Source organism: Streptomyces sp. NPDC085937, from assembly GCF_044540535.1.
In the GTDB taxonomy this organism is placed as follows: domain Bacteria; phylum Actinomycetota; class Actinomycetes; order Streptomycetales; family Streptomycetaceae; genus Streptomyces.
On record NZ_JBITSH010000004.1, the window covers coordinates 345,837 to 403,269 of the forward strand.

Below are 57,433 nucleotides of genomic sequence, written 5' to 3' on the forward strand. Positions count from 1 at the left end.
GCTTCTTCGTCTCCTCCAGGGTCGGCCGCTGCTTGTCGTCCAGGCACGATATGACCCGCTGGGAGTGGGTCGTGGTGCCGTAGTGACCCGAGGCGTCGCGTTCGTTGTAGCCGTCCGCGAGGGCCAGCAGCGCCGTGCCGTCACCGTCCTGCGCGGCCTCCAGCGCGCTGGTCAGCGCCGGCCAGCTGGACTTGCTGTAGAGCGGCAGGACGATGCCGGTCAGCGCCAGCGACTGCGTCAGCTCACGCCCCGAGGAGGACGTCGGCAGCGGCTCGGCGTCGATCCGGTCCAGCAGGTCCGCGATCTCGCGTGAGCCCTGCTCCGGGTCCTTCCCGGTGGACTTCAGGTAGTTGTCGAGGGCCGTCTGGAAGCCCCTGGTCTGGTTCTTGGCGTGGCCGATCGTGTCGGCGGTCGGATCGACCACCGCGTCGAGCGTCATCCGGCCCACCTTCTCCGGGAACAGGTGGGCGTAGACGCCGCCGAGCTCGGTGCCGTAGGAGATCCCGAAGTAGTGCATCCGGTCGTCGCCCAGGGCCTGCCGGATGCGGTCCATGTCCCGGGCGGTGTCGGTGGTGGAGACGTGCGCCAAGAGCTTCTCGGCGGTCTCCTGGCAGCCCTTGCCGAAGTCGGCCGCGTCCGCGAGGAACGCCCGCTCCTCGGCCGGGGTGTCCGGTGTGCCGTCCACGGAGGACTCGGCGGCCTGGATGGCCTTGTCGTCACGGCAGCGGACGCCCCCGCTCGCGGCCACCCCGCGCGGGTCCCAGCTCACCAGGTCGTACCGCTCGCGCAGATCGTCGGTCAGGGCGGCGTAGGCGGGCAGGGTGGAGACACCGGAGCCGCCCGGACCGCCGAAGTTGAACAGCAGGGAGCCGAGGCGGTCGCCGCCCGTGGCCTTCGCCCGGATGAGGGCCAGACCGATCGTCTCGCCCTCCGGCTCCGACCAGTCCAGCGGCACCTGGAGCGTGGCGCACTGCCACTCGTCGCCCGGTGCCGGGGCGTCCTCGGTGGCCTTGCAGCGTCCCCAGTCGAGCGCGGCCTTGGCGCCGTTGCCGTCGTCCTTCTTCGAGCCGTCGTCCGATGGTCCCGCGCCGCTGCATCCCGCCGTCAGCAGCGCGGCGGCGGCCGACAGGGCCGCCCACCGTGTGAACCGGGTCATGTGCCACTTCCCCCCTCGCAGGCCGTCCGCTACGTGCGGCGAACGGCGTCCCGGCCATGGTAGGCAGTCCCGGCGTTCACCGGGGCGGCCTGTGGAAAACGCTCTGAGCTGGGCGTTCCCCCTCGGCCTGCTCGGCGTACCCGCACGATCAGGGGCAGACGGTCCCGGCCTGGGGCACCCTGCCGTCCAGCAGATAGCCGTGCACCGCGTTCCGCACGCAGGTGTCCTCGCCGTTGTAGGCGCCGTGCCCCTGCCCCTTGTACGTCAGCTCCACACCGACCCCCTCACCGAGTGCCCGCGCCATGCTGCGCGCCCCCTCGTACGGCGTGGCCGGGTCGCCGGTGTTGCCGATCACCAGGATCGGGGCCGAGCCGGGGGCGCTGACGTCCGGGTGGTCGGCGGCGCCGCGCACCGCCCAGTCGGTGCAGGTGATCAGTCCCCAGGCCATGAAGTCCCCGAAGAGCGGGGACGCCTTCCGGAACTCGGGCAGCAGCCGCTCCACGTCCGCCGCGGTGTACCGGGGCTTGGCGTCGGCGCAGCTGATGGCGGTGTTGGCGGGGACGAGGTTGCTGTACTCGCCGTTCTCGCCGCGCCCGTTCATCGAGTCGGCGAGCACCATCAGGATCGTGCCGTCACCGTCGTACGCCTGCTCCAGGCCGTCGGTGAGGAACGGCCAGAAGTCCTGGGAGTAGAGGGCCTGCGCGATCCCGCTCGTCGCCATCGTCTCGGTCAGCTGACGTGGGAAGACCCCGGGGATGGGCCGGCTGTCCAGGTCCTTCAGCAGTTTCGCGATGCGGTCCTGGACGTCCTGGACGCTGTCGCCGACGGGGCACTCCTCGGTGCCGGAGACGCAGTCCTCGGCGTAGTTGCCGAGGGCGAGCTGGAAGCCCCGCGCCTGGCCCAGCGAGGCCTGCTCGGAGTCCTGCGCCGGGTCGACGACCGCGTCGAAGACCGCGCGCCCCACCTTGTCGGGGAAGAGGTGGGCGTAGACGCCGCCCAGTTCCGTGCCGTAGGAGATGCCGAAGTAGTACAGCCGGTCGTCGCCGAGCACCTGGCGCATCAGGTCCAGGTCACGGGCCGCGTCCGTGGTGCGCACGTGCGGCAGGATCCGCCCGGAGTTGTCCTCGCAGGCCGCGTTGAACTCCTCGGTGCCGTCGAGCAGTTCCGTGCGCTCGGCGCTGTCGTCGGGGGTGCCGTCCTGCTGGAAGTGCTCGTCGAGCTGCTGGTCGTCCTGGCAGGTCACGGGCGCGCTGCGGCCGACCCCGCGGGGGTCGAAGCTGACCAGGTCGTACCGGGTGCGCAGGGTGGCGTAGTCCTGGCCGAACGCGGGCAGCGTGGTCACCCCGGAGCCGCCCGGCCCGCCGAAGTTGAAGATCAGGGAGCCGATGCGCTCGCCCGCCGGTCCGCTGGTGCGGGCCCGGATCAGGGCGAGTCCGATGGTGTCGCCGTCGGGGTCGTCCCAGTCCAGCGGTGCCTTCATCGTCGCGCACTCCCACGCGCCCCGGGCGCCGGGCAGCGGGGAGGGCGAAGCGCCCCCGCCCTGGGCCTCGTCGGGGGCGGGGCAGGCTTTCCAGTCGAGCTTCTGCCGCGCCAGGTCCTCAGCCGGTTCGTCGTCGTCCCCGGCACAGCCCGCCAGCAGCGCGGGCAGCAGGACGGCGCAGGCGGTCAGGGCGGCGGCTCGCAGCCGGAAGGGGTGGGGCATGTCCCCATCCTGGGGTCGGCCCCGGACGGGCGCGCGGGGCACGGGCCCGTCCGAGGGAGGACGGTCCCGGCCGGCGTCTCAGCCGGTCACAGGGCCGCCTTGCGGGTGAGGTGGTTGAAGGCGAGCCAGCCCGGCAGCACGGGCAGCCACAGCGTGAGCAGCCGGAACAGCAGCACGGCCGGCGCGGCGACCTCCTTGGGGAGGCCGACCGCGATCAGGCCGACGGTCAGGGTGGCCTCGACGGCGCCCACACCGCCCGGGGTCGGGGCCGCCGACCCGAGGGCGTTGCCCGCGAGGAACACGACGGCGACGCTGGCGATGGAGACCGAGGTCGAGTCGTCGCCGAACGCCCGGATCGAGGCGTCCAGGCACATCACGAAGCAGGCCGTCAGCAGCAGCATGCCGCCGATGCCGGTGATCAGTTTCTGGGGCCGCTGCAGCACGTCCAGCATGCGCGGCACGACGCCCGCGAAGAGCGAGCGCACGCGCGTGACGACGAACTTCCGCAGGAACGGCACCGAGGTCACCACGAGGACCAGCACCGCCACCGTCAACAGCCCGCCGATGACGGTGCGCGACGGCGACAGCGACGGGGTCTTCTCGGTGCCGGTCAGGTAACCGAACGCCAGCAGCATCAGGATGTGACAGCCGAGCCCGAACAGCTGCGACGCGCCGACGCTCGCCACCGCGAGTCCCGGACGCACCCCCGCCCGCTGGAGGAAGCGGGTGTTGAGGGCGACGCCGCCGACCGCCGCCGGGGCGACGATCTTCACGAAGGACCCGGCGACCTGGGCCGCCACGGTGCGCGGGAACGGCACCCGCTCCGGCACGAACCCGAGCAGGGCCATCGCGGCCGCCACGTAACTGGCCGCCGAGAACAGCACCGCCGCCGCGACCCAGCCCCACTCCGCGTTGGCGATCAGCGGGCCGAACTCGATGTGGGTGAGCTGCGTCAGCAGGAAGTACGCGCCGATCGCGCCCGCGATGAAGCTGATCAGCGTGCGCGGGCGGACCCGTTCCAGACGGGCCGGCTCGACCGGCGCCTGAGGCCGGATGAGGAGCACCTCGTGCCGGATCTGGCTGAGCAGATCCTCCTCGCGCGCCTCGTCCAGGGCCTCGTCGATGGCGCGCTTCTCGGCCCGCTGCTCCGCGCGGACGGCCTTCTTGTCGGCCTTGTCGAGCGTGACGGGGCCGTCGTCGTGCGTGACGGGGCCGTCGGCGTCGTGGGCGCGGGCCGGACGGGAATGCCGCGAGGCCTCCAGCACGGCCTCGCGTTCCCGCTCCGCGCGCTCCCGGGCCAGTTTCCGCAGCGTCGCGCGCGTGGAGCGGCTCAGCGCGATCGGCTGGAGCATCGGCAGACAGTCCGCCACGGCGTCGGGACCGAGGACGCTCAGCGCCGAGGCCACCGCGCGTTCGGCGCCCACCCGCAGGCCCAGCGTCACCAGCAGCTGGGAGACGTCCATCCGCAGCAGCAGATCGCCGGCCGCGATCTCCCCGCCGCGGAGGTCGGTGAGGATCACCGTGCCGGAACGATCCACCAGGATGGCGTCGCCGACCAGCCTGCGGTGCGCGATCCGGCGGGACTGGAGCGCCTTCACCTGGTGCCAGGTGCCGCGCAACAGGTCGTCGGTGATCTCGTCGTCCGCCAGTGAGTCGAGGGTGCGCCCGCCGGTGTGCTCGTAGACGAGCATCACCGCGTCGGGGCCGAGTTCCGACGTCGCGATCAGCTTGGGCGCGTTGGCGCCGGCCGCGATGGCGGCGTAGGCCAGCAGCGCCTCCTGCTCCAGCGCCTGCCGCAGCGACTGCAGGCTCCTGCGGGTGGCGAAGCCGCGCAGCGCGAGGTTGCGCCACGCGCGGTAGAAGAAGCCCTGCGCCTGCTGCTCGCGGTCGACGACGGTGACGTCGAGCGGCGGGCCCTCCTCCAGGGTGACGAAGTAGCGGCGGCCCCGGTCACCGCTCTCGGCGGCGTCCGGCGTCTCCTCGCGGGAGGCGGTCACGGGGCGGAAGCCGACCGTGCGCAGCCCCGCCATCAGGGTGCGGCCGGTGGGCCGCACGTTGGGCGAGCCGACGGCGTAGAGCGTGCCGTAGGCGACGGTCCAGCCGATCAGCACCGTGAGGATGATCGAGAACGGGGTGGTGTACCCGGTGACGAGCATCGAGAAGGCGTCGAGCAGCAGCACCACCCACAGCACCGCGCGCCACCGGGGTCTGCGGGACATGCCGACTGCGGTCATGTACGCGATGACGGGGGCCAGGTAGCCGTGCACCGGGTCGGTGAGGGCGTGGATGTCGCCGGGGGAGGGCTGGGTGAGCGCGTCCTGGATCGAGCCGGGGGCGGCCCGTGCGACCCACAGGTCGGTGGCGAGTGTCACCCCGTGCGCGAGGACGGCGGCGAGCACGCCGTCGGCGATCCGCAGCCCGTCCCGTTTGATCAGCCGTTCGATGGCGAAGGCGACCGGGACCAGCAGGATGGCGATGCTGGAGGCCAGGCCGGCGATCTTGATGAGCAGGTCGGGCGCCTGTCCGGTGCCCTTGTTGATGTCCTGCTCCAGGCCCGAGGTGGTGCCGTGGGCGAACGCGGCGATCGCCAGCAGCACCACGACGGCGAGCACGCCGCCCACGAGCCGCATGAGGTCGGACGGGCGGTGCACGCGCGCGGGAAGCAGCGGTTCGTCGCCCTCCACCTCGTCGATGTGCGCGACGTCCTGCTGCTCCGCGTCCTGCTGCGCGGCGCCCGGGTGTGCGGCGTCCGCGTCGGGCCGTGCGGCGTCCGCGTCGGGCCGTGCGGTGTCCGAGTCCTGGCGCGACGAGGCGTCAGGGGTGCCCTCCGTGTCCTCGGGGTGCGCACCCTGCTGCTTCATCGTCTCTTCTCGATCTCGTATCACCGGTCACCGCTCGCACGATGGTGGCATGCCGTACCGCCACAAGGGGGCATCAGGGTCCACAAGCGGGGCGGCACAGTCTGCCCGAAGCGCTGCTCCGGGGCGAGTCGTCCGGCCGCGCGCGCGGACGCGTCGCGTTGTCGGTGCGGTGGGGCAGGATGGTCCGGATGAGCGAGGAGAGCCTTCCGCCCGACGACGGCCACCAGCCTCCGGACGCCCTGCCCGCCTATGCCGAGCGGGTCCTGGAGGTGGCCGAGCTGATCCCGCCGGGCCGCGTGATGACGTACGGCGACGTGGCCGAGTGGCTGGGGGAGGGCGGGCCCCGCCAGGTGGGCCGTGTGATGGCGCTGTACGGGGGCGCGGTGCCCTGGTGGCGCGTGGTCCGCGCGGACGGCGTCCTGCTGCCCGGCCACGAACTGCGGGCCCTCGGCCACTACCGCGCGGAGGGCACACCACTGCGGGAGGCGGGCCGGGCCGCGGAGGGCCATGTCCCCCGCCTCGACATGGGGCGCGCGCGGTGGGACGGCGGCGTGGACACCGGGGGTCACACCTGACAGCTTCCGGCATTCCGCCCGCCGACGTGTGACCTGTGATGCTTCAGGGGGACATGAGGCACATCCACGGCATGACGTACGTTCGTGAGTCGAGGGACGCGAGTGCCAGGAGTGGCCGGAGGGAAGAAGCGGAAACCCTGCTTCCGCTCTTTTCCCCGGCGTAGCGTCGGCTGCGCGTGTCCCCCTCACCCCTCGTCCACCGTCCCCCACACACGGCGGACAGCCGAACAGCACACCCACCAGGACCGGCGAACCACGTGAGCTCCTCTTCCTCCACCAGCGGCCTGTCGCACCCCCAGGTGCGGCGGGGGAGCCGTGGCGCCTACCGACTGGTGCGTACCCCGCCGGCCCGCGTGAATCCCCCCCGTCTGGACGCCGCACAGCGCTCCGTGGTTGAGCACGGCAGCGGCCCGATGCTCGTCCTGGCGGGACCGGGCACCGGAAAGACCACCACGCTGGTCGAGTCCGTGGCCGCCCGGATCGCCCGCGGCGGCGACCCCGAGCGCATCCTGGTGCTCACCTTCAGCCGCAAGGCGGCCGTCGAACTGCGCGACCGCATGGCCCTGCGCATCGGCGCGGCACAGGCCCCGCAGGCGACCACGTTCCACTCCTTCTGCTACGCCCTGGTCCGCGCCCACCAGGACAGCGACCTGTTCGTCGAACCGCTGCGCCTGCTCTCAGGACCCGAGCAGGACGTCACCGTCCGCGGGCTCCTCGCCGGCCAGGTCGACCTGGAGCGGCTCGGCCTCTCGCACGTGCGCTGGCCGGACGAGCTGCGCGCCTGCCTGACCACCCGCGGCTTCGCCGACGAGGTCCGCGCGGTCCTCGCCCGCAGCCGCGAGCTGGGGCTCGGCCCCGAGGCCCTCGACGCCTTCGCCCGCCGCATCGGCCGTCCCGACTGGCGTGCGGCCTCCGCCTTCCTCGCCGAGTACCTCGACGTCCTCGACCTGCAAGGCGTCCTCGACTACGCCGAACTCGTCCACCGCGCGGTGCTCCTCGCGCAGCGCCCCGACACCGCCGGACAGCTCGCCGGCCGGTACGACGCCGTCTACGTCGACGAGTACCAGGACACCGATCCCGCCCAGGTGCGGCTGCTGCGCGCCCTGGCCTCCGGCGGCCGCACCCTCGTCGCCTTCGGCGACCCGGACCAGTCGATCTACGCGTTCCGGGGCGCCGATGTCGGCGGCATCCTGGAGTTCCCGCACGCCTTTCCGCGCGCGGACGGCCGGCCCGCTCCCGTCCAGGTGCTGCGCGCCTCCCGCCGCTCCGGCGCCGCCCTGCTCGAGGCGACCCGCAAGGTCACCCGGCGGATGCCGCTGCCCCGGCTGCCCGCCGAGAAGGTCCGCCTGCACCGGGAGCCCACGCCGGTACGGGACGGCGGCCGGGTCGAGGTGTACACCTACCCGACGGCCGGCACCGAGCTGGACAACGTCGCCGACATCCTGCGCCGCGCCCACCTGGAGGACGGCGTCCCCTGGAACGACATGGCGGTCCTGGTGCGCGCGGGCTCCCGCACCCTGCCGACCGTCCGCCGCGCCCTCACGTCCGCGGGCGTTCCCGTGGACGTCGACGGCGACGACCTGCCGCTGCGCCACGAACCGGCCGTCGCCCCGCTGCTCACCGCCCTGCGCGCGGTGGCCGAGGCCGCGGACCGGGAGGGCAGCGGGGACGCGCGCGACGGCGTCGGCGAGGGCATCTGGGACGTGCCCGAGGACGGCTACGGGATGGGCGCCGGGGAAGCGCGCCAGGACGGCGTCGGGGGCGCCTGGGACGCGTCCGAGGGTCGCTCTGGGGAGGGCAGCACCGGGGGCACGCCCGAGGACGACGCCGGCGAGGGCACCGGCGGCATGCCCGAGGGCGGCTCAGGGGATGCGCGCGAGGACGGCTCCGGGGAGGACACCGAGGACGCGCCCGTCGGCGCCCGTGAGGACACCAGGGCCGCGCCCGACGGCGGCGCCCGGGAGGAGCCGTGCTGGCTCGACACCGAGACCGCGCTCACCCTGCTCACCTCCCCCCTCGCCGGCATGGACGCCGCGGACCTGCGCCGGCTCGGGCGTGCCCTGCGCGAGGAGGAACGGGCCGCGGGCAACCCCCTGCCGCCGCCCTCGGACGACCTGCTCGCCCGCGCGCTGGCGGAGCCCGAGCGGCTCGCCGTGCACGACCCCGCCTACGCGCGCGGTGCGCAGCGGCTCGGTGCTCTGCTGCGCCGGGCCCGCGAGCGCCTGGCCGGCGGCGGCACCGCCGAGGAGGCCCTGTGGGACCTGTGGGACGGCACACCCTGGCCGCAACGGCTGGAACGCTCCGCCCGCCGCGGTGGCGCCGCCGGCCGTAACGCCGACCGTGACCTCGACGCGGTGTGCGCGCTCTTCGCCACCGCCGCCCGCGCCGAGGAGCGCACCGGCGGCCGGGGCACCCTCAACTTCCTCGAGGAGATCGAGGCCGAGGACATCGCCGCCGACACCCTCACCCGGCGCGCCGCCCGCCCCGACGCCGTACGCCTGATGACCGCCCACCGCTCCAAGGGCCTGGAATGGGGCCTCGTCGTCGTGGCGGGCGTGCAGGAGGGCCTGTGGCCGGACCTGCGCCGCCGCGGGTCCCTGCTGGAGGCCGACCGCATCGGCCGCGACGGGCTCGCCGAACCCCTCACCCCCGGCGCGCTGCTCGCCGAGGAGCGCCGCCTGTTCTACGTCGCCGCCACGCGCGCGCGTGACCGCCTCGTGGTGACGGCCGTCAAGGCCCCGTCCGACGACGGCGACCAGCCCTCCCGCTTCCTCACCGAGCTCGGCGTCGAACCGAAGGACGTCACCGGACGCCCGCGCCGCCCGCTGTCCGTCGCCGCGCTCGTCGCGGAACTGCGCGCCACCACGGTCGACCCCCGGGTCTCCGACGCCCTGCGCGAGGCCGCCGCCCGGCGGCTGGCCCGGCTCGCCGCGCTCGCCGACGGGGACGGCCGCCCTCTGGTGCCGTCCGCGCACCCCTACCGGTGGTGGGGCATGCACGAACCGACCCGCAGCAAGGTGCCGCTGCGCGACCGCGACCAGCCGGTCGTGCTCTCCGGCAGCGCCCTCGACCAGCTCGCCAACACCTGCGCCCTCCAGTGGTTCCTCGGCCGCGAGGTGAAGGCCGACGCGCCCGCCACCGCCGCCCAGGGCTTCGGCAACGTCGTCCACGTCCTGGCCGACGAGGTGGCCTCCGGGCACACCCCCGCGGACCTCGCGGTCCTCATGGAGCGCCTGGACTCCGTGTGGAACGCGCTCGCCTTCGACGCGCCGTGGAAATCGGCCCAGGAAAAGGAGAACGCGCGCGTCGCGCTGGAACGCTTCCTGAAGTGGCACGTCATGGACCGCACCGGCCGCACCCCGGTGGCCAGCGAGCACGACTTCGACGTCACGCTGGACTCCGGCGACCTGCGGGTCCGCATCCGGGGCCAGATGGACCGCGTCGAGGCCGACGCCGAGGGACGCGCCTACGTCGTCGACTTCAAGACCGGCAAGCAGGCACCCAGCTCCAAGGAGGTGGAACGCCACCCCCAGCTCGCCGTCTACCAGCTCGCCGTCCGTGAGGGAGCCGTCGACGACGTCTTCGACGGGGTACGCCCCGAACCGGGCGGCGCCGAACTCGTGCAGCTGCGCCAGGGCGCCGCCAAGCGGGACGGCGGCGAAACCCTGCCGAAGGTGCAGGCCCAGGAGCCGCTGGAGGGGGAGTGGGTCGGCGACCTGCTGGCCACCGCCGCGGGCAAGGTCCTCGACGAACGGTTCACCCCGAACGCCGGCCAGCACTGCACCCACTGCGCGTTCCGTGCCTCGTGCAGCGCCCGCCCCGAGGGCCGTCATGTCGTCGAGTGACGGGCGTGACGCATCGCACCACCCCGTCTGACCTGCGGTTCTCCTCTTCCGGTGGGCTCAGTGCGCCCCCGGTGTCAGCGCTCGCCGCTAGATTCGGTGTGTGCCCGCCCGTATCACCGATCCCGACCAGCTCAAGGAGCTCCTCGGGATCCCGTTCACCCCGGAGCAGACGGCCTGCATCACCGCGCCGCCCGCCCCGCAGGTGATCGTGGCCGGAGCCGGTTCCGGCAAGACGACGGTGATGGCGGCGCGCGTGGTGTGGCTGGTCGGCACCGGCCAGGTCGCCCCCGAACAGGTCCTCGGTCTCACCTTCACCAACAAGGCCGCCGGGGAGCTCGCCGAACGCGTCCGCACCGCCCTGATCAAGGCCGGCGTCACCGACCCGGACGCCATCGACCCGGACAACCCGCCGGGCGAGCCGGTGATCTCCACGTACCACGCCTTCGCCGGCCGGCTGCTCACCGACCACGGGCTGCGCATCGGCCTGGAGCCCGCATCCCGGCTGCTCGCCGACGCCACCCGATACCAGCTCGCCGCGCGCGTGCTGCGCGAGGCGCCCGGCCTCTACCCGGCCCTCACCCGCTCCTTCCCCGACCTCGTGGGCGACCTCCTCACCCTCGACGCGGAACTCTCCGAGCACCTGGTGCGCCCCGAGGACCTGCGCGCCCACGACGCCGAACTGCTCCGCGCCCTGGAGAACACCAAGCTCACCAACGCCGACCTGCGCAAGGTCCCCGAGGCCGCCGCCGCGCGCCGTGAACTCGCCGAGCTGGTGCAGCGCTACCGGGCCGCCAAGCGTGAGCGCGACCTGCTCGACTTCGGCGACCAGATCGCCCTGTCCGCGCGGCTCGCCACCCTGCCCGAGGTGGGCCGCGTGCTGCGCGACGAGTTCCGGGTCGTCCTCCTCGACGAGTACCAGGACACCTCCGTCGCCCAGCGCGTCCTCCTCGCCGGACTCTTCGGGGGCGGCACCGGCCACCCGGTGACCGCCGTCGGCGACCCCTGCCAGGCGATCTACGGCTGGCGCGGCGCCTCCGTCGCCAACCTCGACGACTTCCCCGAGCACTTCCCGCACGCCGACGGCCGCCCCGCCACCCGCCAGTCGCTCAGCGAGAACCGCCGCAGCGGCGGCCGGCTGCTCGACCTCGCCAACGGCCTCGCCGAGCCGCTGCGCGCCATGCACGCGGGCGTGGAGGCGCTGCGCCCGGCACCCGGCGCCGAGCGCGACGGCACCGTGCGCTGCGCCCTGCTGTCCACGCACGCGGCGGAGATCGACTGGATCGCGGACTCGATCGCGCACCTCGTGAACACTGGCAAGGCGCCCGGCGAGATCGCCGTCCTGTGCCGCACGGCGACGGACTTCGCCGAGATCCAGGCCGCCCTGGTCGCCCGGGACGTCCCCGTCGAGGTCGTCGGCCTGTCCGGACTGCTGCACCTGCCCGAGATCGCCGACCTCGTCGCCGTCTGCGAGGTCCTCCAGGACCCCGGAGCGAACGCCTCCCTCGTCCGGCTGCTGACCGGCCCGCGCTGGCGCATCGGCCCCCGCGACCTCGCCCTGCTCGGCCGGCGCGCCCGCCGCCTGGTGTCCCACGCGCGCGTGGACGGCGACGACGACCCCGACCGGCGGCTCGCCGAAGCCGTCGAGGGCGTCGACCCCGCCGAGGTGATCTCGCTCGCCGACGCCCTCGACACGTTCCTGGAGACCCCGCTGGAAGGCGGCGGGGACGACGACGGGCTGCCCTTCTCGCCGGACGCGCGCGTGCGTTTCGCCCGCCTCGCCGCCGAGCTCCGCGACCTGCGCCGCTCCCTCGCCGACCCCCTCATGGACGTACTCCACCGCGTCCTCGCCGTCACCGGCCTCGAGGTCGAGCTGTCCGCGTCCCCGCACGCCCTGGCCGCCCGGCGCCGCGAGACCCTGGCCAACTTCCTGGACATCGCCGCGTCCTTCGCCGCCGGCGACAACGAGGCCACGCTGCTCGCCTTCCTCGGCTTCCTGCGCACCGCCGCCCAGTACGAGAAGGGCCTGGACAACGCGCTGCCGGGAGGCGAGAACACCGTCAAGGTGCTCACCGCGCACAAGTCCAAGGGCCTGGAGTGGGACGTCGTCGCCGTGCCCGGGCTGGTCACCGGCACCTTTCCGAGCGACCGGGGCCGCGAGAAGTGGACCGCCCAGGGCAAGGTGCTGCCGCACCGGCTGCGCGGCGACGCCGACACCCTGCCCGACGTGCCCTCCTGGGACGCGCGGGGGCTGAAGGCCTTCCACGAGGCCATGAAGGAGCATCAGCACACCGAGGAGCTGCGCCTCGGCTACGTCACCTTCACCCGCCCCCGCTCCCTGCTGCTCGGCTCCGGTCACTGGTGGGGCCCCAGCCAGAAGAAGCCCCGGGGACCCTCCGCGTTCCTGCTCGCCCTCTACGAGCACTGCGCCGCCGGGTACGGCGAGATCGAGGCCTGGGCGGACGAACCCGCCGAGGACCAGGAGAACCCGGCCCTGCGGCGGTCCGGCGACGACCAGGCCTGGCCGCTGCCCCTGGACGACGCGGCCCTCGCCCGGCGCCGTGCCGCCGCCGCGACCGTCCTCGCCCACCTGGACCGTCTCGCCGCCGATCCGGACGCCGCTCCGGCCGTCCACGACCCGGGAGCCCACGACGACCCGGACTGGCCGCCCCCGCCGGACGACGAGGAGCCGTACCCGGAGGACTACGCCGACGATCCGTACCCGGAGGAGCCCGGCGCGGTGGGCGCCGTCGACTGGGACTCCCTGCCCACCGAGCGCCCCGTCGTCCCCCACCAGGCGACCGCCCCGGACGAGTCCGCACGGTCCCGGCCGGACCTCCCCGCGCCCGCCGAGGGCCACCTCACCCCCGAGGAGGCCCGCACCGTCGCCTCCTGGGACCGCGACCTGGACGCCCTCACCGGGGAGCTGCTGCGCGCCCGCGACAGTGTCACCGAGGTCCGGCTGCCCGCCTCCCTCACCGCCTCCCAGCTGCTCCGGCTGGCCGACGACCCCGACGGCTTCGCGCGGGAACTGGCCCGCCCCATGCCCCGGCCGCCCCAGCCCGCCGCGCGCCGCGGCACCCGGTTCCACGCCTGGGTCGAGGCACGCTTCGAAGAGCTCACCCTGCCGATGCTCGACCCCGAGGAACTGCCCGGAAGCGATGCCGAGATCGCCGACGAGCGCGACCTGGAGGCCCTCAAGGAGGCCTTCGAACGCACCGCGTACGCCCACCGGACCCCCCACCGCGTGGAGGCGCCGTTCCAGCTGTCGATCGCCGGACGCGTCGTCCGCGGCCGCATAGACGCCGTCTACCGGCACGAGGGCACCGGGGAGGGGGACGCGGTCACGTACGAGATCGTCGACTGGAAGACCGGCCGGGGCCGCACCGCCGACCCGCTGCAGCTCGCCGTCTACCGGCTCGCCTGGGCCGAGCAGCAGGGCGTCCCGCTGGACGCCGTCAGCGCCGCCTTCCTCCACGTGCGCACCGGCGAAGTGGTGCGTCCCGAGCGCCTCCCCGGCCGCGCCGAACTGGAGCGACTGCTGCTGGAGGACCCGTACGGTGAGATTCCGCACTCCGAGGACACCCCCGCGGCCCGATAGGCTCGTAGGTATGAGCAAGCCCGTTGACAATGCCGTCGACGCCGTCCGTACCTACATCGCAGACCACCGCGCGGCGTTCCTCGACGACCTCTCCGCGTGGCTGCGCATCCCCTCCGTCTCGGCCCAGCCCGACCACGCCCCCGACGTGCGCCGCAGCGCCGACTGGCTCGCCGCCGCCCTCAAGGACACCGGCTTCCCCACGGCCGAGATCTGGGACACCCCCGGCGCCCCCGCGGTCTACGCCGAGTGGCCGGCCGACGACCCTGCCGCGCCGACCGTCCTGGTGTACGGCCACCACGACGTGCAGCCCGCCGCGCGCGAGGACGGCTGGGACAGCGACCCCTTCGAACCCGTCGTCCGCGGCAACCGCCTCTACGCGCGCGGTGCCGCCGACGACAAGGGCCAGGTCTTCTTCCACACCCTCGGCGTGCGCGCCCACCTCGCCGCCACCGGCCGCACCAGCCCCGCCGTCCACCTGAAGCTGCTGATCGAGGGCGAGGAGGAGTCCGGCTCCCCCCACTTCCGGGCGCTCGTCGAACAGCACGCCGACCGGCTCGCCGCCGACGCCGTGATCGTCTCCGACACCGGCATGTGGTCCGAGGACACCCCGACCGTGTGCACCGGCATGCGCGGCCTCGCCGAGTGCGAGATCCGGCTGTACGGCCCCGACCAGGACATCCACTCCGGCTCCTTCGGCGGCGCGGTGCCCAACCCCGCCACCACCGTGGCCCGGCTGGTGGCCGCCCTGCACGACGAGGACGGCCGGGTCGCGATCCCCGGCTTCTACGACGGCGTCGTCGAGCTCACCGACCGCGAGCGTGACCTCTTCGCCCGGCTGCCCTTCGACGAGGAGCGGTGGCTGCGCACCGCCCGGTCGCACGGCACCGGAGGCGAGGCCGGTTACAGCACCCTGGAGCGCATCTGGGCACGCCCCACCGCCGAGGTCAACGGCATCGGCGGCGGCTACCAGGGCCCCGGCAGCAAGACGATCATCCCCTCCTCCGCCATGGTGAAGCTGTCCTTCCGGCTGGTCGCCGGCCAGGACCCCGCACAGGTACGGGACGCGGTCGGCGCCTGGGTGCCCGGGCAGGTGCCGGACGGCATCCGGCACGAGATCACCTTCTGCCCCGCCACCCGCCCCTGCCTCACCCCGCTCGACCACCCCGCTCTGCGGTCCGTGGTCCGGGCGATGGGCCGCGCCTTCGACAAACCCGTGCTCTTCACGCGCGAGGGAGGATCCGGCCCGGCCGCCGACCTCCAGGACGTCCTCGGGGCGCCGGTGCTCTTCCTCGGCATCTCCGTCCCGTCCGACGGCTGGCACGCCCCCGACGAGAAGGTCGAGCTGGACCTGCTGCTCAAGGGCGCCGAGACCAGCGCCCACCTCTGGGGCGATCTCGCCGAGCACTGGCGGCACGCCCCCTGACCACTGACGCCGTCCGGAAATGCCCGCCCGCGCGCGGCACACTGGAGAAGCCGCGCCTCGCGCCCGCCGGACCCGGTCCCTCCCGCCTTCGTCCGCCAGACCGCCCGCCGACCCGATCCGTTCCCCCGGGGGAGTTGGAAGCACCCGTGACCACCAGGACCGACCACACCGCCGACCGCCCCATTTCGCTCACCGCCCCGAGCGGCATCGACCGCGCCGCCCACCACCGGCTCGACGAGGCATGGCTCGCGGCGGCGTGGAGCCACCCCTCAACCCGCTGCTTCGTGGTCTCAGGCGGCCAGGTCCTCATCGACGAGACGCCCGACGGGCGCACCGAACTCGTCATGACCCCGTCCTTCGAGGCCCCGCTCACCGAGGCACACCGCTACTTCCTGGGCACCGACGAGGACGGCGTCAGCTACTTCGCGCTGCAGAAGGACGCCCTGCCCGGGCGCATGGACGACTCCGCCCGCCCCGCCGGCCTGCGCGAGGCGGGGCTGCTCCTGTCGCCCCGCGAGGCGGGCCTGATGGTGCACGCCGTCGCCCTGGAGAACTGGCAGCGGCTGCACCGCTTCTGCTCCCGCTGCGGCGAGCGCACCGTCATCGCCGCCGCCGGCCACATCCGCCGCTGCCCCGCCTGCGGCGCCGAGCACTACCCGCGCACCGACCCCGCGGTGATCATGTCGGTGATCGACGACAAGGACCGCATCCTGCTCGGCCGCCAGGTCCACTGGCCGGAGGGCCGTTTCTCCACGCTCGCCGGGTTCGTCGAACCGGGCGAGGCCATCGAGGAGTCGGTGCGCCGCGAGGTGCACGAAGAGGTCGGCATCGCCGTCGGCGAGGTCGAGTACGTCGCCAGCCAGCCCTGGCCGTTCCCCTCCAGCCTCATGCTCGGCTTCGTCGCCCACGCCACCTCCTCCGAGATCAACGTGGACGGCGACGAGATCCACGAGGCCCGCTGGTTCTCCCGCGACGAGCTCCGCGCCGCCTTCGAGTCCGGCGAGGTGCTCCCGCCCTACGGCATCTCGATCGCGGCCCGGCTGATCGAACGCTGGTACGGCGAGGACCTGCCGATGCGCAACACCTTCTGACCGCCGTCCGCACACGACGGAGCGGGGTGGCCGTCCCTCACGGGATGGCCACCCCGCTCCGTCGTGTACGGGACGCTCGCTCAGGCGCCGATCTTCTGCTTGACCTGCGCCAGCGACGGGTTGGTGAGCGTCGAGCCGTCGGCGAAGAGGACGGTGGGCACCGTCTGGTTGCCGCCGTTGGCCTTCTCCACGAAGGCCGCGGACTCGGGGTCCTGCTCGATGTTGATCTCGGTGTACGCGATGCCCTCGCGGTCCATCTGGCTCTTCAGCCGGCGGCAGTAGCCGCACCACGTGGTGCTGTACATCGTCACAGTGCCCTGCATGCCTGTCGCGCTCCTTCGGCGGCTCGGGGAAGTCCTCGGTGGGGGGAACGTACTTGAAAGGGCAGGCATTCCCGCCGCCGGGCCCGTCCCCGACAAGCCGGGGACGTGACGCTTGCCGCATTTGTACGACTGCGGGGCCTTCCCTGTGGACAACCGGCTCACCCGTCCCGGGCGACCTGGCAGCATGGCTGTGTGACAGCAGCAACGCACTCCACCCTCTTCCCGCAGGTACCGGACTCGGCCGACGCGGTGCTCGAAGGTCTCGACCCCGAGCAGCGCGCCGTGGCGACCGCGCTGCACGGACCGGTGTGCGTGCTGGCGGGCGCCGGCACCGGCAAGACCAGGGCGATCACCCACCGCATCGCCTACGGGGTGCGGGCGGGGATCCTGCAGCCCTCCAGCGTGCTCGCCGTCACCTTCACCAACCGCGCCGCGGGCGAGATGCGCGGCCGGCTGCGTCAGCTCGGCGCGGTGGGTGTGCAGGCGCGTACGTTCCACTCCGCGGCGCTGCGTCAGCTCCAGTACTTCTGGCCCAAGGCGGTCGGCGGCTCCCTGCCCCGCCTGGTCGACCGCAAGGTCCAGCTGGTCGCCGACGCGGCCGCCGCCTGCCGCATCCGGCTCGACCGGGGTGAGCTGCGGGACGTCACCGCCGAGATCGAGTGGTCCAAGGTCACCCAGACCGTCCCCGCGGACTACCTGGCCGCCGCCGCCAAGGCCGGCCGGGAGGCGCCCCGCGACCCCGCCGAGATCGCCCAGCTCTACGCCGCCTACGAGGAGCTCAAGCGCGAGCGCTCCGTCATCGACTTCGAGGACGTCCTGCTCCTCACGGTCGCCGTCCTCCAGGACCGGCAGGACGTCGCCGAGCAGGTCCGGGCCCAGTACCAGCACTTCGTCGTCGACGAGTACCAGGACGTCAGCCCGCTCCAGCAGCGCCTGCTGGAGCTGTGGCTCGGTGACCGGGAGAACCTGTGCGTGGTCGGCGACGCCAGCCAGACGATCTACTCGTTCACAGGAGCAACCCCCGACCATCTGCTGGACTTCCGTATCCGTCACCCCGGGGCCACGGTCGTCAAGCTGGTCCGCGACTACCGCTCGACGCCCCAGGTGGTCCGTCTGGCCAACGGCCTGCTCGGTCAGGCCCGGGGCCGGGCCGCCGACCACCGCCTGGAGCTGGTCTCCCAGCGTGCCGCGGGGACCGACCCGGTCTTCACCGAGTACACCGACGAGCCCGCCGAGGCCGAGGGCGCCGCGCGCCGCATCCGCGAACTGATCGACTCCGGGGTCCCGGCCGGCGAGATCGCCGTCCTGTTCCGCACCAACTCCCAGTCCGAGATCTACGAGCAGGCCCTCGCCGACGCGGGCGTGCCCTACCAACTGCGCGGGGCCGAGCGGTTCTTCGACCGTCCCGAGGTGCGCAAGGCGATCACCGCCCTGCGCGCGGCGGCCCGCTTCGGCGGCAACGACGCGCTCCTCGACGACGCCCCCGACCTGCCCTCCCAGGTGCGTGCCGTGATCTCGGGCGAGGGCTGGACGCCGCAGCCGCCGGCCGGATCGGGCGCGGTCCGTGAGCGCTGGGAGTCCCTGGCCGCCCTGGTGCATCTCGCCCAGGACTTCACCGCCGCCCGGACCGGCGCCACGCTCGCCGATCTCGTCGTCGAACTCGACGAGCGGGCCGGCGCCCAGCACGCGCCCACGGTCCAGGGCGTCACGCTCGCCTCACTGCACTCGGCCAAGGGCCTCGAGTGGGACGTCGTCTTCCTGGTCGGCGTCGCCGAGGGCATGATGCCGATCACCTACGCGAAGACCGACGAGCAGATCGAGGAGGAGCGCCGTCTCCTCTATGTCGGCGTCACCCGCGCTCGCGAGCGGCTCCACCTCTCCTGGGCGCTCGCCCGCTCACCGGGCGGCCGGCCCAACCGCCGTCCCAGCCGGTTCCTCGACGGACTGCGCCCGGGGTCGAACACCCCCGCGGGCCGCGCGGGCACGGCCGGTGCGGGAAGCGTGGAGCGCGGCACCTACACGAGGACGCCCGCCGCGGCCGAGCCGGCACCGCGCCGCAGACAGCGCACCCCCGCCCGCTGCCGGGTCTGCGGCCGCACGCTGACCGACGGCGGCGAGATGAAACTGATGCGCTGCGAGGACTGTCCCTCCGACATGGACGAGGGACTGTACGAGCGGCTGCGCGACTGGCGTGCCGACCAGGCCCGGCGCAGCGGACAGCCCGCCTTCTGCGTCTTCACGGACAAGACGCTGATCGCCATCGCGGAGGCCGTCCCCGAAGGCGAGCAGGAACTGGCCCGGATCCCCGGCGTGGGGATGCGCAAGCTGCGCCGGTACGGCGACGACGTTCTGGCCCTCTGCGCGGGCCGCGACCCCGCCGAGGGACAAGATCAGGACTGATCCGAACTCGTCGGAAAAATAGTTTGCGCATGCCCCGGGAATCCCCATAGGTTCTTAGGCACGGGGACAGCGGCCTTCTCGGAGGCCCTGATTCCGTGTTGTACTTGCATATCCGCGGACCGGTTCGCCCGGTCCCCTAGACGCCGAGAGGAGGCGAGTCCAGTGATCAGCATCAACATCAGCTCCAGCGTCAAACTGACCGATCGCTCGGCCGTCTCCCTGTGCATTCTCGGCGCCTCCAACCGGGGCACCGGTCTGTCCGGCATTCCTGCCGTGCGTCCGGCGTCCTCCCCCGCCTCCGCGGGCCTTGTGGTCCTTGAGCGCGATGAGCGACCGACCAAGGCACTGGAAGCAGCAGTAGCGGCACAGGCGCAGGCCTATGCCTTTGCGGCGGCCGGTGCCGGATTCCGGAAGCAGACGACGCAGCACCACCTGATGTGGGCCTTCCGTGGGCCAGAACCCTGGAGTGATCCAGCCTGATTCGATCAGGCCGGCGCCTTCAGGGCCGCGGAACCCCATCCGGGATCCGCGGCCCTTCTGTTTTCCCCGAACGGGGAGGCAGAGCAAGGCGCCTCGGGACAAGAGAAAAGAACCCGGTACCAGCCGCCACCCGGCCGACCGGCCGGACACGACCAGACGAGGAAGACGACCCGTGCAACTCGAAGCACACGTCCCGTCCGTACCGCCTTCCGACACGATCCCCAAGCCCGGCTCCACGGAGGACCCGACCTTGACTCCGCTCACCGCGCTCACCGCGCTCGACGACGCCATCGAGAACCTCGGCGTACCCGTCCCGTGCCGCTCCTACGACCCGGAGGTCTTCTTCGCCGAGTCGCCCGCGGACGTCGAGTACGCCAAGTCCCTCTGCCGTACCTGCCCGCTGGTCGAGGCCTGCCTCGCCGGTGCCAAGGAGCGGCGTGAGCCCTGGGGCGTCTGGGGTGGCGAGCTGTTCGTCCAGGGCGTTGTCGTCGCCCGGAAGCGGCCGCGTGGCCGCCCGCGCAAGAACCCGGTCACGGCATGAACACCCCCGGAACGATCGACCGCCCCCTCACGCACGACCCCCAGAAGCAGGCCCCGATGACGCCGTCCACTCACGAGCCCGCAGGCTCCGCGACCGAAGACTTCACCACCAGCGGTGCGAACGACTCGCGCCAGAACAGGACCCGAGAGATGCAACTCATCCCAGAAGCCCTGGCCCGTGCGCATATGCACGAGCGACTGCAGGAGGCGCAGCGGGAACGTCAGGCCAGCGGCCTGGTGACCGCGCGCCGCATGCAGCGCCGGGCCGAGCGCGCCTCGCGGCGCGCCCGCCGCGCGCTCGCCATGGCGGTCATGCAGTAAGGCGTACGTCCGCCTGAAGCGACGGCCTCCCAGCCGGAGGCCCGATTGCACCGCGGGGGCCGGTCCGTGTGAACGGACCGGCCCCCGCGGTGCGTTGGCCGACGACGCCTTCCGCACGGGGTTATCGTCGCCGGGTGACGAGTCATCCCGGTGGCAGTGACGACGACGGCCCCCTGACGGAGCCCGAGCCGCTGGTCTGCGCGCGCTGCGGTCTGCGCGCCGCGGCCCCGCAGCCGACCTGGACCCTTTCCGTCGAGGACGGCATCCGCCTGCACCACTGCGAGCGCTGCTCCCGCGCGAACCTGCGCGCGATCGAGGGCCGGCTTGACTCGCCGTGGTGGTGACCCGGTCCGCCACGTCCGCCGTGTTCCCACGCCGGCCGCTCCGGTCGGTCAGGCCTGCGCCGCCTCGTCCTCCCCGCCCGGCTCCTCGGGGAGGAACGACGGCAGCCAGTCCTCCAGCTCCTCCCGCAGCCGAACCGTGGCACCCAGCTGGCACAGCACGCCGATGGTGCTCAGCGTGACCCGGTGGATCAGCAGGTAGGCCGGCGGCAGATTGAGCTGCTTGGCCAGCTGGTACGCCGGGGAACGGGGATCCGCTATCCGCGCCGCCTGACTGCGCATCCAGCCGCGGGTGAAGGTGAACTCGTCGGCGCGCGCCGGTTCGATGATCGGCGAAAGGTAGTCGAGGACGGCGTCGGGGTCCAGCTCCACGGACTCCTTGACGAAGCCCTCCGCGCAGAGCATCTCGTAGACGGCCTCCGCCTCGCCGTCCAGCGTCATGCGCAGCGCTTCGCCGATGGGGGCGGGCAGCCCGTCGGGCAGCCGGTCGACGGTGCCGAAGTCCAGGACGCCCAGACGCCAGTCGTCCTCACCCCCCGGACCCCCGGGAAGCAGACGGAAGTTGCCCGGATGCGGGTCCGCGTGCAGCAGGCCGGTGCGGGCGGGACCGGAGAACAGGAAGCGGGCCAGGAGCTGTCCGGCCCGGTCGCGCTGCTCCTCGGTGCCGTCGGCGATGACCTCCGAGAGCGGCGTGCCGTCGATCCACTCGGTGATCAGCACCTGCTCGCACTGGTGGACCACGTCCGGGACGACCACGTCGGGATCGCCGGCGAACTCCTCGGCGTGCGCCCGCTGCGCCTGCGCCTCCAGGCCGTAGTCCAGCTCCTCGGAGACCCGGTCCTTGAGCTCCGCGATCAGCGGCTTCACGTCCATGCCGGGAACCAGGGGGCCCAGCAGACGGGCGAAGCGGCTCAGCTGGTTGAGGTCGGACAGCAGGGCCTCGCCGGCGCCGGGGTACTGCACCTTGACCGCGACCTCTCGGCCGTCGTGCCACACCGCCCGGTGCACCTGGCCGATCGAGGCGGCCGCGGCCGGCTTGTCCTCGAACTCCTGGAACAGTTCCGGCCAGTCCTCACCCAGCCGCTCCTCGAGCACCGCGTGCACCGTGCGGGTCGGCATCGGCGGGGCGGCCTCCTGCAGCTTGGTCAGGGCCGCCCGGTAGGGACCGGCGACCTCCTCCGGCAGGGCCGACTCGAAGACGGACAGGGCCTGGCCGAACTTCATGGCGCCGCCCTTGAGCTCGCCCAGCACCTTGAAGAGCTGCTCGGCGGTGCGCTGCTGGAGTTCGCGGCCGACGAGCTCCGCGGACTCGCCCACGATCCGCTTGCCGAGTCCCCAGGTCGCCCGCCCGGCGAAGCCGAGCGGGAGAGCGGCCAGCTTGGCGGTCCGGGTGACCGCCTTGCGGGGAAGATCAGACATGCGCCCTCCAGGTCCTTGCCGGCCGCTCCGTGTCCGCCTGACGGCGGGACTCCTTCGACGACCCTTGCCCGGCCATTGTCTCGTGCGACCCCCCGTCGGCGGGGGTGTGTTCTCCCTTACCTTTGTCCGGGTCCGCGTCAGCGGCCCCGCACGGGCAGTGACGGTGCGGCGCCACCGGCCGGGGCTGCCAGTGCAGCTGAGGGAGGGACACCTCCCAGCGCGCACCCGCACTGGACGGCATCCGTCCGTCGAGGAAGGCCAGCGCGTGCGCGGCGGCGAGCCCCGCCACGGTGGCGGCCAGCGCCAGATCGCAGGCACCCACTCTGCGCTGACGGCCCGAGCGCCACTGGGCCACCAGCCGCGGCCACGCCGGGTCCCGGTCGACGCGGTCCTGCTGGAAGCAGCCGGCGCAGCCGGTCTCGCCGGGCGGACGAGCGGTCCGACCACACCGGTGCCCTCCACCACCCCGGCGTAGAGATGGGGCGTGCCCGACGACATGAGGGACTCGGCGGACGACGGGTCCGGCGCGTGCACGGCGACGTCGTCCCGCGGGGCGAGCACCACCAGGGAGTGGCCGGGATCACTCTCGGAGAGAGGGGTGCGGGCGGCGCGGCGCGGCGGCCGGTCCGGCGCGCACCGGCGCACGGCCCGCCGGGCCGCCTCCTCCCGCCGCTCGCCGACCGCCTCGGCGGGCAGTCCGCCGGGCGCCACGTCCCACGGCTCGACCTGTCCGACGTCCCGCACCTCGACCTCGCCGACGCCCGCCCCGGACAGCAGCGACGCCAGTGCCGCCCCCACCCGGCCCGCCCCTCTGACCTGCACCCGCATGCTCCGACGCGCCGCCAGCACCAGCGGCGGCTCGCCCGGGTCGACGGTGGTCAGACCGAGCGAGGCCAGGTCCGGGCGGAGCCGGTCGAGGACGCCGGACTTCGCGCGCAGGGCGTCGGCGGCCGGCCCGCCGCCCCGGGAGTCGTCCAGCAGCCCGGCATGGGACAGCCGCCGCACCAGCCGGTCGACGTGGCCGTCGGGCAGCTCCATGCGCCGGCCCTCCTCGCGCAGCAGATCCAGTCCGCGGGTGCCGTCGAGCAGGTCCAGCAGGCTGCCCGTGGCCGTGTCGACCGGCCCCAGCGTCAGCGCGTGCGCCGGTGTCATACCGAACTGCACGGTGTTGCGATCGCGCCAGCCGCGCCGAAGAGCGGGCTTGATCATTGGATGCATGACGGACCCCCGTATGTCCTGGAACGTGCCTGTGACCGGGCCGGTCCGCTCGCGGTCCGGCCGGCGTTGCCAGCATGCCCAGGGTCGCCGAAACGCGGCCGAAAGTTGTCCACAGGCGCCCGAATTCGTCGTACAAATCCGGCGCCCGGTGACGGGATCGCCGGAGAACCGTCCCGGAGCCGGGACTTCCCCGGGTGCAGCAGGTACGGTCGGGGCGTGCCCGCCGACCCACTGCACCGCGCCGGAACACCACAGCGCAGCGCGACGAGCCAGCCGACGGACGGCTCACGGGCGAGCGCGATCGAGGTCCGCAGGAGCTCCCGCAGACGCAGAACGGTCTCCGCGTACCGCGAGGGCGATCGCACCGTCGTGCTCATCCCCGCCCGGATGTCCGAGGCCGAGGAGCAGCGCTGGGTGAGCGTCATGCTCGACAAGCTCGCCGCCCAGGAGAGCAAGCGCACCCTCGGCGACGCCGAGCTGGCCGAGCGCGCGCGGCGGCTGTCGGAGCAGTACTTCGACGGCCGGGCCCGCCCCGACTCGGTGCGCTGGGTGACCAACCAGAACACACGCTGGGGTTCGTGCACGCCGGCCGAGGGGAGCATCCGGCTGTCCCACCGGCTCCAGGGCATGCCGGAGTACGTCGTCGACTACGTGCTCTGCCACGAACTGGCCCACCTCCTGGTCCCCGGACACGGCCCCCGCTTCTGGCGGCTGCTGGAGGCATACCCCCGCACCGAACGGGCCCGCGGCTACCTTGAGGGCGTGGTCGCGGCCGAGCGGCTGCCGCACGTCCCGGGCGCCCGGGACGAGTGACCACCGTCCGAGGTGGACGCGGCGCGAGCGCGCTCGCGCGTTGTGTACCGGGTCTGTACCGACTGCTTCCGGTGTCCGGGATTGCCGTTAGCCTGGCGCGACGCACTCACATTCGGGATGGGGGACGGTCGTACGCATGGCCAGGGAATTCCAACGCGGCCACAAGGCCAGGATCAGTGACCTCACCGCGGGCACGGACCTGTACGTAGGAGTACAGATCTCCGGCCCGGGGCTCAGCTTCGACATCAGCTGCTTCGGGCTCGACGCCGACGAACGGCTCTCCGACGACCGGTACTTCGTCTTCTACAACCAGCCGAAGTCCCCCGAGGAGTCCATCCAGCTCCTGGGTGCACAGGCGGGCGACACGGAGTCCTTCCGCGTCACGCTGGACCAGATTCCGCAGCAGATCAGGAAGCTGTCCTTCACGGCGACGATCGACGGCGCCGGACAGATGTCGCAGATCGGGCCCGGGTACATCCGTATCGTCGCGGGCGGCGAGGAAGTGGCGCGGTACCCGTTCAACGGCTCGGAGTTCTCCACCGAGCGGGCCGTGATGCTCGGCGACTTCTACTTCAAGGACGTGTGGCGGTTCGCCGCCGTCGGCCAGGGCTTCGACGGCGGGCTGGACGCGCTGCTGCGCAACTTCGGCGGCGAGGTGGCCGACGACGAGCCCGCGGCGCCCGAGCCGCAGCAGGCCCCGCAGCCGCAGGCCCCGCAGGCCGCGCCCGGGTTCGCCCCGCCCGCGTTCGGCGTCCCCGGAGGCGGCGCGCCCGCACCGGCCCCCACTCCCGGCCCGGCGCCCCAGCCCGCTCAGGGCTTCGCGACGCCGCCGGCCCCCGCGCCCGCCGCGCCGCCGCAGGCCCCCGCGCCGCCGGTTCATTCCGCGCCGACGATCGTCGCGCCCATGCACACGCCGCCCGGAGGCGCCCCGGTGCCGCCCCCGGCCCCGGCTCCCGCCCCCTTCAGCCAGACGCCCCCGCCACCCCCGGGCTACGGCCAGCCCCCGGCGCCTCCGGGAGCCCCCGCGCCTCCGCCGGGCTACGGCCAGCCGCCCGCGCCGCCGCAGGCCGCGCCGCCCCCGCCCGGCTACGGCCAGCCCCCGGCGCCTCCGGGAGCCCCCGCGCCTCCGCCGGGCTACGGCCAGCCGCCCGCGCCGCCGCAGGCCGCGCCGCCCCCGCCCGGCTACGGCCATCAGCCCCCGCCCGGCCAGGTGCCCCACCAGCAGGCTCCCTACGGCGCGCCCCAGGGCATGCCGCAAGGGATGCCGCAGGGTGCCCCGCAGGCCGCCGGTGTGCTCGGCGCGCTCCAGACGTACAAGGAGACGCCCACCGGACAGCGTTGGACCCAGCAGAACAAGAAGCTCGTCCGCGCCGACCTCGGCATCGGCGGCCAGCCCGTGCTGGCCCGGCAGGGCAGCATGGTGCTCTACCAGGGCAAGGTCGACTTCAGCTACAAGGGCGCCGGCTTCACCGGCCGCCTCGCGGGCAACGCCACCGGCCAGGAGATGCAGCTGATGCGCTGCACCGGCCAGGGACAGGTGTTCTTCGCCGAGAACTCCACGATGCTGCACCCGATCGAGCTCCAGGGTGACGCCGTGTGCGTCTCCGCGGAGAACGTCCTCGCCTTCGACGAAGGACTCCAGTACGAGATCCGCCGCATCGAGGGGCACGGCATCCCCGGCGGCGCGCTGTTCACGATGCAGTTCCAGGGCACCGGCACGATCGTCGTGAAGACGCACGGCACGCCCGTGGTGCTGCCGGTCACACCCACCACGTTCGCCGACTGCAACGCCGTGGTCGCCTGGTCGGCCGCAGCGCAGGTGGTCGTCTCCAGCCAGGTGCGGATGCGCCGCAACTCCTACCCCGGCGACACCGGGGAGAGCGTGAACCTGCAGTTCCGGGGCGCCCCCGGCAACTTCATCGTCGTCCAGCCGTACGAGATCTGAGGGAGCCCGTCATGAACCAGCCACTCGCGGGCTACGCCCCCGCCCCCGTCACCGCCCGCATGGAGAACCACGGCAACCACATGCTGAAGGTCGCCATGCAGACCGGCAACGACCTCCTCGCGCGCGTCGGGTCGATGGTCGCCTACGAAGGGTTCGTCCAGTACGAGCCCAACCCGCCGGCCGTCCGCCAGATCGCCAAGGATTGGCTCACCGGTGAGGGCGCGCCCCTGATGAAGTGCTCCGGCGACGGCCTGCTCTACCTCGCCGACTACGGCGCCAACGTCGTCGTGATCAACCTCAACGGCGACGGCATCTCGGTCAACGCCACCAACCTGCTTGCCTTCGACGCCCACCTCACCTGGGGTGTGGAGCGGGTCAAGGGCCTGGCGAAGTTCGCCGGGCAGGGTCTGTGGAACACCAAGATCTCCGGTCAGGGCTGGGTCGCGCTGACCTCGCGCGGCAAGCCGATCGTCGTCGACTGCGGAGGCGGCGAGGACGAGACGTACGTCGACCCGGACGCGCTGGTCGCCTGGTCCCCGAACCTCAAGGTGAAGGGCAAGCGCAGCTTCCGCGCCCAGTCGCTGATCGGCCGCGGCAGCGGCGAGGCCTACCAGATGGCCTTCTCCGGTCAGGGCATTGTCGTCGTCCAGCCCAGTGAGGACAGCACCGACCGTCTTCGGTTCCGGGGCTGAGGGGGAGCAACCACACCATGCAGAGCCCAATTTTCGCCTACAACGACCAGCAGACCCAGGAGCGCTGGAGTCTGCAGAACCAGCAGATGCTGCGGGTCGGCCTCGAGGGCCACGACGACGTCCTCGCCCGCAAGGGCACCATGGTCGCCTACCAGGGTCTCGTCGAGTTCGACGCCGAGTTCCAGGGCAACAGCGCCGCCCGCGCGCGGGCGCACACCGGTGAGGGCCTCGACCTGATGCGCTGCCACGGGCAGGGCACCGTCTACCTCGCCAACCTCGCCCAGCGCGTCCACATCATGGACGTGGAGCAGGACGGCCTGACCGTCGACAGCAGCTACGTCCTCGCCATGGACTCCTCGCTGCACCACGAGGTCATCGCCGTCGACAGCCTGTACGGCATCTCGGGTTCCGGGAAGTACCAGCTCAACATCACCGGCCGCGGCAAGGTCGCGCTGATGACCTCGGGCATGCCGCTGCTGCTCCAGGTGACGCCGGACAAGTACGTCAACTGCGACGCCGACGCCATCGTCGCCTGGTCCACGTCACTGCGGGTGCAGATGCAGGCCCAGACGCACTCCTCCGGGGTGTGGCGGCGCCGCGGCAACACCGGCGAGGGCTGGGAGCTCAGCTTCATGGGCAGCGGCTTCGCGTTGGTCCAGCCGAGTGAACTGCTGCCTCCGCAGAACGCCCAGATCGGCGGCGGCCTCGCCGCGCAGTACGGCATGGGTCAGCAGGGCGCGCGCGGGCAGAACCAGGGCAACGTCTGGAGCTGAGCACCCTGGACACACGAAGGGGCCGCGCCCGGTAAGGGCGCGGCCCCTTCGTCGGTGTCAGGCCCCGAGTCTCGCGCGGGTCGCGCCGAGCAGCCGTACGACCGAGTCGTCCGCCACCTCCGGCACCTCGTCGTACGGGAACCAGCGCACGTCGAGGGACTCGTCGCTGACCGCGTGGACGGCGTCCGGAGCGGCGAGGGCCGCGTACTGGACGTCGAAGTGGCAGTGGCAGGGCGGCGGAATGGGATGCCGGTCGAGCCGCACGGGACCGCCGGCGACCAGCGTCAGCCCCGTCACGCCGGACTCCTCGGTCGCCTCCCGCAGGGCCGCCGCGGCCAGTGTGGCGTCGCCGGGCTCGCAGTGGCCGCCCATCTGCAGCCACATCCGCAGCTTGCGGTGCAGGGTCAGCAGGACCCGGCCGCGCTCGGGGTCGACCACCAGGGCGCTCGCCGTGACGTGACCCGCCCCGCACGCCTTCCACAGGCCGTCCGGATGCGCGGCGAGATGCCCCAGGTAGGCGTCCCGCAGTGCGGGCTGGTCCTCGTACGCCTTCAGGACCAGCACCGCGTCGTCGTACAGACTCACTCGGTGTCGTCGCCCTTGCTCTCGTCGCCGTTTCCGCCCTCGTCACGCTGGTCCGTGGCGTCCGCGTCCGTGGCGTCCTCCGCGTCCTTCTTGCGCAGGTCGGGCTTGCCGGCGGCCTCTCCGAGCATCTTGTCCAGCTCGGAGAAGTCGATCTGCTCCCGGTGCACGAAGCCGTCCGGGTCGTCCAGGTCGGTGGCCGTCGGCAGCATGTCCGGGTGGGCCCACAGGGCGTCCCGGCCGTCGACCCCGCGCGCGTCGGTGAGCGAGGCCCACAGGCGCGAGGCGTCGCGCAGCCGCCGCGGACGCAGCTCCAGACCGATCAGCGTGGCGAACGTCTGCTCGGCGGGACCGCCCGAGGCGCGCCGGCGGCGCAGCGTCTCCCGCAGGGCGTCCGCCGACGACAGCCGCGGCTTGGCCGCCGCGTGCACGACCGCGTCCACCCAGCCCTCGACGAGGGCCAGCGCCGTCTCCAGCCGGGCCAGGGCCGCCTTCTGCTCGGGCGTGTCCTCCGGCTGGAACATGCCCTGCTGAAGGGCCTCCTGCAGCTGCTCCGGGTTCTGCGGGTCGAACTGGCCGACCACGTCCTCCAGCTTCCCGGTGTCGACCTTGATGCCCCGGGCGTAGCCGTCGACCGCGCCGAACAGATGCGACCGCAGCCACGGGACGTGCGCGAAGAGCCGCTGGTGGGCGGCCTCGCGCAGGGCGAGGTACAGCCGCACCTCCTCCTGCGGGACGCCCAGGTCCTTGCCGAAGGTCTCGATGTTCAGCGGCAGCAGCGCGGCCCGGCCGGCCGGGCCCAGCGGAAGGCCGATGTCGGACGAGCCGACGACCTCACCGGCGAGCACGCCCACGGCCTGCCCGATCTGCGTGCCGAACATGGCGCCGCCCATGGAGCGCATCATGCCGATCAGCGGGCCGGCCATGGCCTGCATCTCTTCCGGCAGGACGTCGCCCATCGCGTTGCCGACGCGCTCGGCGACCGGGTCGACCAGCTCACGCCAGGCCGGCAGGGTCGCCTCGACCCACTCCGCGCGGCTCCAGGCCACGGCGGAGTTCGCGCCGGACGGCAGGGAGGTGGCGTCGTCCAGCCACAGGTCGGCCAGGCGGACGGCGTCCTCCACGGCCTTGCGCTCGGCCGGGCCGACGCTGGCGTCCTTGGAACCCTGGGAGGTTCCCTGGGCGACCGTCTGCCGGGCGATCTGCTTGGCCATGTCCCAGTTCACCGGCCCGCCCTCGTAGGAGAGCATCTGGCCGAGCTGCTGGAACGCGGCTCCCAGGTCGCCAGGGTTCATCGACCCGAACATCGCGGCGAACGGATTGTCCGCGCCCGGGCCGCCAAAGCCGCCCGCCCCGGGCATGCCGAAGCCGAACGGGTTGGCCGGGCCCTGACCACCGCCGCTCTGCGGGTCCTTCTTCTTGCCTTCGTCGCCGTCGTCCGGCTCCTCCGGCGGAAGGCCGAATCCGAATGGGGTGTCACTCACGGGTTTCCTCGGCTTGTAGGGCCACCGGTTCTTTCCGGCGGCACGGCTGCCCGACAACACCACCCAGCGTAGACACCTGAAGCGGTTCGGGCCTCGGTGCTTCGCCGACAAAGGGCCTGCGGCAGGATGGATGCCACCTGGTACGTACGCGTCGCCCGCGCTCGTACTGAAGACAACCGCTGGAGACGCCCGGTGAGTTCCCCAGATCCGCAGGTTCGCGCAGCGCGAAACGAGTCAACCAGTCCTCCGCCCCGCGGGCCCGTCGTCGCGGTCACCGGTGCCGCCTCCGGCGTCGGCGCCCTGCTGACCGCGCGGCTCGCCGCGTCGGAGGAGGTCAAGCAGGTCGTCGCCATCGACGAGCTGCGCGGCGAGTGCGCCGAGGCCGAGTGGCACATCCTGGACGTCCGGGACCCCGTGATCGCGGACCGGCTGCGCGGGGCCGACGTGGTCGTCCACCTGGCCCTCGACCTGGACCTGGAGACCGACGCGGCCGCCCGGACGGCCTACAACGTGCGCGGCACGCAGACGGTGCTGACCGCCGCCGCGGCCGCCGGTGTCCACCGGGTGGTGCTGTGCACCTCGACCATGGTCTACGGCGCCCTGCCGGACAACGAGCTGCCGCTGGCGGAGGACGCGGAGCTGCGGGCCACCGCGGAGGCCACCGGCGTCGGCGACCTCCTGGAGATCGAACGGCTGGCCCGCCGGGCGCCCCGCGCGCACCCCGGACTCAATGTCACCGTGGTCCGCCCGGCCGTGCTGGTGGGCGGCACCGACACCGCGCTGACCAGGTACTTCGAGTCGCCGCGGCTGCTGGTGGTGGCGGGCTCGCGGCCCGCGTGGCAGTTCTGCCACGTCGACGACCTGTGCAGCGCCCTGGAGTACGCCGTGCTGGAAAAGGTCGACGGCGAGCTGGCCGTCGGCTGCGACGGCTGGCTGGAACAGGAGGAGGTGGAGGAGCTCAGCGGGATCCGCCGGATGGAGCTGCCGTCGGCGGTGGCGCTCGGCGCGGCGGCCCGGCTGCACCGCATCGGGCTCACCCCGTCCCCGGCCGGGGACCTGGCGTACACCATGTACCCCTGGGTGATCAGCGGCAGCAGGCTGCACGACGCCGGGTGGCGTCCGGCGTACACCAACGAGGAGGTGCTCGCGCAGCTGCTCGACGAGGTCTCCGGGCGGCACACGGTCGCGGGCCGCCGGCTGGGCCGCAAGGACGCGACGGCCGCGGGCGCGGCGGGAGCCACGGTGGCGCTGCTCGGCGCCGCGGCGGTGGTGCGCCGGGCCCGGAAGGCGCGCCGGCGGATCTGACCCGGGCCGGCGCCCCCGCGGGAGCCTGCGCACCGGCGCCTTCGGAGGACCCTCCGAAGCACCACGCGCGCGTACCGGACGATCCGGCTGTTCCGCGCTGTCGGCGGGGTGGGGCACGATAGGGGGCATGGCACCCGTGACGGACCACCCCGGTGAGCAGCCCGCCCAGGACCCGATCAAGCTGATCGCGATCCGCGACACCGCCCTGTCGGTGGACGAGATCCTGCGCGCGGTCGGCGACGACGCGGCCGGCGGCACGGCGCTCTTCGTGGGCACCGTGCGCAACCACGACGGCGGCGCCGACGTGGACGAGCTGGGCTACTCCTGTCATCCGAGCGCCGAGGACGAGATGCGGCGGATCGCGGAGAAGGTCGCCGCGGACTTCCCCGTGCGGGCCCTCGCCGCGGCCCACCGGGTGGGAGACCTGAGGGTCGGGGACCTCGCCGTGGTCGCCGCCGTGTCGTGCGCGCACCGGGGCGAGGCGTTCGAGGCCTGCCGCCGGCTCGTCGACGACATCAAGCACGGAGTGCCCATCTGGAAGCACCAGCGTTTCTCCGACGGCACCGAGGAGTGGGTCGGCGTCTAGCACGCCTTCCTTTCCCACGCGGTACGCCCGTCCCGTGCGGTTGCGTAACCGCACCCCTGAGGTGAGCGTTGTCACTGCGGATGGTTAATCTGCTGATCAGTCAGTGTTGCGGACGCTCATGGGGTTGGGAGGTCGGCATGGCGGCGCTTGCCTGGTTGCTGATTCCGCTGGTGGCCGCGATAGGCGCGGGACTGTGGGGCAGTTGGGCCAACCGGACCCGCAAGGTACGGGGCGACGGTCCGGAACTCATCGGATATGCCCGTTTCCGGGAAGCCATGGAGAAGCCCCGCTCCGGCGGCTGAGCGAGGGAACGGCGGGTCAGGACCCGTGGTGCGGTCGGGGCCGCTCGTCCGGGCGGCCCTGACGGTGCGCTGACAGGTCCGTCCCGTACTGTCGAGGCATGCCACGCCGTACGGCGACGATGCTCGCCTCCACCCTGATGCTGATCGCGCTCCTGTGCGTGGGAGTCTTCATCCCGGTGCCCTACGCGGAGATGTCGCCGGGGCCGACGGTGAACACGCTGGGTGAGCACGACGGCGAGCCGGTGCTGCAGATCGCCGGGCACAAGACCTACCCGACGGACGGTCACCTCAACATGACCACCGTGCGGGTCACCAGCGCCGACTACCGGATGAACCTCGTCGAGGCCGTCTACGGCTGGCTCGCGCACGACACCAAGGTCGTCCCCCACGACACCCTCTACCCGGACGGCAAGACGGAGGAGGAGTCGACCCAGGAGAACGCCGAGGAGTTCAGCCAGTCCCAGGAGAGCGCCAAGGTCGCGGCGCTGAAGGAACTCGGCGTCCCGGTGAAGTCCTGGGTGATCGTCTCGACCGTCGTCAAGGACGCGCCCGCCGAGGGCAAGCTGCACGCGGGTGACGTGATCAAGGCCGTCGACGGCAAGGCCGTGAAGGAGCCGACCGACGTCGCCGAGCTGGTGACCGAGCACCGGCCGGGCGAGGACGTGGTCTTCACGATCGTGCCGGCCAAGGAGCAGGCGGCCGCGGAGAAGGAGAAGCGGACGCCGACGCGGACCGAGAAGGTGACGATCACCACCCGCGCCTCCGACGACGCCGGCGAGAAGCGCGCCGTCGTCGGCATCTCGGCGGGCACCGACCACACCTTCCCGTTCTCCGTCGACATCAAGCTCGCCGACGTCGGCGGCCCGAGCGCCGGGCTGATGTTCGCCCTCGGCATCTACGACAAGCTCACCCCCGGCAGCCTGACCGGCGGTGAGTTCGTCGCGGGCACCGGCACGATCGACGACAACGGCAAGGTCGGGCCGATCGGCGGGATCGAGATGAAGACGGTCGGCGCGCGCAGCAAGGGCGCCGAGTTCTTCCTCACGCCCGCCGAGAACTGCGCGTCCGCCGCCAAGGACACCCCCGAGGGCCTCACCCTGGTGAAGGTCGCCACCATCGACGACGCCCTGGGCGCCCTGAAGGACATCCGCGCGGGCGACACCGCCGACCTGCCGTCGTGCTCCGCGTCCTGACCGGACCGGCTACTCCTCGAACGTCGCCGTCAGGGCCTGCGCCAGACCCGGCACCAGCTCGGAGCCGGTGAGCACCTCGGTGGGGGAGTCCTTCTCCCGCAGCCGCAGCGCCGACTCGCGCGCCCCGTCGCGCAGCACCGCGACCGTCATCCGCACCTCCTGCCGCTCCGGGTGCTCGGCCACCCACTTGGTGAGCGCGGCCTCGTCGAGGCCCTCGGGGACCTGGGCCTCCGCGGACGGCGGCAGCATCAGCCGCTCCACGGTGAGGGCGCAGCCGGTCACGGCGTCGGGCCAGGCGATGGTGCCGAGGAACTCGTCGAGCGGTTTGCCCGTCGGGATCTCGTCCTGCTCGATCGGGGTGAGGGCGGCGGACTCCTGCTCGCCGTCCAGGCCGAGCTTGTCCGCGAGGGAGGGCTGTTCCGCCCGAAGCCGGGCAGTGTCTACGAGTGCGAACAGGCGGGCGGGCTGGTCCCAGCCCAGTCCGGAGACGTACTCGTCGATCTCGAGTACGGCCCGGGTGAGGGGGTTCGCGGCCATGGGCGTGTTGGACATGGTCACAATCCTCTCTCGTTCCCGGCCGGAATCGGGAACCGAGTAAAGCGTGAGTAAGTTGCATAGGTGTGGGCCCACGATCACGGGGGGCCACGAACGGTCCGTGAAGACGCGGGCTCGACGAATCAACAGCGAACTTCGAGGTGCCTACCTTGGCTTTCCAGATGCCGGACCGCGGCGGAGGCCCGACGGGGCCACGGATCAGAGTGGGCCGGCCGTCCCGACGTGTCCGGACCTTGCTCATGACACTGGGCGTCCTTGCCGTCCTCGGCATGGTGTTCACCATGTTCGCGGGGTTCTGGACCGACTGGCTGTGGTACCGCTCGGTCAACTACTCGTCGGTGTTCACCACGACCCTGTGGACCAAGATCGGGCTCTTCTTCGTCTTCGGTCTGCTGATGGCCGTCGCGGTCGGCTTCAACATCTGGCTCGCACACCGCCTGCGGCCGCCGCTGAGCGCCATGTCGATGGAGCAGCAGAACCTCGACCGGTACCGCATGGGCATCGCCCCGTACAAGAAGTGGCTGCTGCTCGGCATCACCGCGCTGGTGGGCCTGATCGCGGGTGCCTCGGCGTCGAGCCAGTGGCGCACCTGGCTGATGTGGGTCAACGGCGTGTCCTTCGGGCAGAAGGACCCCCAGTTCCATCTGGACGTCTCCTTCTACGCCTTCGACCTGCCCTGGTACCGGTTCCTGCTCGGCTTCGGCTTCGCGGCCGCCATCCTCGGCCTGATCGCCGCCGCGCTCACCCACTACCTGTACGGCGGGCTGCGCATCACGAGCCCCGGCGCGCGCGCCACGGCCGCGGCCACCGGGCACCTGTCGGTGCTGCTCGGCATCTTCGTCGCGCTGAAGGCCGTCGCGTACTGGCTCGACCGGTACGGACTGGCCGTGAAGTCCAGTGACTTCAAGGCCACCGACAGCTGGACCGGCCTGCGGTACGTCGACGCCAACGCCTACCTGCCGGCCAAGACGATTCTGTTCTGCATCGCCGTCATCTGCGCGCTGCTGTTCTTCGCCACCCTGTGGCGGCGCACCTGGCAGCTGCCGGTCATCGGCTTCGGCCTGATGGTGCTGTCGGCGATCCTCATCGGCGGCCTGTACCCGGCGATCGTGCAGAAGTTCCAGGTCCAGCCCAACGAGCAGGCCAAGGAAGCGCCGTACGTCGAGAAGAACCTCGCGGCCACGCGTGAGGCCTACGGGATCGGCGACTCGCAGGTCACCGACTACCCGGGCACGGCCACCACCAAGGACCAGGCCAAGCTGCGGGACGACGTGTCGGGCGCGGCCAGCATCCGCATCATGGACCCGAACATCGTGTCCCCGACGTTCCAGCAGCTCCAGCAGATCAGGAACTACTACGCGTTCCCGACCAACCTGGACGTCGACCGCTACCCCAAGGACGGCAAGGAGCAGGACACCGTCATCGGCCTGCGCGAGCTGAACTACAACGGCATCCCGAAGCGGAACTGGATCAACGACCACTTCCGCTACACCCACGGCTACGGTGCCGTGGCCGCGGAGGGCACCACTGCCGACTCCGGCGGGCGCCCGGCGTTCACCGAGTCCGACCTGCCCTCCAAGGGCGACCTCGGCACGTACGAGCAGCGCGTCTACTACGGCGAGCGGACGACCACGTACTCCATCGTCGGCGGTCCCCAGAAGGAGATCGACTACTCCGACGACAGCGGCGAGAAGACGTACAGCTACCAGGGCGACAGCGGCGTCAACCTCGACAACCCGGTCAACCGGGCCGCCTACGCGGTGGCGTTCGGAGAGCCGCAGATCCTTTACTCCGGCGCCATCGGCGAGGGTTCGCGGATCCTGTACAACCGCACGCCCAAGGAGCGCGTCGAGGCGATCGCGCCGTGGCTGACCATCGACGGTGACGCCTACCCGGCGGTCGTGGGGGGCCGGATCCAGTGGATCGTCGACGCCTACACGACCACCAACGGCTACCCGTACGCGTCCCGTACGACGCTGGGCGACACCACGGCCGACTCGCTGACCGCGACCAACGACCAGCGGACGGTGGTGGCCCAGCAGAACCAGGTCAACTACATCCGCAACTCGGTCAAGGCGACCGTCGACGCGTACAGCGGCGAGGTCAAGCTCTACCAGTGGGACACCCAGGACCCCGTCCTCAAGACGTGGATGAAGGCGTTCCCGGACACGGTGGAGCCGCGGAGCGAGATCTCCCAGGACCTGATGGACCATCTGCGGTACCCGCAGGACCTGTTCAAGGTCCAGCGTGAGCTGCTCACCCGCTACCACGTGAAGGACGCCAACACGTTCCTCTCCGGCAGTGAGGTCTGGCAGGTGCCGGACGACCCGACGAACAAGACGGGCGAGACGGTTCCGCCGTACTACCTGAGCATGAAGATGCCGGACCAGCAGGACCAGGTGTTCTCGCTCACCACGACGTTCACGCCGAACGGCCGTGACAACCTGAGCGCGTTCATGGCGGTCAACGCCGATCCGGGCACCGAGGACTACGGCAAGATCAGAATCCTCAAACTGCCGACCAGCACCACGGTCTCCGGACCCAAGCAGGTGCAGAGCCAGTTCAACTCCCAGCAGGACATCGCCGAGACGATCAGGCTGCTGAGAGGTGGCGACTCCGAGGTCGAGTACGGCAACCTGCTGACCGTCCCGCTCGACGGCGGACTGCTCTACGTGGAGCCGGTCTACGTCCGCGGTGGCGGGCTGAAGTACCCGCTGCTGCGCAAGGTGCTGGTGACCTACGGCGGCCAGACGGCGTTCGAGGACACCCTGGAGCAGGCGCTCGACAAGGTCTTCGGCGGCGAGGGCACACCCGTCGAGCCGCCGGCCGACGAGGGTGAGGACGAAGGCACGGACGAGGGCACCACGCCCCCGCCGAGCACGGAACAGCCCTCGACGGTCCAGGAGGCCCTGAATGACGCCCAGAAGGCCTTCGAGGCCGGCCAGGAGGCCCTGAAGAACAACGACTGGGAGGCATACGGCCGGGCGCAGAAGGACCTCGAGGACGCGCTGCGCAGGGCCGAGGCGGCGCAGTCCGGCGGGGCCGGCGGCGCACGGAGCAGCCCGAGCGCGGACCCGAGCGCGAGTCCACGGACGAACAGCTGACCAGGAGGCCTGGTCACAGGCCCACCCCGCGCCGTGCTACGGTTGCAACACAACGGCGCGGGGTGGAGCAGCTCGGTAGCTCGCTGGGCTCATAACCCAGAGGTCGCAGGTTCAAATCCTGTCCCCGCTACTGAAGTCGCGGAAGCGACACCAAAGGCCCGGATTCCCAAGGGAATCCGGGCCTTTGTGGTGGGCGAACGCATGTGCCCGCCTCCTCGACGGCCCTGCCGTCGACGGGAGTTGAGCGATCTGTGTTTGACTTGTCTCTCTGTGGGCATGTCGACAAAACGCTGAAGTGACCTCACTGACTGCGGTATACCAGGTGTACCCAGGTTGCAGGTGGTGCGACGATGGATGTTATGGGGGACAAGGCAACTCTGTTCGAGTCAGGGCGTTTTGTGCAGTCCTCCCCCCGGGAGGAAACCCCTCACGAGACGGGGGAAGCGGCCGACGAGGCGGCGGAGGAGCTGCGCCGGCGGCTCGCCGCCGAGGCCGGTGACGTCGAGGCGATGAGCGTCCTCGGCGCGATGCTGCTGCGCCGCGGTGACCTCGACGGTGCCGAACCCCATCTGCGTGCCGCCACCGCTGCGGGCGACCGCGCCGCCGCCAACAACCTGGGCGTCCTGCTGCACCAGCGGGGCTACCCCGACGAGGCCGCCGGATGGTGGCGGATCGCCGCCGTCGCCGGTTCCACGGCGGCGGCCCACGCGCTCGGCCGCCACCACCGCGAGCGCGGGGACGAACCCGCCGCCGAGTACTGGCTGCGCCAGTCCGCCGAGCAGGGCCACACCCTCGGCGCGTACGCCCTCGCCGACCTCCTGGAGCACCGGGGCGACGCGGAGGGCAGCGAGCGCTGGATGCGGGCCGCCGCGGAGCGCGGGCACCGGGAGGGCGCCTACCGGCTCGCCCGGGCCCTGGACCGCCAGGCCGGGCGCGAGTCCGCCGACGCCGGTGCCGCGCTGGTCGAGGAGGCCGAGCAGTGGTACCGGCAGGCCGCAGCACGCGGCCACCGCCGGGCCGCCCTGCACCTGGGCACGATTCTGGAGAAGCGCGGCGAGCTGAAGGAGGCCGGGCGCTGGTACCTGACCTCCGCCAAGGACGGCGAGCCGCGCGCCGCGTGCGCGCTGGGCTTCCTGCTGCGCGACGCCGGGGACACCGAGAACGCCGCCGTGTGGTGGCTGCGCGCGGCGCAGGACGGCGACGGCAACGCCGCCAACGCGCTGGGCGCGCTGCACGCGGAGCGGGGCGAGACGCAGACCGCCGAGCGGTGGTACCGGGCGGCCATGGACGCCGGCGACATCAACGGCGCCTACAACCTCGGGCTGCTCTGCGCCGACCAGGGGCGCACCACCCAGGCCGAGCAGTGGTACCGCCGCGCCGCCTACGCCGGTCACCGCGAGGCGGCGAACGCGCTGGCGATCCTGCTGCTGCGGGCCGGGGACGAGACCGGCGCGGAGCCGTGGTTCTCCAAGGCGGCGGAGGCCGGCAGTGTCGACGCCGCCTTCAACCTCGGCATCCTGCACGCCGGGCGGGGCGAGGAGCGGGCCGCGCTGCGCTGGTACGAGCGGGCGGCGGGCGCCGGGCACACCGAGGCGGCGCTCCAGGTCGGCATGGCTCGGCTGCGGGACGGCGAGGAGGGCGAGGCCGAGCGGTTCCTGCGGTGCGCGGCGGGCGGCGGCAGCGCGGAGGCGGCGTACCGGCTGGCGGCGGTGCTGGACGCCCGCCGGCCGCCGGAGCCCGCGCACGAGCTGGGGGAGCCGGTGCACCGGCGCAGCGAGTGCGAGGAGTGGTACGAGCGGGCGGCCACCCAGGGGCACCGGCGTGCCCAGGTGAGGGTCGGCATGCTGGCCGCGGCCCGCGGGGACGTCGTCGAGGCGGCCCGGTGGTACCGGGAGGCCGCGGAGGCCGGCTCGCGCAACGGTGCCTTCAACCTGGGGCTGCTGCTGGCCCGGGAGGGGAGCGAGCCGGAGGCGGCGGTGTGGTGGACCCGCGCGGCGGATGCCGGCCATGGCCGTGCGGCGCTGCGGCTCGCGCTGGTGTACGCCCGGCGGGGGGAGCTCGCGGAGGGGCAGCGGTGGGCGGACCGGGCGGCCGAGCTGGGGCCTCCGGCGGTGACCGAGAGGGCTGCGCGGTTGCGGGACGCGCTTCGGGAGGAGCTGTCGGCCTAGCGCGGGCGGATTCGGGGGCTAGCCCCCCCGACCCCCTTCGCGCAGTTCCCCGCGCCCCTATAGGGCTGAGCTCACGGGCCCCTTGCGCGTAGGCCCCGCGCTCCCTGGAGCGCTGCCCTCAGGCAATGGATTTGCTTCTGTCGGGCACCTTGACGTAGCTTTGAGACATCGCCGCGGGGTGGAGCAGCTCGGTAGCTCGCTGGGCTCATAACCCAGAGGTCGCAGGTTCAAATCCTGTCCCCGCTACTGAAGGCCGAGGGTCGGAATCCGAAAGGGTTCCGGCCCTCGGTCGTATGCGTACGACTGCGGAGCGCCGGCGTGGGCGCGACGAAAAGCCCCGGCACCCTCAGGGGGCCGGGGCTTCGTGCGTCGGGTGCCGGTCAGGCGGCCGCGCAGTTCGGGCAGAGACCGCGGTACGTCACCTCGACGTCGGACACCGTGAAACCGAACCGCTCCGTGGCGGGGAGGTCGGCCAGCGGGTTGCCGGTCGGGTGGACGTCGCGGATCGCTCCGCACCGCGCGCACACCAGGTGGTGATGAGGGCGGTGCGCGTTCGGGTCGTAGCGCTTGGCCCGCTTGTCCGTGGCGACTTCCAACACCTCGCCGAGCGACACCAGTTCGCCCAGGGTGTTGTAGACGGTCGCCCGGGAGATCTCGGGCAGCTTGGCGACAGCTCTGGCGTGCACCTCGTCGGCCGTCAGGTGGACGTGTTCGCCGTCGAGGACCTCGGCCACCACACGGCGCTGCGCGGTCATCCGCCAACCACGTCCGCGAAGCCGTTCCAGAAGGTCACTCATAGGCACCAGCCTAACAGCAGGGGGGAGTCGAACCCCGAACGGGTGTGACTTTGGAGCTTTACTTGACTTAGACAATGTCCATTGTAGGATCGAGCTCGGCTTTAGCCAAGGCACAAGTTGCAGTAATGACGCAGGAGGCGCACGTGACGCAGGGACCGCTTACGACGGAGGCCGGAGCTCCGGTCGCCGACAACCAGAACAGCGAGACCGCGGGCGTCGGCGGCCCGGTCCTCGTCCAGGACCAGCTCCTGCTCGAGAAGCTGGCCCACTTCAACCGTGAGCGCATCCCGGAGCGCGTGGTGCACGCCCGCGGCGCCGGCGCGTACGGCACCTTCAAGGTGACCGCCGACGTCACCAAGTACACCCGGGCCGCGTTCCTGTCCGAGGTGGGCAAGGAGACGGAGGTCTTCCTGCGCTTCTCGACCGTGGCGGGCAACCTGGGTGCCGCCGACGCCGTGCGTGACCCGCGCGGTTTCGCGGTGAAGTTCTACACCGAGGAGGGCAACTACGACCTCGTCGGCAACAACACCCCGGTGTTCTTCATCCGGGACGCCATCAAGTTCCCCGACTTCATCCACACCCAGAAGCGCGACCCGTACACCGGCTCGCAGGAGGCGGACAACGTCTTCGACTTCTGGGGCCTGTCGCCCGAGTCCACGCACCAGGTGACCTGGCTGTTCGGTGACCGCGGCATCCCGGCGTCCTACCGCCACATGGACGGCTTCGGCTCGCACACCTACCAGTGGAACAACGAGGCCGGCGAGGCCTTCTGGGTCAAGTACCACTTCAAGACGGACCAGGGCATCAAGAACCTGACCGCCGAGGAGGCCGAGGTCCTCGCGGGCAAGGACCCCGACTCCCACCAGCGCGACCTGCGCGAGGCCATCGAGCGGGGCGAGTTCCCGTCCTGGACCGTGTCCGTCCAGATCATGCCGGTGGCCGATGCGGCGACCTACCGCTTCAACCCGTTCGACCTGACCAAGGTCTGGCCGCACGCGGACTACCCGCTGATCGAGTTCGGCAAGCTGGAGCTCAACCGCAACCCGGAGAACATCTTCGCCGAGGTCGAGCAGTCGATCTTCAGCCCCGCCCACTTCGTGCCGGGCATCGGTCCCTCCCCGGACAAGATGCTCCAGGGCCGTCTCTTCGCGTACGGCGACGCCCACCGCTACCGCGTCGGCATCAACGCCGACCACCTGCCGGTGAACCGTCCGCACGCCACCGAGGCGCGCACCCACTCCCGTGACGGCTACCTGTACGACGGCCGCCACAAGGGCGCGAAGAACTACGAGCCGAACAGCTTCGGCGGCCCGTTCCAGACGGACCGCGCGCTGTGGCAGCCCGTCGCCCTCAACGGGGTCACCGGCGAGACGGTCACGCCCGTCCACGCCGAGGACAACGACTTCGTCCAGGCGGGCAACCTGTACCGGCTGATGACCGAGGACGAGAAGGAGCGCCTGGTCAACAACCTGGCGAACGCCATCTCGGGTGTGACGCGCGACGACATCGCCGAGCGCGCGATCAACAACTTCCGTCAGGCGGACGAGGACTTCGGCAAGCGGCTGGAGGCCGCGGTGCAGGCCCTGCGCGGCTGATTTCCAGCGCTGGACCGCTTGTCGATCGACGGGCCGGACTCCCTTCGGGGGTCCGGCCCGTCTCGCGTGCGGTCAGGCCGGCACCTGCTGGACCGGCTGCCGCGCGGGTGCCCAGAGCCGGATGATGTCCCGGACCGAGACGATGCCCGCGGGCTCCCCCCGGTCGAGGACGATCAGATGACGGAAGCCTCCGTGGGCCATGGCGCCCGCCGCCTCCTCGACGGTCCAGGAGGGGGTGGCGAAGACGACGTCGGTGGTGGTGTGGGCGTGGGCGCGTTCGGCGTCCGGATCCTGGCCGAGGCCGACGGAGTTGAGGACGTCCCGTTCGGTGAGGATGCCGATGCCGGTGCCGTCGGGATCGAGGACCACGGCCGCGCCCACCCGGCGCGCGGACATCAGGGCGGCGGCCTGGCGGAGCGTGTGGGCGGGGCCGATGGTGAGGACCACGGTGCTCATGGCGTCACGGACGAGCATGGATGGAGCCACCTCCTACCGGAAACACGAGGTCACGGGCCTGGTGGTCCGCTCGTTCGTGATTTCACAAGTTCACAAGTGGGGGAACTCTCAGAGTGGCAGGCAAAGCGGGGGTCAACAAGAGGGCGCACGCTGCCGGTCGGGGGCGTGCGCGTGACTCCGGGCTTCTCAGTAGCGCTGGTTGAGATACCCCAGCAGCTCGTCGTGCAGCAGGCCGTTCGACGCGGCGGCGTTGCCGCTGTGCGGGCCCGGTCGGCCGTCGAGCCCGGTGAAGGTGCCGCCGGCCTCGGTCACCACGATCGCCGTGGCCGCCATGTCCCACAGCGACAGCTCCGGCTCCGCGCACAGGTCGACCGATCCCTCGGCGACCATCATGTACGGCCAGAAGTCGCCGTAGGCGCGCGTGCGCCACACCTCGCGGGTCAGGTCGAGGAAGCCGTCGAGCCGTCCCTGCTCCTCCCAGCCGGTGAGCGAGGAGTACGCGAAGGAGGCGTCGGAGACGCGGGACACCTGGGAGACCCGCAGCCGGGTGGCCGACGACAGGCTGCGCCCGGCGTAGGCGCCGTGCCCCTTCGCCGCCCACCAGCGGCGGCCCAGGGCGGGGGCCGAGACGACGCCCACGACCGGCTGGAACCCGCCCTCGCCGGCCTCCATCAGGGAGATCAGCGTGGCCCACACCGGGACGCCCCGCACGTAGTTCTTGGTGCCGTCGATCGGGTCGATCACCCAGCGCCGCGGTCCGGTGCCCTCGACGCCGTACTCCTCGCCTAGGACCGCGTCCCTCGGGCGGGCGCGCTGGAGGTGGCCGCGGATGAGCTCCTCGGCGGCCTTGTCCGCCTCGCTCACCGGCGTCATGTCGGGTTTGGTCTCCACCTTGAGGTCGAGGGCCTTGAACCGGTCCATGGTCGCGGCGTCGGCGGCGTCCGCGAGGACATGGGCGAGACGCAGGTCGTCGAGGTAGTCGGGCATGCCACGAACGGTATCGGCCGAGATCGGTTCCGGGCCACCGGGGGCCGGTTCCGCGACCCCTTGACAGTGCCCGACGGCGCGTCAAATCTAACCGCAGGGTCGGCCGCTCGCCCCGAGGGAGGCGATGATGCCTGCAGCGCGGGAATCTCTGCTGGACGCCGCGTACACCGCCCTGGCCCGTCGGCCGTGGTCCGCGGTGCGGATGGTGGACGTGGCCGCCGCGGCCGGGGTCTCCCGCCAGACGCTCTACAACGAGTTCGGCAGCAAGGACGGTCTCGCCCGCGCCCTGGTGCGCCGGGAGGCCGACGGCTACCTGGCCGGCGTCGACCGCGCCCTCACCGCCCACACCGACCCGCGCGACCGGCTCACCGCGACCGCCGAGTGGACCACGGCGAGCGCCCGCGACAACGCCCTGGTGCGCGCCATGCTCACCGGCTGCTGGAGCGAACGCCTGCCCGCGCCGGCTCTCGTGGCCGTGCCGTCCGGGTCCGCCCTGCCCGCGCAGCGCCGCGCCGACGGACCCCTGCCCACACCCGCCGACCTCGTCCAGCTGGTCCGCGACCGGGCCGTCGCCGTGCTCGCGGGGCCGGGGTACGCGCGGGGCGACACGGCCGACCTGGCGCGGTGCTGCGAGCTCGTGGTCCGCCTCGCGCTGTCCTGCGTCGTCGCGCCCCCGCCGGACGACGGGGTGGCCGAGCTGGTCCGGGGCGCCCTGCGCCGCCAGCCGGTGCCGTGAGAGGCCCCGCGAACGAGTCCTGTGGAACGGGGACCGCTCAGTGCGCGGAGCCCGAGAGCTGCAGTCCGATCACACCGAGGATCACCAGGCTGATCGAGACGATCTTCAGCGTGGACACCAGGTCGTCGAGGAACACCATCCCGTAGATGGCCGTCCCCGCCGCCCCGATGCCCGTCCACACCGCGTACGCCGGTCCCACGTCCAGCTTCTTCAGCGCCAGGGTCAGCAGTCCGAAGCTGCCGAGCGCGAACGCGCAGAAGGCGATGGTGGGCCAGAGCCGGGTGAAGCCGTGCGACAGCTTCAGACACACGGCGAACCCGGTCTCGAGCAACCCGGCGACGATGACCAGCAGCCACGCCATGTGAAGTCCTCCCGCATTCCCCGCGTACAGTGACCGCTTCGTCAGGTTCGTGTCCGGCTCGGTGCGATTATGCACTTACCGGGCGCGGGTCAGGGCAAACACGGCGGAGGTCAGTCCCCGTCGGTGCGTTCCCGTGCGGCGAGCAGCCGCCGCAGCGAGTACAGCCGCGCCGGGTCCGCGTGGCCCTCCTCCACCCAGGCGTCCAGCGCGCAGTCCGGCTCGTCGTGGCTGCACGCGCGCGGACAGCCCTCCGTGCCCGGCTCCAGGTCGGGGAAGGCGTGGATCACCCGTGACGGGTCGACGTGCGCCAGCCCGAAGGACCGCACGCCGGGGGTGTCGATCACCCAGCCCTCGTCCCCCGCGAGCGGCAGCGCCAGCGCGGACGTCGTCGTGTGCCGGCCGCGTCCGGTCACCGCGTTGACGTGCCCGGTGATCCGCCGCCGCTCCTCCGGGACGAGCGCGTTCACCAGGGTCGTCTTGCCGACGCCGGAGTGCCCCACGAACGCCGTGATCCGCCCGTCGAGCTGCTCGCGCACCCGCTCCACCGCCTCGCCGCTCTCCAGCTCCGCGCGGCTGGTGACGACGTACGGGATGTCGAGCGCGCCGTACAGCTCCAGCAGCTTGTCCGGGGGCGCGAGGTCGGACTTGGTGAGGACCAGCAGCGGTTCGAGCCCGCCGTCGAAGGCGGCGACCAGACAGCGGTCGATCAGCCGCGGCCGGGGCTCGGGGTCGGCGAGGGCGGTGACCACGGCGAGCTGGTCGGCGTTGGCCACGACCACCCGCTCGTAGGGATCGTCGTCGTCGGCGGTACGGCGCAGCACCGACGAGCGTTCCGCGATCCGCACGATCCTCGCGAGGGTGTCCTTCTTGCCGGACAGGTCGCCCACGATGGCGACCCGGTCGCCCACCACGGCCGCCTTGCGGCCCAGTTCGCGCGCCTTCATCGCGGTGATGACCCGGTCCTCGACCAGGCACGTCAGCCGGCCCCGGTCGACGGTGAGGACCATGCCCTCGGCGGCGTCCTCGTGCTTGGGCCGGATGTGGGTGCGCGGCCGGTTGCCCTTGCGGTTGGGGCGGGAGCGGATGTCGTCCTCGTCGGTGTGCTTGCCGTAGCGGCGCATGGTGAACCCCTACGCCCCGAGCATCCCGGTCCACAGCTCGGGGAAGTCCGGAAGGGTCTTCGCCGTGGTCGCCACGTTCTCGATCTGCACTCCCTCGACCGCCAGGCCGATGATCGCACCGGCGGTGGCCATGCGGTGGTCCTCGTAGGTGTGGAAGACGCCGCCGTGCAGCCGCCGGGGGCGGATGTGCAGGCCGTCGGCCGTCTCGGTGACGTCGCCGCCCAGCTCGTTGATCTCCTTGGTGAGCGCGGCCAGCCGGTCCGTCTCGTGCAGCCGCAGATGGGCCACGCCCCGCAGGGTCGAGGGCGAGTCCGCGAGGGCCGCGACGGCCGCGACGCCCGGCGTCAGCTCGCCCACCTCGCCGAGGTCCACGTCGATGCCGTGCACCGTGCCGGAGCCGGTGAGGACCAGTCCGTACTCGGTCAGCTCGCAGGAGCCGCCCATCTCGGTGAAGATCTCCCGCAGCCGGTCACCGGGCTGGGTGGTCCGTGCGGGCCAGTCGGGGATCACCACCTTGCCGCCGGTGACCAGCGCGGCCGCGAGGAACGGCTGCGCGTTGGACAGGTCCGGCTCGACGGTCAGGTCCCGGCCCAGCACGGCGCCCGGCGTGACCCGCCAGACGTTCGGCTCGCCGCCCGACTCCGGGGTGTCGACCTGGGCGCCCACCGTGCGCAGCATGTCGACGGTCATCCGGATGTGCGGCATCGACGGCAGCGTCGCGCCCGTGTGCCGCACCTCCACGCCCTGGTTGAAGCGCGGCGCCGACAGCAGCAGCGCGCTGACGAACTGCGACGACGAGGAGGCGTCGATCTCCACGGTCCCGCCCTCCAGCGCGCCCCCGCCGTGCACCGTCATCGGCAGCGCGCCGCGGTCGTCGTCGTCGATCCGGGCGCCGAGCGAGCGCAGCGCGTCGATGACGCCGTTCAGGGGACGCTCGTGCGAGCGCGGGTCGCCGTCGAAGCGGACGGGGCCGTCGGCCAGGGTGGCCACCGGGGGCAGGAACCGCATCACCGTGCCCGCGTTGCCCACGTCCACGGTGGCCGGGCCGTGCAGGCCGGCCGGGACGACCCGCCAGGCCTCGCCGGTCCCGTCGGGCCCGATCCCCTCCTCGATCTCCACGCCCATGGCCCGCAGCGCGCCCGCCATCAGCAGCGTGTCGCGCGAGCGCAGCGGGCGGCGCAGCCAGCCCGGCTCGGAGGCGAGGGCGGCGAGGACCAGGGCACGGTTGGTGACCGACTTGGACCCGGGCACGTGGACCGTCGCGTCGACGGCTCCGCTCGCGTGCGGGGCGGGCCAGAGGGCGGTGTGCGTGGGATTCGGGGCCATGGGGCCACTTTATAAGGAGGTAAGGAGACAGGCCGCGCCGTGCCCGCCACCCGGAACACACCCCGCCCACCGGCTCCCGCCAACGACCCGACGGCCTACGCGCGGCCCCCGCCCATCCGCCCGGCCCCGGGTGCCGCCCGTGGCGTTCTCGGTCACAGGCCCAGGAGCCAGCGGCCGCCGCCCAGGAGTGCGGAGAGGGACACCGCGTGGAACAGGAACAGCCACAGGCCCGCCGGTACGTGTGTCAGCCGGGACAGCTGGTCCGCGTCCGAGTCGCCGGCGCCGCCGTGGGCCCGCTTGGACTGGAGCTCGAACGCGGGGCGGACCCCGCCCAGCAGCAGGAACCACACCACCGCGTACGCGAACGCCGCCTGCACCTGGGGGCCCGTCAGCCAGGACACCAGGACGAACGTGCCGCCGGTGACCAGCACCGACACCGCCCCGTAGGCGTTGCGGATCATCACCAGCACCGCCAGCAGCAGCACCGTGGCCAGCCACAGCAGCAGCGTGATGCGGCCGGCGCCGAGCAGCGCCGCCCCGCCGAGACCCAGCAGCGGGGGAGCGGTGTAGCCGGCGGCGGCCGTGAGGATCATGCCGATGCCCGTCGGCTTGCCCCGGCTCACGGTCAGGCCGCTGGTGTCCGAGTGCAGGCGTATCCCGGTCAGCGTGCGGCCGGTGAGCAGCGCCACCAGGCCGTGGCCACCCTCGTGGGCGATGGTGATGGCGTTGCGGGCCAGCCGCCAGGGCGCCTGCGGCACGACCACGGCGGCGGCGGCCACCAGCGTCACGACGATCACCCACAGGTCCGGGTCGGGCTGGGTGCCCGAGACCTCGTCCCACAGGGAGCCGAGGGACATCAAGGACACGGACGCGGTGCTGACCATGCTTGCCATGTGGTTCGGATCGCTCCCTCTGCGCGTTCGGAGTCTGGCAGTGTTGCACGTATGTGCGGACGGTATGCAGCGAGTCGGAGGCCCGAGGATCTCGCCGGGATCTTCGAAATCGAGAAGTGGGAGCCCGAGGAGACCCTGGAGCCGGACTACAACGTGGCGCCGACCAAGGAGGTCTACGCCGTCCTCGACCGTGCCCTGAAGGACGCCGAGGACCCGCGCCCGGTTCGGCAGCTGCGCAAGCTGAAGTGGGGGCTGGTGCCGTCCTGGTCCAAGACCCCCGAGGGCGGCGCCCGGATGATCAACGCCCGGGCGGAGACGGTGCACGAGAAGCCGTCCTACCGCCGCGCCTTCACCTCCCGCCGCTGCATCCTGCCCGCCGACGGCTACTACGAGTGGGTCACCGGCAAGCAGGAGCGGGACCTGGAGGTCGAGGGACGGAAGAAGCGGCCCCGCAAGCAGCCGTACTTCGTGACGCCGGCCGACGGCTCGGTGTTCGCCATGGCCGGACTGTACGAGTTCTGGCGGGACGGCACGCTGCCCGACGACCACCCCCAGGCCTGGTGGGTGACCTGCTCCGTGATCACCACCGAGGCGGAGACGAGCCCGCTGGCCGTGGCCCCGGCGGACGGCCCGCACGCCCTCGCCGAGATCCACCCGCGAATGCCGCTGATGCTCACCCCCGACCGCTGGGACGCCTGGCTCGACCCGGCCAGGACCGACCCCGAGGACCTGCGCGCGCTGCTGGCCCCGCCGCCGCCCGGACTGATGCGCGCCTACCCGGTCGCCACCGCCGTCAGCAACGTCCGCAACAACGGACCGGAGCTGCTGAAGGAGCTGGCCGCGCCCGAAGAGGGCACACTCTTCTGACGTGACCAACGACACCACCGCGCCGGCCCAGGACGTCGGGACCGAGACGGGCACCGCCCGGATCACCTGGCACCACGCGTCCGGCCGCGCCCGGCTCGTCCTCGCCGTGAGCCACGGCGCGGGCGGCGGCATCGAGGCCCGCGACCTCGTGGCGCTCGCCGCCGTCCTGCCCGCGCACGGCGTGACCGTCGCCCTCGTCGAACAGCCGTGGCGCGTGGCGGGCAAGAAGCTCGCCCCGGCGCCGAAGACCCTGGACACCGGCTGGCGCGGGATCTGGCCCGCGCTGGCCGGGCCGGGGCTGCCGGTGATCTCCGGCGGCCGCAGCGCCGGAGCCCGCGTCGCCTGCCGCACCGCCACGGAACTGGGCGCCCGCGCCGTGCTCGCGCTCAGTTTCCCTCTGCACCCGCCGGGCAAACCGGAGAAGTCCCGCGCGCCGGAGCTGCTGGGTGCGGGCGTGCCCACGCTCGTCGTGCAGGGCGGCAACGACCCCTTCGGCAGACCGGCCGAGTTCCCCGCGGGGCCCCACGAGCTGGTCGAGGTGGCGGGGGCCGACCACGGATTCGCCGTGCCCCGGCGGGCGGACCTCACCCAGGAGGACGCCCTGCGGGTCGTCACGGACGCCGTCGTGCGCTGGACCGGCTCCCTGCACTGAGACGCCCGGGACGCCGGGGGCGGCGCGGACACCGGGAATGCGAGGGCGGCTTCCGCTGTTGGGACGGTCGTATGTGCCGGTGACGGCACCGCCGCCGTAGGAGAGGAAGTCCACCGCATGGGTTCCACGTTCTGCCCGAGCCGCAGTGCCCGCGCCGACCTGGACTGGACGGTGCTGCACGCGGCCAAGACCGCCCCCATTCGGGCGGCGGGCGGACCGGATCGTCGTCTATCCTCCGATTCGGGTGAGGCCGGTCTCGGTCTCGCGACGACATTGGAGGAGGTGGGTCCGGTTCCCGGTACCGACGCAGGGACCGAACACGGCCAGGCGGAGCAGCCCGAGGGCCAGGGCGACAAGGGTGCGGAGTCGACCGCGGAGCGCAGTGCGCGCTTCGAGAGGGACGCGCTCGAGTTCCTCGACCAGATGTACTCGGCCGCGCTGCGCATGACGCGCAATCCGGCCGACGCCGAGGACCTGGTGCAGGAGACGTACGCCAAGGCATACGCGTCCTTCCACCAGTTCCGCGAGGGCACCAACCTCAAGGCCTGGCTGTACCGGATCCTCACCAACACCTTCATCAACTCGTACCGCAAGAAGCAGCGCGAACCCCAGCGCAGCGCGGCCGAGGAGATCGAGGACTGGCAGCTGGCGCGTGCCGAGTCGCACATGTCCACAGGTCTGCGCTCCGCCGAGTCGCAGGCGCTGGACCACCTGCCGGACTCGGACGTGAAGGAAGCGCTGCAGGCGATCCCGGAGGAGTTCCGCATCGCGGTGTATCTCGCCGATGTAGAGGGCTTTGCCTACAAGGAGATCGCGGACATCATGGGGACACCCATCGGTACGGTCATGTCCCGGCTGCACCGGGGACGTCGTCAGCTGCGCGGCATGCTCGAGGACTACGCGCGTGAGCGCGGACTGGTCCCGGCCGGTGCCGGAGAGTCGAACGAAGCGAAAGGCTCGGGGTCATGAGCTGCGGAGAGCCGCACGAGACGGATTGCAGCGAAATCCTCGATCATCTCTACGAGTTCCTCGACCGTGAGATGCCGGATTCCGACTGTGTGAAGTTCGAGCACCACTTCGAGGAGTGCTCGCCGTGCCTGGAGAAGTACGGGCTCGAGCAAGCCGTGAAGAAGCTCGTCAAGCGGTGTTGCGGACAGGACGACGTGCCGGGCGACCTGCGGTCCAAGGTCATGGGCCGGATCGATCTGATCCGCTCCGGCCAGTCCGTGCCCGACCAGGACGTCGCGACGGCCCCGCAGGAGTCCTGACCTCCGCGTCCCTCCCCGGACGCCGCGTCACCCGATTGTGCTAATCCGCGGGCGGTCCGCCCGCGGCGGCACCCCCGTCCCGCCTAGGCTCCGAGCCTGGCAGGCGGCACATCGCGCGCGGCGCGGTCGGGGGAGGGGCTCATGGAGGCGTTACCGGCGCGGGCCCGGGTGTATCTCGTCTGCGTCACCCTTCTGGGCCTCCTCTGTCTGCTCCCCCTGCCGGGCCTGCCCCGGCCGGGGGTGCTGTCGTACCTGCCCGACCCGCGCTTCCCCTGGTGGCCGGTCGTCCTGCTCGCCGCCCTGTACGCCGGCTGCGAGCGACTCGCCCGGTCCCGGCTCGTCGCCGGCCCGCACCCCGGCGGCACCTTCCACCCCGTGCTCCTCGCCGGGGCCTTCCTGCTGCCGCCGACCGCCGCGGCCCTGGTCGCGCTCCCCGGCGCGCTGCTGCTCCCCGTCGAGCACCGCCCCCGCCTCGCCCGCCGGCTCTGGCGCACCGGCCGGCTGGTGGTCGCCGTCTGGGCCGCGAGTCTGGTCCACCTCAAGACCGGGGGCCGGGACGCGGTCGCGCACTGCGACATGCCCGGCGCCCTCGCGACGGCGGGCGCCGCCGTGCTCGCGTTCTGCCTCGTCCTCACCCTGCTCGACGGCGGCGTCCTCGCGCCGGCTCCCGGAGGACTCCCGCGCGGCCGGGCCGCCGCCGCCCCGGCCGCCTGGTCGCGGCTGTTCCTCGGCTCCCTCGCGCCGCTCACCGTGCACGGCCTCGCCGGACTGATGATGGCCCTGCTGTGGCGCAGCCCGTACGGCCCGGTGGCGGCGCTGCTGGTGATGCTGCCGATGGGCGTCTCGTGGTGGGCGTTCGCCCAGTACCACCGGGAGCGCGCCGCCCACCAGGCCACGATCCGCGCACTGGTGCAGGCCGTCGACATCAAGGACGGCTACACACGCGGCCACAGCGAACGCGTCGGCCGGGCCTCCATGCTGATCGCGCGGGAACTCGGCATGGACGACGACCGCGTCGAGACGCTGAGGTTCGCCGGCATCCTGCACGACGTCGGCAAACTCGGCGTACCCACCCGGCTGCTCACCAAGAACGGCCCGCTCACCCCCGAGGAACGGCGGGTGATCGAACTGCACCCCGAGTACGGGCACGAGATGGTGCGCGGCATCTCCTTCCTCGGCGAGGCCCGCGCGGCGGTGCTGCACCACCACGAGCGGATCGACGGCACCGGCTACCCCTACGGACTTACGGGCGGTCAGATCCCCGAGTCGGCCCGGGTGGTCGCCGTCGCCGACGCCTTCGACGCCATGACCTCCACCCGCAGCTACAGCCGGGCGCGCCCGGTGCCGGTGGCGCTGGAGGAGCTCCAGCGGTGCGCCGGGACCCACTTCGACCCGCGGATGGTGCGGGCTCTGGTCCGCGCGATCGGCCGTGCCGGCTGGCACCCGGCGGTGACCGCCGACGAACCCCGGCCGGCGGCCGTCCCCGGGCCCGCCGCACCGGCCACCGGCCGCCCCGGGGCGCGCCGGTGAGGCCCCGGCTGCACACCGTGGTGCACCTGTGCGCCGCCGTCCTCGCCGCCGGGTCGCTGGGGATGACGCTGCACGACGGCATCGAGGACCGCGGCACGGCCCTGGCCTTCGGCACGCTGGTCGCCGTCGGCGAGCTCACCCGGCGGGGCGGCCGGGGCATCCGGGAGGCCGCGCCGCTCGCCGCCGCCGGCTCACTGGCGTACGCGCTGCTCGGTGAGACCGCGGGGCACGGCACCCACCACGGCGCCGCCCAGGTCGTCACCGTGGTGCTCGCCGCGTCGCTGCTCGGCAGCGTCCCGCACGTGGGGCGCGGCGACGGGCCCGCCCTGGACCCGGTGACCCGGCGGGTGCTGACCGTCGGCTTCGTCGCCGTGTGCTTCCAGCCGCTGCACGCCCGCGGCGCCTTCGACGACTTCAGCGGGCCGTCGCACGCGCTGCTGCTGCTCGTCCTGCTGTCGCTGACCGCGCTGTGCGACGCCGTGCTCGCCGCCGCGCTGTCCCACTCCCGCACCGGCTGGCCCTTCCCGCCGCTGCTGCGCGACGAACTGCGGGCCGTGCCCGGGATCGGCGCCGCCGTCGTCGCCACGGGCGCCGTGATGGCGCTGGGGGTGGCGGTCGTGGGGCTGTGGGCACTGCCGGTGTTCTCCGTGCCGCTGCTGCTCGCGCAGCTGTCGCACCGGCGGTACACCGCGGTGCGGGCCACCTACCGGCAGACCATCGCCTCCCTCGCGCGGGCCACCGAGATCGCCGGGTACACCCCGCACGGCCACTCCCGCCGGGTCGCCGCGCTCAGTCAGGCGGTGGGCCGGGACCTGGGCCTGACCGAACCGGAGCTGACCGTGCTGGAGTACGCAGCGCTGATGCACGACATCGGGCAGCTCAGCCTCGTGGACCCGGTCCCCGCGGGCGCCACCGCCGGGCTGCCGGTCACCGAGCAGCGGCGGATCGCGCTCCTCGGCGGCGCGGTGGTGCGCCAGACCGGTGTGGATCCCCGGGTCGCCGTGATCGTGGAACGCCAGGCCGACCCGCACCACGAACAGCCGCCGGCCGCCCGGATCGTCCGGGTGGTGAACGCGTACGACGAGAAGTCCCGGGAAGGAGGCCCCGGGGGGCCGCTGACCGCTCTGGAGGAACTGCGGCTCAAGGCCGCCGGGGAGTACGCGCCGGAGGTCGTGGAGGCCCTGGCGAGGGTGCTGTCCCGGAACACGGAGGGGGCGCGTGAGCAGGTCGACCGGTCGTGGTGAGGGACGTGGCGAGACGGTCTGGCGGCCTGCCATGCTGGGTAACCCATGGGTAATGAGCGGCGTCGCGGCCGTACGTGGTTGGATGCGAAGGAGAGGGTGTCCGGGGGCGCCGACCGCTGCGGCCGGCCCACCGAACGGAACTGGCAGGCGGGAATCGTGAGGATCTTCGGCAAGGGACGTCACCGGCCCTCCGCCTCCTGGCGGCAGGCCACGGACCGCGCGTTCACGCTCATCGGCGACGGCCGGTACGAGGACGCGGGCGCGTTGCTGACCCGGGCCGCCGATCTGGAGCCCTGGCTGTCGGAGTCCTGGTTCAACCTCGCGCTGCTGCACAAGTTCCGGCACGACTGGGAGCAGGCGCGTGCGGCGGGACTGCGTGCCGTGGCCCTGCTCGACCGGGACACCGGTGCGCCGGACTGGTGGAACGTGGGCATCGCCGCCACGGCCCTGCAGGACTGGCCGCTGGCCCGCCGGGCCTGGCAGGCGTACGGCCTCAAGGTGCCCGGCTCCGCCACCGGCTCCGGCGAGCCCCTCGGCATGGACCTGGGCAGCGCGGCCGTCAGGCTGTCCCCGGAGGGGGAGGCCGAGGTGGTGTGGGGGCGGCGGCTCGACCCGGCCCGCATGGAGGTGCTGTCCATCCCGCTGCCGTCCTCCGGGCGCCGCTGGGGCGAGGTCGTCCTGCACGACGGGGTGCCGCACGGCGAGCGGAGCACCGCCGCCGGGCACACCTATCCGGTGTTCGACGAGATCGAGTTGTGGGCGCCCTCGCCGGTGCCCACCTGGGTCGTGCTGCTGGAGGCGGCGTCCGAGGCCGACCGGGACGCGCTGGAACAGCTCGCCTCCGACGCCGGGTTCGCGGCGGAGGACTGGTCGTCGTCGGTGCGGCTGCTGTGCCGCATGTGCTCGGAGTCGCGGATGCCGTCCGACGAGGGGGACGGCGAGCACCTCGATCCGCACGACCACAGTGAGCCGGGGCATCCCGGACCGCTCGGGCACCGCACCGACGGGCAGTTGTGGGTGCCGGAGAGGGAATGCGGCATTGCCGCGCCTGCGGCTCTGGTGCGGGGGTTGCTGGACGGGTGGGTCGCGGACAGTCCTGATTCCCGGGACTGGCGGGATCTCGAAGAGGTTTGCTAGCACCGTCGCCGGGTGCCGGCTCGTCGTGGTTGATCGCGCAGTTCCCCGCGCCCCTCACGGGGCGCTGCCGCTTACCCTTGTCACATCACCTCCGGTTTTCTCAGGAAGGCACACGTCGGTCATGGCTCAGCAGGACACCGATCAGCAGCACGCGGGCGTGCTCCCCGTCGACGACGAGGGCTACGTCATCGACACGGAGGACTGCGAGGAGCGCGAGGCGGCCTGGCGGGAGCGCGGCACCTCCCGCCCGATCACCGTGGTCGGCAACCCGGTGCTGCACAAGGAGTGCCAGGACGTCACGGACTTCGGTGAGGAGTTCCAGCAGCTGGTCGCCGACATGTTCGCCAGCCAGCGCACCGCCGAGGGCGTGGGCCTGGCCGCGAACCAGATCGGTGTCGACCTCAAGGTCTTCGTGTACGACTGCCCGGACGACGAGGGCGTGCGTCACGTCGGCGTGGTCTGCAACCCCAAGCTGGTCGAACTGCCCGCCGAGCGGCGCCGGCTGGACGACAGCAGCGAGGGCTGCCTGTCCGTGCCGACCGCGTACGCGCCGCTGGCCCGTCCGGACTACGCCGAGGTGACCGGCCAGGACGAGAAGGGCAACCCGGTCCGGGTGCGCGGCACGGGCTACTTCGCCCGCTGCCTGCAGCACGAGACGGACCACCTCTACGGCTACCTCTACATCGACCGGCTGTCGAAGCGGGAGCGCAAGGCCGCGCTCAAGCAGATGGCCGAGAACGAGCCGCGCTACCCCGTGGTCGCCAACGACTGACGGCCGTATCACGGCCCGCTCCACCCCGCGCGCACGGCGCCCGATCCGGTACATCCCGGACGGGCGCCGTTCGTCTGTGCGCAACCAAAGGTAGTGAAAGAAGCAAATCCGTTCCCACAACGGTCACTTGTGGTGCTGAATGGAGGTGCGGGGATACGCACGGCGTGCGCCCGGCTCGGGGGGCGGGCGCTCAACTGGCGGCTGAGAGGGGATTGTTCGTGCATGCTTTGTCACACGGCACCACATCGACACCGACCACCATCGCAGTTCCACCGGCGCTGTCTCTTCCGGTGATCGAGGCGGCGTTTCCCCGGCAACTCCACCCGTATTGGCCCAAGCTCCAGAGGGCGACCCGGGCATGGCTGCTCGAAAAGCAGCTGATGACCCCGGAGAAGGTGGAGGAATATGCCGATGGCCTGTGCTACACGGACCTCATGGCGGGCTACTACCTAGGCGCGCCCGACGAGGTCCTGCAGGCGATAGCGGACTACAGCGCCTGGTTCTTCGTCTGGGACGACCGTCACGACCGCGACATCGTGCACGGCCGCCCCGACTCCTGGCGGCGCCTGAAGGACCTGCTGCACAACGCCCTCGACCGTCCCGGTGACCACCTCGGTCACGAGGACCCCGTGGTCGCGGGGCTCGCCGACAGCGTGCAGCGGCTGTACGCCTTTCTGCCGGGCGGCTGGAACGCCCGCTTCGCGCGCCACTTCCACACCGTCATCGAGGCGTACGACCGGGAATTCCACAACCGTACGGAAGGGATCGTCCCGACCGTCGAGGAATACCTGGAACTGCGCCGCCTCACCTTCGCGCACTGGATCTGGACCGACCTCCTGGAACCGAGCGCGGGATGCGAACTGCCGGACGAGGTGCGGAAGAACCAGGCGTACCGGAAAGCGGCCCTGCTCAGTCAGGAATTCGCCGCCTGGTACAACGACCTCTGTTCGTTGCCCAAGGAAATTGCAGGCAATGAGGTGCACAATCTCGGCATCAGTCTCGTCACCCACGAGGGAATGACGCTCGAAGAGGCGATCGCCGATGTGAGGCGCCGAGTGGAGGAATGCGTCAACGATTTCCTGGACGCCGAGAAGGAGGCATTACGGTTCGCCGACCGTCTCGACGACGGGACGGTGGGCGGAAAGGAGACGAGCGCCGCCGTGCGCGCCTGCGTCGGCAACATGCGGAACTGGTTCAGTTCCGTCTACTGGTTCCACCACGAGTCCGGCCGGTACCGGGTCGACAGCTGGGACGACCGGTCCACGCCCCCGTACGTCAACAACGCAACGGAAGGTGAGAAATGACCGTCGAGTCGGTAGGAACCCCGAACGCCCCGACGACCGAACTGCGCGAGCCGCCCGTGGCCGGCGGCACCGTCCCGCTCCTCGGCCACGGCTGGCGGCTGGTGCGCGACCCGTTGGCCTTCCTCTCGCAGCTGCGCGACCACGGCGACGTCGTCCGGCTGAAGCTCGGACCCAAGACCGTGTACGCCGTCACGACCCCCGCCCTCACCGGCGCCGTGGCCCTCAGCCCGGACTACATCATCGCCGGGCCCCTGTGGGAGTCGCTGGAGAGCCTGCTCGGCAAGGAGGGCGTGGCCACCGCCAACGGACCGCTGCACCGGCGCCAGCGGCGCACCATCCAGCCCGCGTTCCGGCTCGACGCGATCCCCGCCTACGGCCCGATCATGGCCGAGGAGGCCTACGCGCTGGTGGAGCGCTGGCGCGCCGGCAAGCCGCTGGACATCACGGCGGAGTCCTTCCGCGCGGCGGTGCGCGTCACCGCCCGCTGCCTCATGCGCGGGAGCTACATGGACGACCGGGCCGATCGCATATGCACGGACCTGGCCACCCTGTTCAGCGGCATGTACCAGCGCATGGTGGTGCCGCTCGGGCCGCTCTACAAGGTGCCCCTCCCGTCCAATCGGGAATTCAACCGGGCGCTGGCCGATTTGCATGTCCTGGTGGACGAGATCATCGCCGACCGACGGGCAAGCGGTCAAAAACCGGACGATTTGCTGACGGCTTTGCTGGACGCGAAGGACGACAATGGCGACCCCATCGGGGAACAGGAGATCCACGATCAGGTCATCGCCATCCTGACCCCCGGCGCCGAAACCGTCGGATCCACGGTCATGTCGCTGCTCCTGGTTCTCACCGAGCACCCGGAACTCGGCGACAAGATCCGCGACGAGGTGAAATCGGTCGTCGGTGACCGGCCGGTCGCATTCGAGGACGTGCGTAAGCTGACGTACACCGCGAATGTCGTCACGGAGACCCTGCGGCTGTATCCGGCCGTATGGATATTGACCCGCCGCGCGGTGGCCGACACGGAACTCGGCGGTTACCGCATCCCGAAGGGCGCGGACCTGATCTACAGCCCGTTCGCCGTCCAGCGCGACCGGCGCTCGTACGAGCGGAACGAGGACTTCGACCCCGACCGCTGGCTCCCGGGGCGGTCGAAGGAGGTGCCCAAGTTCGCGATGAGCCCGTTCAGCGTGGGCAACCGCAAGTGCCCGAGCGACCACTTCTCGATGGCGGAGCTCACGCTCATCACCGCGGTGGTGGCCACCGCCTACCGCTTCGAGCACGCGTCCGGGTCCGACGCCCGGCCGCGCATCGGGATCACCCTGCGGCCACGCCGGCTGATGCTGCGGGCGCTGCCCCGCTGACCGGCCGAGCGGCGGGGGGGGGGGGGGGGGGCCCGGCGCCCCCCCCCCCCCCGGCGGGGGGGGGGGGGGGGCGGCCCCCCCCCCGCCCCCGGGGGGGGGGGGGGGCGGCGGGCGGGGCGGCGGCGCGGGGGCGGGGGGGGGGGGGGGGGGGGGGGGGGGCGGGGCGGGGGGGGGGGGGGGGGGGGGGCGCGCCCCCCCCCCCCCCCCCCCCCCGCCCGGTGTGTC

Annotated in this window: 48 protein-coding genes, 2 tRNA genes and 1 pseudogene (2 of these 51 only partly in view); 34 read left to right on the forward strand and 17 right to left on the reverse strand. The window is 72.5% G+C overall.

The window, feature by feature from the left end; all coding sequences use genetic code 11:
* From ACIF8S_RS11700 to ACIF8S_RS11710, 3 genes are all read right to left on the reverse strand, one after another.
* Positions 1–1,156: the 5' portion of an alpha/beta hydrolase gene (locus tag ACIF8S_RS11700; RefSeq protein WP_399998834.1), read on the reverse strand. The gene continues 347 nt to the left of window position 1, outside the view; 1,156 of the gene's 1,503 nt are visible here — the first part of the coding sequence; it begins with the start codon at positions 1,154–1,156; its stop codon lies off the left edge, out of view.
* Between the two features lie 148 nt (positions 1,157–1,304).
* Complete coding sequence (locus tag ACIF8S_RS11705) at positions 1,305–2,858, reverse strand: alpha/beta hydrolase (protein ID WP_399998835.1); 1,554 nt, start codon at positions 2,856–2,858, stop codon at positions 1,305–1,307.
* Between the two features lie 86 nt (positions 2,859–2,944).
* Positions 2,945–5,719, reverse strand: a complete 2,775-nt coding sequence (locus ACIF8S_RS11710; protein ID WP_399998836.1) for a YbhN family protein — start codon at positions 5,717–5,719, stop codon at positions 2,945–2,947.
* Positions 5,720–5,907: 188 nt separating this feature from the next.
* Between ACIF8S_RS11710 and ACIF8S_RS11715 the strand changes: the two genes are divergently transcribed.
* From ACIF8S_RS11715 to nudC, 5 genes are all read left to right on the forward strand, one after another.
* Positions 5,908–6,294 (forward strand): MGMT family protein, encoded by a 387-nt coding sequence (locus ACIF8S_RS11715; RefSeq protein WP_399998837.1) that lies wholly within the window; start codon positions 5,908–5,910, stop codon positions 6,292–6,294.
* Between the two features lie 257 nt (positions 6,295–6,551).
* Positions 6,552–10,139: a UvrD-helicase domain-containing protein gene (locus tag ACIF8S_RS11720; protein WP_399998838.1), complete on the forward strand. Its 3,588-nt coding sequence runs from the start codon at positions 6,552–6,554 to the stop codon at positions 10,137–10,139.
* 100 nt (positions 10,140–10,239) lie between these two features.
* Positions 10,240–13,737, forward strand: coding sequence for a UvrD-helicase domain-containing protein (locus ACIF8S_RS11725; RefSeq protein ID WP_399998839.1), 3,498 nt, complete (start codon positions 10,240–10,242; stop codon positions 13,735–13,737).
* 10 nt (positions 13,738–13,747) lie between these two features.
* Positions 13,748–15,160, forward strand: a complete 1,413-nt coding sequence (locus ACIF8S_RS11730) for a dipeptidase (RefSeq protein WP_399998841.1) — start codon at positions 13,748–13,750, stop codon at positions 15,158–15,160.
* A gap of 146 nt (positions 15,161–15,306) precedes the next feature.
* The gene (gene nudC / locus ACIF8S_RS11735; protein ID WP_399998842.1) at positions 15,307–16,251 is read left to right on the forward strand and encodes an NAD(+) diphosphatase; all 945 of its coding nucleotides are present in this window, start codon (positions 15,307–15,309) and stop codon (positions 16,249–16,251) included.
* Between the two features lie 80 nt (positions 16,252–16,331).
* Here nudC and ACIF8S_RS11740 read toward each other — a convergent pair whose 3' ends face one another.
* Positions 16,332–16,574, reverse strand: coding sequence for a mycoredoxin (locus ACIF8S_RS11740; RefSeq protein ID WP_024884374.1), 243 nt, complete (start codon positions 16,572–16,574; stop codon positions 16,332–16,334).
* 192 nt (positions 16,575–16,766) lie between these two features.
* On the opposite strand from ACIF8S_RS11740, the gene ACIF8S_RS11745 reads away from it, so the two are divergent.
* From ACIF8S_RS11745 to ACIF8S_RS11765, 5 genes are all read left to right on the forward strand, one after another.
* Positions 16,767–18,974, forward strand: coding sequence for an ATP-dependent DNA helicase UvrD2 (locus ACIF8S_RS11745; protein WP_399998843.1), 2,208 nt, complete (start codon positions 16,767–16,769; stop codon positions 18,972–18,974).
* A 162-nt stretch (positions 18,975–19,136) separates the two neighbouring features.
* Entirely contained in the window at positions 19,137–19,454 is a 318-nt protein-coding gene (locus ACIF8S_RS11750; RefSeq protein ID WP_399998844.1) for a hypothetical protein, read from the forward strand.
* Positions 19,455–19,626: 172 nt separating this feature from the next.
* Positions 19,627–19,995, forward strand: a complete 369-nt coding sequence (locus tag ACIF8S_RS11755; protein WP_024884377.1) for a WhiB family transcriptional regulator — start codon at positions 19,627–19,629, stop codon at positions 19,993–19,995.
* A complete protein-coding gene (locus tag ACIF8S_RS11760; RefSeq protein WP_024884378.1) occupies positions 19,992–20,315 on the forward strand; it encodes a hypothetical protein in 324 nt (107 codons plus the stop codon). The genes ACIF8S_RS11755 and ACIF8S_RS11760 overlap by 4 nt, the downstream gene beginning before the upstream one ends.
* Before the next feature lie 134 nt (positions 20,316–20,449).
* Positions 20,450–20,659, forward strand: a complete 210-nt coding sequence (locus ACIF8S_RS11765; protein WP_399998846.1) for a hypothetical protein — start codon at positions 20,450–20,452, stop codon at positions 20,657–20,659.
* Between the two features lie 48 nt (positions 20,660–20,707).
* On the opposite strand, the gene ACIF8S_RS11770 is transcribed toward ACIF8S_RS11765, so the two are convergent.
* Positions 20,708–22,075 carry an ABC1 kinase family protein gene (locus ACIF8S_RS11770; protein ID WP_399998848.1) on the reverse strand — a complete coding sequence of 456 codons (1,368 nt, stop codon included), beginning with the start codon at positions 22,073–22,075 and terminating at the stop codon, positions 20,708–20,710.
* Positions 22,068–23,293, reverse strand: a pseudogene (locus tag ACIF8S_RS11775) (TOMM precursor leader peptide-binding protein). The gene ACIF8S_RS11770 and the pseudogene ACIF8S_RS11775 overlap by 8 nt, the downstream one beginning before the upstream one ends.
* A gap of 216 nt (positions 23,294–23,509) precedes the next feature.
* On the opposite strand from ACIF8S_RS11775, the gene ACIF8S_RS11780 reads away from it, so the two are divergent.
* The 4 genes from ACIF8S_RS11780 to ACIF8S_RS11795 all read left to right on the forward strand — a co-directional run bounded on the left by ACIF8S_RS11780 (position 23,510) and on the right by ACIF8S_RS11795 (position 27,516).
* Positions 23,510–24,106, forward strand: a complete 597-nt coding sequence (locus ACIF8S_RS11780; protein WP_037722577.1) for a M48 family metallopeptidase — start codon at positions 23,510–23,512, stop codon at positions 24,104–24,106.
* Positions 24,107–24,242: 136 nt separating this feature from the next.
* Positions 24,243–26,051 (forward strand): TerD family protein, encoded by a 1,809-nt coding sequence (locus ACIF8S_RS11785; RefSeq protein ID WP_399998849.1) that lies wholly within the window; start codon positions 24,243–24,245, stop codon positions 26,049–26,051.
* Between the two features lie 11 nt (positions 26,052–26,062).
* Positions 26,063–26,743, forward strand: coding sequence for an AIM24 family protein (locus tag ACIF8S_RS11790; protein ID WP_024884384.1), 681 nt, complete (start codon positions 26,063–26,065; stop codon positions 26,741–26,743).
* A gap of 17 nt (positions 26,744–26,760) precedes the next feature.
* Complete coding sequence (locus ACIF8S_RS11795) at positions 26,761–27,516, forward strand: AIM24 family protein (protein WP_349798301.1); 756 nt, start codon at positions 26,761–26,763, stop codon at positions 27,514–27,516.
* 57 nt (positions 27,517–27,573) lie between these two features.
* Here ACIF8S_RS11795 and ACIF8S_RS11800 read toward each other — a convergent pair whose 3' ends face one another.
* Both ACIF8S_RS11800 and ACIF8S_RS11805 read right to left on the reverse strand, forming a co-directional pair.
* On the reverse strand, positions 27,574–28,101 hold the full coding sequence (locus ACIF8S_RS11800; protein WP_399998850.1) for an NUDIX hydrolase: 528 nt from the start codon (positions 28,099–28,101) through the stop codon (positions 27,574–27,576).
* A complete protein-coding gene (locus ACIF8S_RS11805) occupies positions 28,098–29,582 on the reverse strand; it encodes a zinc-dependent metalloprotease (RefSeq protein WP_399998851.1) in 1,485 nt (494 codons plus the stop codon). Before ACIF8S_RS11805 ends, ACIF8S_RS11800 begins: the two co-directional genes overlap by 4 nt.
* A gap of 192 nt (positions 29,583–29,774) precedes the next feature.
* Here ACIF8S_RS11805 and ACIF8S_RS11810 point away from each other — a divergent pair, with 192 nt between their 5' ends.
* The 4 genes from ACIF8S_RS11810 to ACIF8S_RS11825 all read left to right on the forward strand — a co-directional run bounded on the left by ACIF8S_RS11810 (position 29,775) and on the right by ACIF8S_RS11825 (position 32,968).
* Complete coding sequence (locus tag ACIF8S_RS11810; RefSeq protein ID WP_399998852.1) at positions 29,775–30,887, forward strand: SDR family oxidoreductase; 1,113 nt, start codon at positions 29,775–29,777, stop codon at positions 30,885–30,887.
* Positions 30,888–31,014: 127 nt separating this feature from the next.
* The gene (locus tag ACIF8S_RS11815; RefSeq protein WP_399998853.1) at positions 31,015–31,473 is read left to right on the forward strand and encodes a molybdenum cofactor biosynthesis protein MoaE; all 459 of its coding nucleotides are present in this window, start codon (positions 31,015–31,017) and stop codon (positions 31,471–31,473) included.
* 137 nt (positions 31,474–31,610) lie between these two features.
* Positions 31,611–31,775, forward strand: coding sequence for a hypothetical protein (locus ACIF8S_RS11820; protein WP_199785232.1), 165 nt, complete (start codon positions 31,611–31,613; stop codon positions 31,773–31,775).
* A 98-nt stretch (positions 31,776–31,873) separates the two neighbouring features.
* On the forward strand, positions 31,874–32,968 hold the full coding sequence (locus ACIF8S_RS11825) for a PDZ domain-containing protein (RefSeq protein WP_399998855.1): 1,095 nt from the start codon (positions 31,874–31,876) through the stop codon (positions 32,966–32,968).
* Between the two features lie 9 nt (positions 32,969–32,977).
* Here ACIF8S_RS11825 and ACIF8S_RS11830 read toward each other — a convergent pair whose 3' ends face one another.
* On the reverse strand, positions 32,978–33,520 hold the full coding sequence (locus ACIF8S_RS11830; RefSeq protein WP_399998856.1) for a PPA1309 family protein: 543 nt from the start codon (positions 33,518–33,520) through the stop codon (positions 32,978–32,980).
* 164 nt (positions 33,521–33,684) lie between these two features.
* Between ACIF8S_RS11830 and ACIF8S_RS11835 the strand changes: the two genes are divergently transcribed.
* The 4 genes from ACIF8S_RS11835 (at position 33,685) to ACIF8S_RS11850 (ending at position 39,041) form a co-directional block, all read left to right on the forward strand.
* Positions 33,685–36,627: a UPF0182 family protein gene (locus ACIF8S_RS11835; protein ID WP_399999026.1), complete on the forward strand. Its 2,943-nt coding sequence runs from the start codon at positions 33,685–33,687 to the stop codon at positions 36,625–36,627.
* 56 nt (positions 36,628–36,683) lie between these two features.
* Positions 36,684–36,757, forward strand: a tRNA-Met gene (locus ACIF8S_RS11840).
* A 220-nt stretch (positions 36,758–36,977) separates the two neighbouring features.
* Positions 36,978–38,795 carry a tetratricopeptide repeat protein gene (locus ACIF8S_RS11845; RefSeq protein ID WP_399998857.1) on the forward strand — a complete coding sequence of 606 codons (1,818 nt, stop codon included), beginning with the start codon at positions 36,978–36,980 and terminating at the stop codon, positions 38,793–38,795.
* Between the two features lie 172 nt (positions 38,796–38,967).
* Positions 38,968–39,041: transfer RNA gene (locus ACIF8S_RS11850), tRNA-Met, on the forward strand.
* 134 nt (positions 39,042–39,175) lie between these two features.
* Here ACIF8S_RS11850 and ACIF8S_RS11855 read toward each other — a convergent pair.
* The gene (locus ACIF8S_RS11855; protein WP_024884394.1) at positions 39,176–39,592 is read right to left on the reverse strand and encodes a Fur family transcriptional regulator; all 417 of its coding nucleotides are present in this window, start codon (positions 39,590–39,592) and stop codon (positions 39,176–39,178) included.
* 143 nt (positions 39,593–39,735) lie between these two features.
* Here ACIF8S_RS11855 and ACIF8S_RS11860 point away from each other — a divergent pair, with 143 nt between their 5' ends.
* Positions 39,736–41,187: a catalase gene (locus ACIF8S_RS11860; RefSeq protein WP_349798319.1), complete on the forward strand. Its 1,452-nt coding sequence runs from the start codon at positions 39,736–39,738 to the stop codon at positions 41,185–41,187.
* A gap of 72 nt (positions 41,188–41,259) precedes the next feature.
* Here ACIF8S_RS11860 and ACIF8S_RS11865 read toward each other — a convergent pair whose 3' ends face one another.
* On the reverse strand, positions 41,260–41,661 hold the full coding sequence (locus tag ACIF8S_RS11865; RefSeq protein ID WP_145827271.1) for a cyclic nucleotide-binding/CBS domain-containing protein: 402 nt from the start codon (positions 41,659–41,661) through the stop codon (positions 41,260–41,262).
* Positions 41,662–41,829: 168 nt separating this feature from the next.
* Positions 41,830–42,630, reverse strand: a complete 801-nt coding sequence (hisN, locus tag ACIF8S_RS11870) for a histidinol-phosphatase (RefSeq protein WP_150152712.1) — start codon at positions 42,628–42,630, stop codon at positions 41,830–41,832.
* 124 nt (positions 42,631–42,754) lie between these two features.
* On the opposite strand from hisN, the gene ACIF8S_RS11875 reads away from it, so the two are divergent.
* Positions 42,755–43,366: a TetR/AcrR family transcriptional regulator gene (locus ACIF8S_RS11875; protein ID WP_399998858.1), complete on the forward strand. Its 612-nt coding sequence runs from the start codon at positions 42,755–42,757 to the stop codon at positions 43,364–43,366.
* Between the two features lie 37 nt (positions 43,367–43,403).
* On the opposite strand, the gene ACIF8S_RS11880 is transcribed toward ACIF8S_RS11875, so the two are convergent.
* From ACIF8S_RS11880 to ACIF8S_RS11895, 4 genes are all read right to left on the reverse strand, one after another.
* On the reverse strand, positions 43,404–43,727 hold the full coding sequence (locus ACIF8S_RS11880) for a multidrug efflux SMR transporter (RefSeq protein ID WP_024884399.1): 324 nt from the start codon (positions 43,725–43,727) through the stop codon (positions 43,404–43,406).
* A gap of 110 nt (positions 43,728–43,837) precedes the next feature.
* Positions 43,838–44,848, reverse strand: coding sequence for a ribosome small subunit-dependent GTPase A (rsgA, locus tag ACIF8S_RS11885; RefSeq protein WP_399998860.1), 1,011 nt, complete (start codon positions 44,846–44,848; stop codon positions 43,838–43,840).
* Between the two features lie 9 nt (positions 44,849–44,857).
* Positions 44,858–46,174 carry a 3-phosphoshikimate 1-carboxyvinyltransferase gene (gene aroA, locus ACIF8S_RS11890; protein WP_399998861.1) on the reverse strand — a complete coding sequence of 439 codons (1,317 nt, stop codon included), beginning with the start codon at positions 46,172–46,174 and terminating at the stop codon, positions 44,858–44,860.
* Positions 46,175–46,326: 152 nt separating this feature from the next.
* A complete protein-coding gene (locus ACIF8S_RS11895; protein WP_349798474.1) occupies positions 46,327–47,058 on the reverse strand; it encodes a M50 family metallopeptidase in 732 nt (243 codons plus the stop codon).
* 60 nt (positions 47,059–47,118) lie between these two features.
* Here ACIF8S_RS11895 and ACIF8S_RS11900 point away from each other — a divergent pair, with 60 nt between their 5' ends.
* From ACIF8S_RS11900 to ACIF8S_RS11945, 10 genes are all read left to right on the forward strand, one after another.
* Positions 47,119–47,934 (forward strand): SOS response-associated peptidase, encoded by an 816-nt coding sequence (locus ACIF8S_RS11900; RefSeq protein ID WP_399998862.1) that lies wholly within the window; start codon positions 47,119–47,121, stop codon positions 47,932–47,934.
* A gap of 1 nt (position 47,935) precedes the next feature.
* Entirely contained in the window at positions 47,936–48,586 is a 651-nt protein-coding gene (locus ACIF8S_RS11905) for an alpha/beta family hydrolase (protein WP_399998863.1), read from the forward strand.
* A 282-nt stretch (positions 48,587–48,868) separates the two neighbouring features.
* Positions 48,869–49,555 carry a sigma-70 family RNA polymerase sigma factor gene (sigR, locus tag ACIF8S_RS11910; protein ID WP_206338907.1) on the forward strand — a complete coding sequence of 229 codons (687 nt, stop codon included), beginning with the start codon at positions 48,869–48,871 and terminating at the stop codon, positions 49,553–49,555.
* On the forward strand, positions 49,552–49,854 hold the full coding sequence (rsrA, locus tag ACIF8S_RS11915) for a mycothiol system anti-sigma-R factor (RefSeq protein ID WP_349798333.1): 303 nt from the start codon (positions 49,552–49,554) through the stop codon (positions 49,852–49,854). Before sigR ends, rsrA begins: the two co-directional genes overlap by 4 nt.
* Positions 49,855–49,995: 141 nt before the next feature.
* Positions 49,996–51,384 carry an HD-GYP domain-containing protein gene (locus ACIF8S_RS11920; RefSeq protein WP_399998865.1) on the forward strand — a complete coding sequence of 463 codons (1,389 nt, stop codon included), beginning with the start codon at positions 49,996–49,998 and terminating at the stop codon, positions 51,382–51,384.
* A complete protein-coding gene (locus ACIF8S_RS11925; RefSeq protein ID WP_399998867.1) occupies positions 51,381–52,628 on the forward strand; it encodes an HD-GYP domain-containing protein in 1,248 nt (415 codons plus the stop codon). The genes ACIF8S_RS11920 and ACIF8S_RS11925 overlap by 4 nt, the downstream gene beginning before the upstream one ends.
* Before the next feature lie 156 nt (positions 52,629–52,784).
* Positions 52,785–53,765 (forward strand): tetratricopeptide repeat protein, encoded by a 981-nt coding sequence (locus tag ACIF8S_RS11930; RefSeq protein WP_399999028.1) that lies wholly within the window; start codon positions 52,785–52,787, stop codon positions 53,763–53,765.
* A gap of 121 nt (positions 53,766–53,886) precedes the next feature.
* A complete protein-coding gene (gene def, locus ACIF8S_RS11935) occupies positions 53,887–54,537 on the forward strand; it encodes a peptide deformylase (protein WP_349798339.1) in 651 nt (216 codons plus the stop codon).
* Between the two features lie 218 nt (positions 54,538–54,755).
* Complete coding sequence (gene cyc1 / locus ACIF8S_RS11940; protein WP_399999030.1) at positions 54,756–55,841, forward strand: epi-isozizaene synthase; 1,086 nt, start codon at positions 54,756–54,758, stop codon at positions 55,839–55,841.
* Complete coding sequence (locus ACIF8S_RS11945) at positions 55,838–57,208, forward strand: cytochrome P450 (RefSeq protein ID WP_399998868.1); 1,371 nt, start codon at positions 55,838–55,840, stop codon at positions 57,206–57,208. The genes cyc1 and ACIF8S_RS11945 overlap by 4 nt, the downstream gene beginning before the upstream one ends.
* A 223-nt stretch (positions 57,209–57,431) precedes the next feature.
* Here the strand turns inward: ACIF8S_RS11945 and ACIF8S_RS11950 are convergent, their stop codons facing one another.
* Positions 57,432–57,433 carry a 2-nt sliver of a MarR family winged helix-turn-helix transcriptional regulator gene (locus ACIF8S_RS11950; RefSeq protein WP_399998869.1) on the reverse strand. 412 nt of this gene lie beyond the right edge of the window, so a 2-nt sliver of its 414-nt coding sequence is all that appears in the window; its start codon lies off the right edge, out of view; only part of the stop codon is in view: it crosses the right edge, with 2 bases visible at positions 57,432–57,433.

Bases quoted from the DNA above. Each gene is read 5' to 3' on its own strand.
- ACIF8S_RS11705 (WP_399998835.1), bottom strand. From the start codon at position 2,858: ATGCCCCACCCCTTCCGGCTGCGAGCCGCCGCCCTGACCGCCTGCGCC.
- ACIF8S_RS11710 (WP_399998836.1), bottom strand. From the start codon at position 5,719: ATGAAGCAGCAGGGTGCGCACCCCGAGGACACGGAGGGCACCCCTGAC.
- ACIF8S_RS11715 (WP_399998837.1), top strand. From the start codon at position 5,908: ATGAGCGAGGAGAGCCTTCCGCCCGACGACGGCCACCAGCCTCCGGAC.
- ACIF8S_RS11730 (WP_399998841.1), top strand. From the start codon at position 13,748: ATGAGCAAGCCCGTTGACAATGCCGTCGACGCCGTCCGTACCTACATC.
- ACIF8S_RS11740 (WP_024884374.1), bottom strand. From the start codon at position 16,574: ATGCAGGGCACTGTGACGATGTACAGCACCACGTGGTGCGGCTACTGC.
- ACIF8S_RS11760 (WP_024884378.1), top strand. From the start codon at position 19,992: ATGAACACCCCCGGAACGATCGACCGCCCCCTCACGCACGACCCCCAG.
- ACIF8S_RS11770 (WP_399998848.1), bottom strand. From the start codon at position 22,075: ATGTCTGATCTTCCCCGCAAGGCGGTCACCCGGACCGCCAAGCTGGCC.
- ACIF8S_RS11785 (WP_399998849.1), top strand. From the start codon at position 24,243: ATGGCCAGGGAATTCCAACGCGGCCACAAGGCCAGGATCAGTGACCTC.
- ACIF8S_RS11790 (WP_024884384.1), top strand. From the start codon at position 26,063: ATGAACCAGCCACTCGCGGGCTACGCCCCCGCCCCCGTCACCGCCCGC.
- ACIF8S_RS11795 (WP_349798301.1), top strand. From the start codon at position 26,761: ATGCAGAGCCCAATTTTCGCCTACAACGACCAGCAGACCCAGGAGCGC.
- ACIF8S_RS11815 (WP_399998853.1), top strand. From the start codon at position 31,015: ATGGCACCCGTGACGGACCACCCCGGTGAGCAGCCCGCCCAGGACCCG.
- ACIF8S_RS11820 (WP_199785232.1), top strand. From the start codon at position 31,611: ATGGCGGCGCTTGCCTGGTTGCTGATTCCGCTGGTGGCCGCGATAGGC.
- ACIF8S_RS11825 (WP_399998855.1), top strand. From the start codon at position 31,874: ATGCCACGCCGTACGGCGACGATGCTCGCCTCCACCCTGATGCTGATC.
- ACIF8S_RS11830 (WP_399998856.1), bottom strand. From the start codon at position 33,520: ATGTCCAACACGCCCATGGCCGCGAACCCCCTCACCCGGGCCGTACTC.
- ACIF8S_RS11835 (WP_399999026.1), top strand. From the start codon at position 33,685: ATGCCGGACCGCGGCGGAGGCCCGACGGGGCCACGGATCAGAGTGGGC.
- ACIF8S_RS11845 (WP_399998857.1), top strand. From the start codon at position 36,978: ATGGATGTTATGGGGGACAAGGCAACTCTGTTCGAGTCAGGGCGTTTT.
- ACIF8S_RS11855 (WP_024884394.1), bottom strand. From the start codon at position 39,592: ATGAGTGACCTTCTGGAACGGCTTCGCGGACGTGGTTGGCGGATGACC.
- ACIF8S_RS11865 (WP_145827271.1), bottom strand. From the start codon at position 41,661: ATGCTCGTCCGTGACGCCATGAGCACCGTGGTCCTCACCATCGGCCCC.
- hisN (WP_150152712.1), bottom strand. From the start codon at position 42,630: ATGCCCGACTACCTCGACGACCTGCGTCTCGCCCATGTCCTCGCGGAC.
- ACIF8S_RS11875 (WP_399998858.1), top strand. From the start codon at position 42,755: ATGATGCCTGCAGCGCGGGAATCTCTGCTGGACGCCGCGTACACCGCC.
- ACIF8S_RS11880 (WP_024884399.1), bottom strand. From the start codon at position 43,727: ATGGCGTGGCTGCTGGTCATCGTCGCCGGGTTGCTCGAGACCGGGTTC.
- rsgA (WP_399998860.1), bottom strand. From the start codon at position 44,848: ATGCGCCGCTACGGCAAGCACACCGACGAGGACGACATCCGCTCCCGC.
- aroA (WP_399998861.1), bottom strand. From the start codon at position 46,174: ATGGCCCCGAATCCCACGCACACCGCCCTCTGGCCCGCCCCGCACGCG.
- ACIF8S_RS11895 (WP_349798474.1), bottom strand. From the start codon at position 47,058: ATGGTCAGCACCGCGTCCGTGTCCTTGATGTCCCTCGGCTCCCTGTGG.
- ACIF8S_RS11900 (WP_399998862.1), top strand. From the start codon at position 47,119: ATGTGCGGACGGTATGCAGCGAGTCGGAGGCCCGAGGATCTCGCCGGG.
- rsrA (WP_349798333.1), top strand. From the start codon at position 49,552: ATGAGCTGCGGAGAGCCGCACGAGACGGATTGCAGCGAAATCCTCGAT.
- ACIF8S_RS11920 (WP_399998865.1), top strand. From the start codon at position 49,996: ATGGAGGCGTTACCGGCGCGGGCCCGGGTGTATCTCGTCTGCGTCACC.
- def (WP_349798339.1), top strand. From the start codon at position 53,887: ATGGCTCAGCAGGACACCGATCAGCAGCACGCGGGCGTGCTCCCCGTC.
- ACIF8S_RS11945 (WP_399998868.1), top strand. From the start codon at position 55,838: ATGACCGTCGAGTCGGTAGGAACCCCGAACGCCCCGACGACCGAACTG.